Below are 55,012 nucleotides of genomic sequence, written 5' to 3'. Positions count from 1 at the left end.
GCTACGGCTTCCGCTTCTTCGACTGCGACGGGCGCACCGTCGAGATCTCCGCCGACCTCGACCTGCGCCCCTACCGCGAGGTCGCCGAGGGCGAGCCCCGGCCGCGCAAGATCAGCCACGTCGTGTTCAACACCCAGGACCTCGACCGCACCCGCCGCTTCTACGAGGAGGCGCTCGGCTTCAAGGTCTCCGACTGGGTCGAGGACTTCTTCTGCTTCCTGCGCACGAGCGGCACTCACCACCTGCTCGCGTTCGCCCGCTCGGAGCGGACCTCGCTCAACCACGTGTCCTTCGAGATGCGCGGCCTCGACGAGTTCATGCGGGCCACCGGCGCGATGATGCGCCAGGGGCACCGCCTGCTCTGGGGCCCGGGGCGGCACGGCGCCGGCGACAACACCTTCTCCTACTTCCAGGACCCCGCGACCCGCTACGTCCTGGAGTACACGACCGCGCTGCAGGTCATCGACGAGGAGCACGGCTGGACGCCGAAGGTCTACACGACCAGTCCCGAGGACACCGACCAGTGGGGGACGTCGAACCCCTTCGACGAGGTGATCCTGCAGGAGATGCACGGCACCACCGACCCCGGGCTCTGGACGCCGGCGCCGTGGTGACGCCGCGCGGGGTCCTGGTCACCGGAGGCGGCTCCGGCATCGGCCTCGCCGTGGCGCGGGCGCACGCGCGTCGGGGCGACAAGGTCGTCGTCCTCGACCGCAGCGACGGCGACGACCTCGGCGACGGGATCCACCGGGTCGTCGGCGACGTGACCAGCCCGGACGACAACGAGCGCGCGGTCGCCCGGGTGCTGGAGGTCGCCGGCCGGCTCGACCACTTCGTCGGCAACGCCGGCATCCACGACGGCGGGCTCCGGCTCGCGGACACGGATGCCGCGACGCTGCGCGACGTACTGCGCCGGGTGCTCGACGTCGACGTGGTCGGCTATGCGCTGGGTGCGCACGCCAGCCACGCCGCGCTGCGGGAGACCGGCGGCTGCATGACGTTCACGCTGTCCGACGCCTCGTTCGAGGTGCAGGGCGTGGGCGCCGGACTCGCCTATGCGACCGCCAAGCACGCCGCCGTCGGCCTGGTACGGCGGCTCGCGGTCGAGCTCGCCCCGACGGTGCGGGTCAACGCGGTCGCGCCGGGCGGGGTGATCACCGGCCTGCAGGCCGCCGGGGACGGCGCCGCGGAGTCGCCGCTGTTCGCCGACCCGGACGCGGTCCGCGAGATCGTCTCCCACCTCAATCCGCTGCACGTGATGCTCGACGCCGACGAGATCGCCGAGCTGTACCTCTTCCTCGCCTCGCCGGCCGCCCGCGGCATGACGGGGCAGGTGCTGCGCCCCGACGGCGGCCTCTCGGTGGGCCGCGGCTGACCGTCCGAAGCCGTCCAGTTCCGCTGGAAGGAACATTCGGCCTTTCCCCTGTCCCTCACATCCCGCGGGCGGGGACGATGTGCGTCGTCCCACCTCGTGAGTCCGTCCGAAGGAACCTCCCCATGGCACCTCGTGAGCTCATCGCCGACAGCGACCGGTTCGACGTACCGCGCTCCTATTTCGCCGACGACGCGGTGTGGCGCCAGGAGCTGGAGACGGTCTTCCGGCACGCATGGCTGCTGATCGGGCACGAGTCGGAGGTGCCGGCGCCGGGCGACTACGTGACCCGGCGGATGGGCACCGACGAGGTGATCATGGCCCGTTCGGAGGACGGCCCGATCCACGTGCTGCTCAACTCGTGCACGCACCGCGGAACCCTGCTCTGCAAGGCCGACATCGGCAACAGCTCGCACTTCCGGTGCGGCTACCACGGCTGGACCTTCGCCAACGACGGCACGCTGCGCGGCGTCCCGCGTGGCCGCGAGCTCTACGGCAAGGACTTCGACCGCTCGTCGCTCGGCCTGCGCGCGGCGCGGGTCGGGACCTTCCACGGCCTGGTCTTCGCGACCTTCGACCAGGAGCTCTGCTCGCTCGAGGAGTACCTCGGCCCGATGGGCTTCTACCTGGAGTGCATGCTGGGGGTCTCGCCGGCCGGCACCGACGCGCCGTACGGCTCCTTCCGGTTCACCCACCTCGGCAACTGGAAGCTCGAGGCCGACAACCTGGCCGGTGACGGCTACCACCTCCGGCACGCGCACCGGGCCGGCTTCGAGATGGGCCTGATGGGCGCTCAGGCCGGGGCCGTCGAGGGCGTCTGCGTCCAGTTCCCGCACGGCCACGCGCTGCGCGCGCAGCGCACCGCGGGCCAGGAGGAGCCGGCCTTCCCGGGCTATCCCGAGGACCGCTGGCTCGAGATCACCGAGCAGCTCAGCGCCGAGCAGGTGCGGATGTTCGCGCACTCGACGGTCGTGCACGGCCTGATCTTCCCGAACATGGCGTTCGTGCACACCCCGCGCGCCGGCGGCTTCGACGCCGGCGAGCCCGACGCGGCGATGCTGCAGGTGCGGCTGTTCAACCCGCTCGGCGTCAACGAGACCGAGGAGCTCAACTGGCTGGTCACGCCGGCCGACTATCCGCACGAGTGGAAGGAGTCGGCGTTCAAGACCATGCAGCGCCAGCACGGCGCGACCGCCTTCTTCGAGAGCGACGACCTGGAGAACTTCCGCCGGATGCTGCAGGTCAACGGCGGCCGCGAGGCCAACCGCTCGGTGCCCGCCAACTTCGACCTGGCGCGCGACTCGGCGCCGTTCACGCCCTGGTTCGACGGACCGGGCTCGGTCGTCGGCTCCGACATCAGCGAGGTCAACCAGCGCTGGTTCTACCGTCACTACCTCGACGCGATGGGAGCGGACGCGTGAGCGACCTGGCCGCGGCGGCGACCGCGTTCCTGCACCACGAGACGCATCTGCTGAACAGCGAGCGATACGACGAGTGGCTGGCGCTGCTCGCCGACGACTTCGACTACCGGATGCCGCAGCCGGTGCTGCGCGACGACCCGGCCCTGCCGCGGCACAGCGAGCGCTCCCTGCTCGCGTGGGAGTCGGTGGCGTCCTTGAAGCTGCGCTTCGAGCGGATCCTCACCGACTTCGCGTGGGCCGACCGGCCGCCGGCCTTCCACCGCCGGCACCTGACCGCGATCCGGGTCGCGCCGATCGACGACCCGGCCCAGGTGGCGGTGTCCGCCGACGAGATCGTGTTCCGCTCGCGCACGCCGGAGGGATCGACGGTGACGTCGGCGCTGCGGGAGGACGTGGTCGACCTGAGCGGCGACCGGCCGCGGCTGCGGCGTCGTACCGTCCTGATCGACACCGACCGCCCCGACCTGGCGCAGATCGCGCTGCTCTACTGAGGAGCTGAGGATGTCCGACTTCGAGGAGCTCGCCCGGCTGGTCAACGAGTACACCGCCGTCCGGGTCGGCGTCGACCGCAGCGGCGCGAGCCCGCGGCTGCGGATCTCCAGCGACCGGACCGGCGACGCGGTCTCGCTCGACGCCACCGCGCTGGAGGCGATCGCGTCGCTCGACCAGAGCAGGATCGGCCTGCTGGTGGGAGCGTTCAGCGAGACCGGCGACGCCACGGTCGCGCTCGAGGAGGACGGGCCGGAGTGAGCGGCCCCGAGCTGGTCCGGCCGGAGACGCTGGCCGACCTGGTCGCGCTGCGGGCGGCCCACCCCGACCGGACGCTGGTCGCCGGCGGCACCGACGTCATGGTCGGCGTGAACTTCGGCCGGCTGCGTCCGAGCGGTGTCATCGACGTCGGCCGGGTCGCCGAGCTGCGCGCGCACGAGGTCGTCGACGGCGTGCTGCGGATCGGCGCGGGCGTCACCTTCGGCCGGATCGAGACGTCGCTGGCCGACGTGGTGCCGGCGCTCGCCACCGCCGCGCGAGGCGTCGGCTCGCCGCAGATCCGCGCGGCCGCGACGATCGGCGGCAACCTCGGCACCGCGTCGCCCGCCGGCGACGCCCATCCCGCGCTGATCGCGCTGGGCGCGTCGATCGAGCTGGCATCGGTCGACGGCACCCGGCTCGTCCCCGCCGACGCCTACTTCCTCGGCCCGGGCCGCTCGGTGCGCACCGAGCGGGAGGTCGTCGCCGCGGTGCGGATCCCCGTCGGCGACGGGATCCGACAGGAGTTCGCCAAGATCGGCACCCGCAACGCCATGGTCATCGCCGTGGCCGCCGTCGCGGTCGTGGTCGACCTGGAGAGACGCCGGATCGGGGTGGGTCTGGGGTCAGTCGGGCCCACCCCGATCCGGGCAGCCCGGGCGGAGGCTCTCCTGGCGGCCGCGCTGTGGCCGGACGGCGGCGAGCGAGTGCCGCCGACGGCCGAGACGATCGCCGCCTTCGCCGAGGAGGTACGACGCAGCGCCCGTCCCATCGACGACGTCCGCGGTACGGCGGCCTACCGCGCGCACGCCGTCCAGGTGATGGCGCGGCGGTGCGCGACCTGGTGTCTGGAGGAGGTCCGATGAGGCTCGAGCTCGACGTGAACGGGCAGGTCCACACCGTCGAGGACGTGGCGGTGTGGGAGAGCCTGCTCACCGTACTCCGCGACCGACTCGCGCTCTACGGCTCGAAGAACGCCTGCGAGCAGGGGGAGTGCGGCTCCTGCTCGGTGCTGGTCGACGGCGAGGTCGTCTGCTCCTGCCTGGTGCTCGCGGGCCAGGCGGAGGGACGATCGGTGGTCACGGTCGAGGGGCTCGACGCCGACCCGATCGCGACCGAGGTGCGCTGTGCGCTGGTCGCCGCGGGCGGCGTCCAGTGTGGCTTCTGCACGCCAGGCTTCGTGGTCACCGCGACCGGGTTGCTGCGCGACCAGCCGTGTGCGTCGGAGCCGGCGGTGCGTGAGGCGCTGGCCGGGAACCTCTGCCGGTGCACCGGCTACAGCAAGATCGTCGAGGCGATCGCGCGCGCCCAGGCGGAGCTGGGCCGATGACCGGCATCGGCAGCTCCGCGCCCCGGCCGGACGGCGACGCCAAGGTCCGCGGCCGGTTCCCCTTCTCCTCCGACCTGTGCGTGCCGGGGATGCTGTGGGGGCACACGGTCCGCAGCCCGCATGCGTACGCCCGGATCCAGTCGGTCGACGTGACGCGAGCGCGCGCGGCCGAGGGGGTGAGGGTCGTGCTGACGGCGGCGGACGTCCCGGGGCGCAACGGGTTCGGACTGGTCGTCGACGATCAGCCGGTGCTGGCGTCCGACGTCGTCCGGTACGTCGGCGAGCCGGTCGCCGTCGTCGCCGCCGCGACGCCCGAGCAGGCGCGCCGGGCGGCGGCGCTCGTCGAGGTCGCCTACACCGAGCTGGAGCCGCTGTGCTCGGTCGAGGAGGCGCTCGCACCGGACGCTCCGGCCCTGCATCCGGACGGCAACCTGGTCCGGACCATCGACATCCGCCGCGGCGCCCCGTCGCGGCACGCGGCCGACGTCGTCGTGACCGGCACCTACACGGTCGGGATGCAGGACCAGGCACCGCTCGGCACCGAGTCCGGCATCGCGATGCCGACGTCCGGTGGGGTGCGGCTGCTGGCCAACAGCCAGTGGATCCACGCCGACCGCAACCAGCTGGCCGCCGTCCTGGACCTGCCGCCGGCGGCCATCGACGTCACCCTCGCCGGTGTCGGCGGCGCCTTCGGCGCACGCGAGGACATCACCCTGCACGCCCACCTCTGCCTGCTCGCGCTGGCGAGCGGCCGGCCGGTGAAGATGGTCTACTCGCGGGAGGAGTCGTTCGTCGGGCACGTGCACCGGCATCCCGCGGTGCTGCGCTACGAGCACGGCGCGCGCGCCGACGGGACGCTGCTCTACGTCCGCTGCGAGATCGACATGGACGGCGGCGCGTACGCCTCGACGTCGTGGGCCGTCGTCTCCAACGCCGCGGCGTTCGCGGTCGGGCCGTACGTCTGCGACGACGTCGAGATCCGGGCGCGGGTGGCGTACACGAACAACCCGCCCTGTGGGGCGATGCGCGGCTTCGGCGCCGTCCAGGCGGCGGTCGGGCACGAGGCCCAGATGGACCGGCTGGCCGACGCGCTCGGCATCGACCCGGTGGAGCTGCGGCTGCGCAACGCCCTCGACGAGGGCGACCTGCTGCCGACCGGGCAGCCGCTGCGCGGCGCGTCGCCGGTGCGCCGGATCCTGGAGGAGCTGCGCGACCTGCCGCCCGTCGCCGCGCCGCTCGCTGTGCCGGGCGGCACGGCGAACGTGACGCGCGGCGAGGGCGTGGTGCGGGGGACCGGCTACGGCATCGGGTTCAAGGCGGGCGGCATGCCCGAGGGGATCCGCGACTACGCCACCGCGTGGGTCCGGCTGCTGCGCCGAGACGGCGAGGTGGTCGCGCAGGTGCGCACGGCCGCCGCGGAGATCGGCCAGGGGCTGAGCACCGTCGTCCCGCAGATCGTGCGGACCGAGCTCGGTGTCGCGGACGTGACCGTGCTGCCGGCCGACACGTCGGTCGGGTCGGCGGGGTCGTCGTCCGCGAGCCGGCAGACGTACATGACCGGCGGCGCGGTGCAGGCGGCGTGCCGGGCGCTGCGCGAGCAGCTGGTCGAGCGCGCCCACGAGTATCACGGCCATCGCTTCGGCGAGCTCCTGGAGCGCGGGCACGACATCTCCCTGCGCGACGGGATGCTGGAGCTGGACGACACGACCTTGCTGGGGCTGGACGACCTGGTGCCGCCCGAGGGTCTCGAGGCCACCCGCCGCTACGACCACCGGCCCACGACGCCGTTCGGGGCGGACGGGCAGGGGGAGCCGCACGTCCAGTTCATCTTCGCCGGTCACCGTGCGGTCGCGGACGTCGACGTCGAGACCGGACTGACCCGGGTGGTGCAGCTGGACGTCGTCCAGGACGTCGGGCGCGCGATCAACCCGGTCGCCGTCGAGGGGCAGATGCAGGGCGGGACCGCGCAGGGTGTCGGCCTGGCGCTGATGGAGGAGATCCAGGTGGAGCGCGGCCGGATCCGCAATGCCTCGTTCACCGACTATCTGGTGCCGACGATCCTCGACGTGCCCCCGATGACCACGACGATCCTCGAGCTGCCCGACCCCGAGGCGCCGTACGGCGTGAAGGGCGCGGGTGAGCCGGCGACCATCTCGAGCACTCCGGCGGTGATGAGCGCGGTGCGCCGCGCCGCCGGCCGCGACCTGTTCCGCGTGCCGATCCGGCCGTGGGACCTGACCGACCTCCCCACCGAGAGCTGAGGGCACATGGAGAACGAGCACGAGCAGTCCCGCGCGACCGGCGACCTGCCGACGTACGCGGTCGCCTTCGTCGACGCGCTGCGGGCGGCGAACGTCCGGCTGGTCGGCACCCTGCCGGAGTCCCTGCTCAAGTCGGTCTACGTCGGCATCGACCGCGCGGAGGACATCCGCCTGGTGCGGGTGAGCAACGAGGCGGACCTGCCCGGCATGCTTGCCGGGGCATACCTGGGCGGCATGCGGGCGCTGATGATCACCGAGAACTCGGGTCTGCGCCAGGCGTGCGAGCCGATCGCCCGGCTGTCGTTCGCCCACCACGTTCCGCTGGTGATGGTGGTCAGCTATCGCGGCGATTTCGGCGAGCCGAACTGGTGGGGGCACAACCACGCGCAGGTGATGGGCCCGCTGCTCGACGCGCTGCGGATCCCGTACCGGATCGTCGACCGGATCGACGACCTCGCGTCATCGGTCGAGAAGGCGTTCCTGCACGCGGACGCGAGCCAATGGCCGGTGTGCCTGGTGATGACCGGCGAGTGCATCGAGGGAGGAGTGGCATGAAACGCGTCGACGTCGCCCGGATCCTGGGCGAGGAGACCACGACCGAGGACCTGTTCGTGTCGTCGATCGGCGGCATCCTCGACGACTGGTGGAACCACCGCCCCGGCGGCGAGGACAACACGCTGTCGGTCAGCATCCTCGGCTCGGTCAGCTCCACCGCCCTCGGCCTCGCCATCGCCCTCCCGCACCGCCGCGTCGTCGCCATCGAGACCGACGGCTCGATGCTGATGAACCTCGGCATCCTGTGCACCCTCGGCGCCGAACGCCCACCGAACCTGACCGTCGTCGTCCTCGACAACGGGCTGTACGAGTGCATCGGGTCCGCACCCACGCTCACCTCGCGCCATGCCGACCTGCGGCTGATCGCGGAGGGTGCGGGGTGCCTGCACTGCATGGACGTCTCCTCCGAGGACGCGCTGCGGGCTTCGTTGCGCTCGGTGTTGTCGGACGGGGAGCTCGGGTTCGTCGTGGCCAAGATCGAGCCCGGGATGGAGGTGTGGCCGGCGGAGAAGCGGCGGTACACCGACGGTGTGGAGGACAAGTATCGGTTCATCCGGCATGTGGAGCGGCTGGAGGGGATCGTCGTGCATGCCTCCTCGCCGCACGTCTGAGCCGTCGAGGTTGCGGGGTTCCTGCGTCGAGGTTGCTGTTCTTCGGGGTTGATGTAACGGGGCTGGTCGGGCGGCCGCGCTGAGCGTGCTGACGCGGCCGCCCTCGCTGCGCGGGAGTCGTGTGCCTGAGAACGTCTGTGGAGGGGTTCCCAGGCACACGACTCCGCTTTAGCGCCCCCAAAACGATTATCGGCGGGGATTGCATCAACCAGGTTCACGCGATCCACGCCGATCCCGCCGCCGCCGCGCCGCCGCCCGCCCCGCCGCCCGCCCCGCCGCCCGTCGCTGCCACCTGCGCGCCGCCCGGGGGAACGCCCACCACCCTGCGTTCCGTACCGAGGAATCTTCGCCTCCAGCCGCCCGGCCCGCTCGGCCGACGCGACTACGTTGCCGAGCACCCAACACTCCCTGGAGGACTGATGAACATGCGTCGATCCACGCTCCTGGCAGGAGCGATCGCCATGGCAACGGCGTTGTCACTGGCGGCCTGCGGCACCGACTCGGGTGGCTCGCCGGGGGGAGATCGCAAGGCCGGCGGGTCGGGTGATCACGTGAAGGTGATCCTCGACTTCATCTACAACGGCTCGTACGGCCCGCTCGCGTACGGCACCGACCAGGGGTACTTCGCCGACAAGGGCGTCGACCTCGAGGTCATCCCCGGGCGCGGCGGCGACCTGGCCATGCAGCAGATCAACCAGGGCAAGGTGGACTTCGCGTTCACCGACCTGTCGAGCTATCTGCGGCAGAAGCTGCAGAACCAGACCGAGACCACGGCGGTCTACGTCTGGGTCCCCGACCCGCAGATCTGCATCGCGTCGCTGACGCCGCTCAGCTCGCCGGCCGACATGGCGGGCAAGTCGTTCGCGACGGTGTCGTTCAGCAACGGGCGGACGACGGTGCCCTACGTCCTCAAGCAGAACGGCGTCGACACCAGCAAGGTCAAGGTGCAGCTGCTCGACATCTCGGTCCTCATCCCGCAGCTGCTGAGCGGTGCGGTCGACACCGCCGAGTCGGCGATCCCCGACTCGCTCGCCGAGAACCGGATCACCGCCAAGCGCGCGGGCAAGGACCTCAGCTGTACGGCGCTCTCCGCGTGGGGCTACAAGGACTACGGCAAGATGCTGATCGTCCGCAACGACCTGATCAAGTCGAACCCCGACCTGGTGAAGCGGGTCATCGAGGGCTTCGACGAGTCGCTGCAGAACGCGGTCGCGAACGCGTCGTCCGACGACATCTTCAACGCCCTCAAGAAGGTCAACCCGCAGACCGACAAGCAGAGCATCGCCGACGCGTGGACCGGCTTCAAGGACATGGAGAAGGGCAACACGGGGGCCATCGACCAGGGCTTCGTGACCTACTCGCTCGGCTTCCTCAAGGACACCGAGGGCCTGACGACGACCGCCGCGCCCAACACCTTCTACGACAACTCGTACGTCGAGGGGGCGCGTTGACCGCCACGCCGCTCCTGTCGCTGCGTGGCGTCTCGCACCGCTACCGGCAGTCCGGGCGCGACGTCCAGGCGCTCGAGGGGGTGTCGCTCGACGTACGGGACGGCGAGTTCCTCGTGCTCGTCGGGGCCAGCGGGTGCGGGAAGTCCACGCTGCTGCGGCTGATCGCCGGCCTGATGCCGCCCACGACGGGCGAGATCGACCGGCAGCCGCGGATCGACGAGCGCGGCGGGATCGGCATGGTGTTCCAGCGGCCGGTGCTGATGCCGTGGCGGTCGGTGCTGCGCAACGTCCTGGTCCCCACCGAGATCGTCAGCAAGGACGATGCGAAGCAGGCCGCTCTCGACCTGCTGGCGCGCACCGGGCTGTCCGAGTTCGAGAAGGCCTACCCGCACCAGCTGTCCGGTGGCATGCAGCAGCGCGTGGCGATCTGCCGCGCCCTGCTCACCGACCCGCCGCTGCTGCTCATGGACGAGCCCTTCGGCGCCCTCGACGCGATCACCCGCGAGCGGCTCAACCTGCTGCTCCAGCAGATCTGGGCCGACACCCGCAAGACCGTCGTCCTCGTCACGCACAACATCGAGGAGGCGGTCCTGCTCGCCGATCGGATCGTGGTGATGTCGCCGCGCCCCGGCCGGATCGTCGAGGTCATCGACAACGACCTGCCGCGACCGCGCGGCGTGCACAGCTATCAGGACCCGGGGTTCGCCGAGCTCGGCGTGCACCTGCGCTCGCTCATCGTCGGCGCCGACACGGAGGTGAGCCATGCTTGACGGCGCCCTCCGTACGGTGGTCCGCGGCGTGCTCACGACGGCCGTCGTCGCCGTCGGCGTCGTGGGCGCGTGGTGGCTGATCATCCGCATCTTCGACATCCAGGAGTACGTCGTCCCGCCGCCCGGCGCCGTCTGGACCGCCTTCGTCGACAGCGCGTCCTTCCTCTGGCCGGCGCTGTGGGTGACCCTCTACGAGTCGGTGGTCGGCTTCGCGCTCTCCATCGTCGTGGGCCTCGCGCTGGCCACGATCATGGTCTACTCCCCGCTCCTGCGCGGGGTGATCATGCCGAGCCTGGTCGGCCTCAACGCCACCCCGAAGGTGGCGCTCGCGCCGGTGCTGATCCTCTGGCTCGGTCTCGGCATCAACTCCAAGATCGGGATGGCGTTCCTGCTGTCGTTCTTCCCGGTCGTCGTCAACGCGGTGCGCGGCCTCGACGAGGCCGACCCCGAGCTGCTCGACTACTTCCGGCTGCTCCGCGCCGGCCGGCTGCGCACCTTCCTCAAGGTGCGGCTGCCCAACTCGCTGCCGACCATGTTCGACGGCTTCAAGATCGCGCTCCCGATCGCGGTGGTCGGCGCGGTGATCGGCGAGTTCGTCGCCTCGCAGGAGGGCATCGGCTACCAGATCATCGTGGCCTACTCGACGTTCAGCACCGGGATCGTGTTCGCCGCGGTCATCCTCATCGCCGTCGCCTCCACCGTCCTGTACGGCGGGCTGGTGCTCCTCGAGCGCGTCCTGCTCCGCTGGCGTCCCAGCTCCGGTAAGCCAGCGGTCTGAGCGGAACGGCGTATGCGACAGGAACGGGCATGGAAATGCCCGCTTCCTAGCCTTCCCGCGCCCAAAAATAGGTCGTACTATTCACAAATCTGGAAAGGGGAAAAGCATGTCGATCGCATCGGAGCCCACCGCCGTCCCGAGGTCCTTCTATCGCGACCCGGCCGTCCTCGAGCGTGAGCTGGGGGAGGTCTTCGGACGCAGCTGGCTCTTCGTGGCCCACGAGTCGGAGATCCCGCAGGTCGGCGACTACGTCACCCGCTCGATGGGCGGCGACCCGGTGATCGTGTCGCGCACCCAGGGAGACGGCGTGCGGGTGATGCTGAACTCCTGCACCCACCGCGGCACCCAGGTCTGCAAGGTGTCGCACGGCAACACCACGACCTTCCGCTGCGGCTACCACGGCTGGGTGTTCGGCACCGACGGCGACCTCAAGGGCGTCCCCGGCAGGCGCGCTCTCTACGGTCCGGACTTCGACCTGAGCCGGCTCGGCCTGCGCCAGGCGCGGACCGAGGTGCTGCACGGCCTGATCTTCGCGACCTGGGATCCCGACGCCCCCGACCTGATGACCTCGCTCGGCGAGTTCGGCTGGTACCTCGACGCCTTCTTCGGGCTCTTCCCCGGCGGCATGGAGGTCTACGGCGGCATGCACCGCGTCAACGTGCGCGGCAACTGGAAGATCCACGCCGAGAACTTCTCCGGCGACGGCTACCACCTCCAGGTCGCGCACCGCACCATGTTCGAGCTCGGCGTGATGGGCGACCAGGCCGGCGCCGTCGAGGGCTTCGTGGTCAACGACCCCAACGGTCACTGCCTGCGCAGCCAGTACCTGGCCGACGAGGGAGTGCCCGCCACCGTCTTCGGCTATGAGGACGAGCTGATCGAGAAGGCGCTCGCCGCCGCCGACCCCGAGGTGCGCCGGTTCCGCGAGAAGACGACCGTCATCCATGGCCTGGTCTATCCCAACCTGCTGCTCATCACGACCGCGCCCCGCTACTTCGGCACCGACGCTGACGGGTCGGTTGCGTTCACCCAGCTGCGGGTCCTCACCCCCATCGACCAGCATCACCACGAGGTCGCCTACTGGAGCCTGGTGCCCCGGGACGCGAGCCCCGAGTGGAAGGCCAAGTCGTACCTCTACGTGACCCGCCAGCACGGCGCCGCGTCGTACTTCGAGGCCGACGACCTGGAGAACTTCCGACGCATCGACGCCGGTCTCGGCGCTGTCGCGGGCGCGCGGACGCCGTACAACTACGAGCTCGGGGTCGGTGCCGCAGAGTCCGGGCCGCCGCCGTGGCGGGGGCCGGGCCGGATCGTCCGGCAGGACTTCACCGAGGCCAACCAGCGGACCTTCGTCGGCCGCTACCTCGAGCAGATGGGGGAGCGGGCATGAGGGCCGAGATCGAGGACTTCCTGGTCCACGAGGCCGACCTCCTCGACTCCGGCCGGTACGCCGACTGGCTCGACCTGCTGCACGAGGACTTCCTCTACCGGGTGCCTGTCCCCCTCGCTCGCGAGGACCCGACCCAGAGCCCGTACGACGACGTACTCGAGTTCGCCAACGAGTCGAAGAGCTTCCTCGAGATGCGCTTCCGCCGCATCGCGTCCGACTTCGCCTGGGCCGAGCGCCCGGCGGCGATGGTGCGGCACTTCGTGTCGAACTTCCGGATCACGCCCGAGGGCGGCGACGTCGAGGCGTACGCCGTCCGCACCAACGTGATGGTCGTGCGGGCCCGTCTGCCCGAGGTCCCGGTCATCGCCACCGCGGGGCGGCACGACCGGATCGTCCGGCAGGACGGCGTCCTGCTGCTCGCCTCCCGGGTCGTGCACCTCGACGCCGAGGTCCCCACCGAGAGCCAGCTCGGGGTCATCTTCTGATGACGGGCGAGCGCTGGCAGGTGCACAACGAGTTCGCGTCGGTCGCGCTGCGGGTCGTCCCCTTCGGCCGGGGAACCCGTCTCGAGATCACGTCGGGGCGGCTCGAGGACGTCGGTCTGATCGACCCGACGGTGCTCGAGGCGCTCACCCTGCTCGACGAGCGCGCCCTCATGGCGATCGTCGCGCAGGCCACCGAGATCGGCGCTGATCGAGCCTCCGGAACTTCCCCGGAAGACCATTGACTTCTGGGCAAAAGTAAGACGTACACTGCGTAAATCCGAAGATCGACAACGCCGAGATGCCGTGACATAGGGCGCATGACTTCCGGATGCAAGACGTATACGACATAAATGTCCGAGAATCACGGCCTCGGTGACAGGAGTGAGAGTGTCTTCGAACAGCTTCCGGCTCTGCACCTACGTGGCAGGCGGATTCGCATCGGTCGGCCTGGGTGTCGGCGACGAGCCGGCCCGCGTCATCGACGTCGAGCGCGGCTTCCGGCACCTGCACAGCACCGGCCGCGGCGACTTCGTCGTCTGGCCGACCCGCCTGGAGATGCTCCAGGTGCTCACCAACTGGGACTACTTCCTGCCCCGGCTCGCCCAGCTCGCCGAGGTGGCCGAGAACCTCCCGGCCGACGCCGACTTCGTCCACGCGGCCGACGCCGTCCGCTACGCGCCGCCGATCACCAACCCGGGCAAGATCCTCAACGCGGGCGCCAACTACTACGACCACATCAAGGAGATGGGCACCCCGGAGATGTCTCCGGAGACCGACATCCCCTACATCTTCCCGAAGACGCCGAACAACGCGCTGATCGGCGACGGCGACGCGATCGTGCTGCCGCGCAAGCGCAACTGGGACGTCGCCCAGTACATCGACTGGGAGGCCGAGCTGGCCGTCGTCATCGGCCGCACCGCCGAGGACGTCTCGCCGGAGGAGGCGATCGACTACATCGCCGGCTACACGATCTACCAGGACATCTCCGGGCGCGACAAGATGATCCGCGAGACCGGCCCGTTCTCGTGGGACTGGTACGCCAACAAGTGCAATGACACCTTCGCCCCGCTCGGGCCGTGGATCGTGCCGGCGCAGTTCGTGCCCGACCCGCAGAACCTCTCGATCAAGTCAATCGTCAACGGGGAGGTGCAGCAGGACTCCAACACCAAGGAGATGATCTGGACCGCCGCGGAGATGGTGTCCTATGCGTCCGAGATCACCCGGCTCGAGCCCGGCGACATCGTCGCCACCGGAACCTGCGCGGGCTGCGGCATGGCGCAGGGCATCGAGGTGGGCTGGGACGGCATCAAGGACCTGTTCCCGAACATGTATGCCGGCGGTGGGAACTTCCTCAAGGCGGGCGACGTCCTCGTCACCGAGATCGAGGGCCTCGGCCGGCTCACCAACTCCGTCGTCGCGGCGGGCTGAGGCCGACGAGACGATGCGGGTCATCGGGCAGCGGGTGCGGCACGTCGACTGGCGTGCCGTCACCAGCGGAGCCGCCTCCTATGCCGACGACGTGGCGCACCCCGGTGCGCTCGTCGGGGGCGTGCTGCGCAGCCCGCACCCGCATGCCCGCATCGTCTCGATCAGCACCCGACGGGCCCGTGCCGTGCCCGGCGTCCACGCCGTCCTGACGGCGGCCGACGTCCCCGACCGCACCTACCTCGACTATCGCGCACCCGACCAGGACCGCCGGATGCTCGCCGCCGACGTGGTGCGCCACATCGGCGAGCCGGTGGCGCTGGTGGCCGCGGAGACGGCCGGGGCCCTCGCCGCGGCGCTCGCGGCACTGGACGTGCGCTACGCGCCGTTGCCGGCGCCCACCACGGTCGAGGCCGCGCTCTCTCCCCGGGCGGCGGTCCTGCACCCCGACCGGGGAGAGACCAATGTCGCGTCGACCGTGACCCGCGTGCTCGGCATCGACCCGGACCAGGCGCCGCCGGGCGGCCACCGCGTGAAGCGGCGGTACCGGTCGTCGTACCAGAGCCACGTGACCATGGAGCCGCACACGGTCGTGGCGCACTGGCGCGCCGACGAGCAGCGGCTGCACGTCTGGGCGCCGTCGCAGAACCCGAGGCTCATCCAGCGCGACCTCGCCCAGCTCTTCGGGCTCGAGGTCCCGGCGGTCCACCTGCACGAGCTCACCGTCGGTGGCGACTTCGGCGGCCGCACCCAGATCTCCAGCACCGAGGCCCTGGTCTGCGCGCTGAGCATCGCGACCGGCCGCCCGGTGAAGCTGCGGCAGTCACGGGCCGAGGAGTTCGCGTTCACCAAGTACCGCGTCCCGTGGGACGTCACGCTCGAGGCGGCGTGCGACGTCGACGGGCGGGTCACCACCCTGCGGGCCGACTTCGACATCGACAACGGCGCCTACAACCAGGCGGCCCCCGGCGAGATGGCGTACGGCGCGACCGCGCTCGCGTCGTCGTACCGCTGGCGGGGCTATCGGGCCGACGGCCGCTGCGTCTACACCGCCAAGACGCCGAGCTCGTCCTTCCGAGGCGCCGGCGGGTACGCCGTCACGTGGGCGCTCGAGTGCGCCGTCGACGAGCTCGCCGAGCGGGCCGGCTGGGACCCGATCGACTTCCGGCTGCGCAATGCGGTCGCCGACCCGGGCGAGGTCTCGCTGACCGGCTGGCAGGTGCGGTCGTCGGCACTCGCCGAGTGCCTGGAGACCGTGCGCCGCGAGATCGACTGGGACCGCAGGCGCCAGCAGGGCGGGCCGGGCACCGGTCGCGGCGTGGGCGTCGCCTGCACCATCCACGTGACCGCGCTCGCGCGGGACTACATGCTGCGCTCCTCCGGCGCGCTCGACATCGACGCCGACGGCCGGGTGCACCTGCGCTTCGGCTGCGGCGACGCGGGCACCGGCCAGAAGACGATCCTCTGCCAGGCCGTGGCGGAGAGCCTCGGCATCGACCCCGGCCGGGTCTCGATCGAGGCGACCGACACCGACCGCACGCCGCCCGACGCGGGTGCCGGCGCCTCGCGCGGCAGCTTCGTCTCGGTCAGCGCGGCACGCACCCTTGCGGCCGACGCCCGCGCCCGGCTGACCGAGGTCGCCGCCGCCAAGCTGCACGTTCCGCCGGGCGACGTCCGCTGGGACGGCGGCGACGCGTCCGCCGGACCCGACACGATCTCGCTCGGCGACCTCGCCGTGCTGGCCGCCGGCGACGAGCCGGCCTTCACCGTCGAGAGCACGTGGGTCGGCGACTCGCACGACCCGGCGCCCGACGGGCACGAGGACATCGCGCCGACGTACTCGTTCGCGGCGCACGCGGTCGAGGTCGAGGTCGACGAGGCGACCGGCGTGGTGCGGGTGCTCCGTGTCGTCGCCGCCCACGACTCCGGCACCGTGCTCAACCCGCTGTCGGCTCGCGGCCAGGTCGAGGGCGGCGTGGTGATGGGGATGGGTGCGGTGCTCAGCGAGTCGCTGGTCTTCGAGGGCGGGCGCGTGGTCAACCCCAGCTATGTCGACTACGACGTGCCCCGGGCGGCCGAGTCGCCCGACATCACCACGTGCTTCCTCGGCGACGGCGACCCGGTCGGACCGTTCGGCGCGAAGGGGCTCGGCGAGATCCCGCTGCTCGCCATCGGCCCCGCGGTCACCAACGCGATCAGCCACGCGATCGGCGTGCGGCTGGACGCCGCGCCGCACACACCCGACCAGGTGCTCGCCGCGATCCGCGAGCGGGACGGGCGGTCGCTGCGCACCGGCTCGGTCGGCCGCTCGCCGAAGCGCTGGTGGATCCACGCGATGCGCTGGCTCTACCCGCGCGGGCTGCATGCCACGCTGCGGCGGTGGGGGCCGCGGCTGGCGCCGCCGGTGCCGCCGACGGTGATCCGCGAGCTCGCCGTACCGGACTCGGAGCAGGACGCGCTCGCCCGGCTCGCCGCGGGCGCCCGCCCGCTCGGCGGCGGCACCGACCTGCTCGCCCGGGAGACCCAGGGCCTGCCCGTGCCCGAGCTGCTCGTCGACCTGACCGCCGTCGGCGGTCTCGCCCAGGTGCGCGAGGAGGACGGCGCGCTGCGCATCGGCGGCGCCGTCACCCTCGCCGACCTGGCCGGGCATCCGGCCGCCGACGCGGTGCTGCGCGCGACCGCCGGCTCGATCGCGACCCCGCAGATCCGCAACGCCGCCACCGTCGCCGGCAACCTGTGCCAGGCCAAGCGCTGCTGGTTCTTCCGCAACGGCTTCGACTGCTACAAGCGCGGCGGCGCCACCCGGCCCTGCTACGCCGTCCTCGGCGACCACCGCTTCCACCACGCGGTCGACGACGGCCACCGCTGCCAGGCGGTCACGCCGTCCGACCTGGCGACGCCGCTGCTCGCGCTCGACGCGACGGTCGCGGTGCGGTCGGCGCGCGGCGACCGGGTGCTCGCCGTCGCCGACCTCTACGACGGCCCGGGCGAGACGGTCCTCGCACCCGACGAGCTGGTCACCGCGATCGAGGTCCCGGCCACAGCCCGCGAGCGGACGACGGTCGCGCGCCGACTCGCGCTCTGGCAGGGCGCGTTCGCCGTGGCGAGCGTCGCGGTGTCCGCGCGGGCGCCGGAGTCCGGCGTGGTGGCGGACCTGCGCGTCGTGCTCGGCGGCGTCGCCCCGACCCCGCGCCGGATCCCGGTGATCGAGCAGGCGCTCGAGGGCCGCCGGTACGACGCCCGGGCCGTCGAGCGGGCCTGCGTCGCCTGGGAGCGCGGCACCCACCCGCTCGCGGGCAACCACTGGAAGGTGTTCGCCACCTCCGGGCTGGTGCGTGCGGCGCTCGACGAGCTCTACGGAGGCGCCCGATGAGGAGCGTGCTCGACGTCAACGGCGAGCAGCACGAGCTCGACCTCCGCGGAGCCGAGCGGCTGCTCGACGTGCTGCGCGACCGGCTCGGCCTGACCGGGGCGAAGTCCGCCTGTCGGCAGGGGGAGTGCGGCGCGTGCACGGTGCTCGTCGACCAGCGGCCGGTGCTGGCGTGCGTGACGCCGGCGGCCGTCGTACGCGGTGCGGTGACGACGGTCGAGGGCGTGGCCGAGGCGGCCGAGCCGCTGCGGCAGGCGTTCGCCGACGAAGGCGGCTTCCAGTGCGGCTTCTGCACGCCCGGCCAGATCATGCGGGCGCTCGCGCTGCTCGCCGAGAGCTCGGCCGAGGAGATCGCCGATGGCGGGACGGTGCGTGCCGCCCTCGCCGGAAATGTGTGCCGGTGCACCGGATACGCCGGCATCGTGCGGGCGCTGCAGCGCTGCGCCCCGAACCAGGATCAGGAGGCAACGGATGTCTGAGAGCAACACCCTGACCGTGCCACGCCCCATGGTGCACGCCGAGAGCGTCCGCAAGGCGTTCGGCAGCCACGAGGTGCTCAAGGGCATCGACCTCACCGTGCAGCCACGGGAGGTCGTCTGCCTGATCGGTCCGTCCGGCTCGGGCAAGACGACGCTGCTGCGCTGCATGAATCGGCTGGAGAAGTTCGACAGCGGCCGGATCTGCGTCGACGGCGACTACGTCGGCTACCGGCTGCGGGACGACGGCCGACTGCAGGAGGTCGCCGAGTCCGCGATCTGCAAGCAGCGCTCGTCGATCGGCATGGTCTTCCAGCGGTTCAACCTCTTCCCGCACATGACGGCGCTGGAGAACATCGTGAAGGGCCCGGTCGGCGTCCTCGGCCGCAACCGCAAGGAGGTCACCGCCGAGGCGCGGACGCTGCTCGAGCGGGTCGGCCTCGCCGACAAGGCCGACGCGTACCCGAACAGCCTGTCCGGCGGCCAGCAGCAGCGGGTCGCGATCGCGCGGGCGCTGTGCATGCGGCCCAAGCTGATGCTCTTCGACGAGCCGACCTCGGCGCTCGACCCCGAGCTGGTGGGGGAGGTGCTGGAGGTGATCCACGCGCTCGCCGACGACGGCGTGACCATGGTGATCGTCACCCACGAGATCGGCTTCGCCCGCGACGTCGCCGACCAGGTCGTCTTCATGGACGGCGGCGTGGTCGTCGAGCGCGGCACGCCCGAGGAGATCCTGGAGCACCCGCAGCACGTGCGCACCCAGCGCTTCCTCGCCAGCGTGCTCCGCGACCCCGATGCCACGCGATCACCCCGCTCCCGCCGGGGGGCGCGGTGACGTCGGAGCCGGCCGAAGCGGAGCCGGCGAACCAGCCGGCCGATCTCTTCGACCTCAGCCACAACGTCAACTTCCTGCTCCGGCTCGCCCACGCGCGCGGCGACCTGCTGTTCAACGAGGCGATGGGCGACCTCGACCTGACGCCGCGCCAGGCCGCGCTCCTGCACGCGGTCGACCGGTGCGAGGGCGGCAACATCAGCGTCCTCACCGTCGTCACCGGGATGGACCGCGGCACGCTGTCGGAGATGACGCCGCGGCTGGTCAAGCGCGGCCTGCTCGACCGTCGTCCCGCGCCCGGCGACGGGCGCGCCAAGTCGCTCTACCTCACACCGGCCGGCGACGCGCTGCTCCAGCTGGCCCGGCAGCGCACGGCCAGCCTGCGCGAGCGCGTGCTCGCGTCGATGCCGGAGGAGTACCACGACCTCTTCGTGAAGATGCTCGCCCAGCTGGTCGGTCTCGAGACCGAGACCCGGATCGTCCACGACCTCCCCACCGTCACCCGAAGGAGAACCTGATGAGACTCACCGAGGCCGCCCTCAACCGCCCCCAGTCCGGCGTGCGGAAGATGATGGAGCTCGCGTGGGGACGCGAGGACGTCATCCACCTCGAGGTGGGGGAGCCGGGCTTCGCCACCCCCGACCACGTCATCGAGGCCGCGCACCGCGCCGCCGCGGTCGACCACAAGACCCGCTACTCGCCGACGCCCGGCCTGCCCGAGCTGCGGGAGGCGTTGACCCACAAGCTCGCGAAGGTCAACGGCATCACCGCCCCGGCCGAGCAGGTGCTGGTCACCAACGGCGGCGCCAACGCGCTCTTCGCGACGCTCGGGTCGCTGCTCGACGCGTCCACCTCGGTGCTGCTGCCCGATCCTGGCTGGTCGAACTTCACGATGATGACCCGCGCGTTCGGCGCCCGTCCGGTCTACTACGACCTCGATGCCAAGAACGGCTATCTGCCCGACCTCGACCAGCTCGCGGCGCTCGTCGACGACAGCACCCGCGCGATCGTGCTCAACTCGCCGTCGAACCCGCTTGGCAGCGTCATCGACGTCCGGCTGGCCGAGCGGCTCTTCGAGTTCGCCGCGGCCCACGACCTCTGGATCGTGTCCGACGAGTGCTACGACGGCGTCGACTTCTCGGGCGACTTCGTCAGCATGGGCTCGCTGGAGGGCGCCCCGGAGCGGGTGATCTCGGTCTACAGCTTCTCCAAGGTCTACGCGATGACCGGCTGGCGCGTCGGGTACGTCGTCGTCCCGCCGGAGGTCGTGACGCCCGTGCTCGGCCTGCTCCAGCCGAGCGTCATGTGCGTCAACACCCCGGCCCAGTACGCCGCGCTGGCCGCGATCACCGGCCCTCAGGACTATCTCGACGTCTGGCGCGAGCAGTACCGCGGCAACCGCGACCTGGTCCTGGACGGGATCGCCGGCTCCCGCTACCGCGCGCTGCGGCCCGACGGCGGCTTCTACGTCTGGCTGGACGTGCGCGACTACGGCCTCAGCAGCGAGGACTTCGCGGTCCGGCTGCTGCTCGACCACGGCGTCGCGACGACGCCCGGCACCGCGTTCGGCGCCAACGGCGAGGGCTATCTGCGGCTCTCGCTCGCCACCACCACCGACGACCTGGCGACCGGCGTGGCCCGGCTGCTGGCCGTCTGAGCACCAGGAGTCCCTCCGTGACCGTCAGAACCGCACCGCCGGGACGCGCCGGCTTCGTGCACGACCCCGAGGCGATCGACGCCGTCCATCGCGCGCTCCGTCAGGCGGGCGTGGACTTCGCGGCGTACCTGCCCGAGACCATCCTCTACCCGGTGATGCGGGCGCTCGAGGACGACCCCGAGGTGCTCAGCGTCTCGGTCGCCCGCGAGGACGAAGGCGTGGCGATCGCCGCCGGCGCCTTCCTGGGCGGCCGCTGGCCGGTGCTCCTCACCGAGGCGTCCGGGCTCGGCCTGAGCGGGCTGATCCTGGCCCGCGCGATCGTGCAGCGCACGCCGATGCTGATCCTGGCCGGCCACAACGAGGCGCTCGGCGAGCGCCACGACTACACCGCCGCGGCGCGGCGGGTCAGCGAGCCGCTGCTGCGCGGCCTCAACATCCCGTACGTCGTCGTCCGCGACAAGCGCGAGATCGGCACCGTCGTCCGCGAGGCCCAGCTCACCGTGCGCGGCGACCGCCGCCCGGTGGCGGTGCTGTTCCCGCGGCACAGCCTGCACGTCGAGGAGGAGCACGCATGAACCGCCGCGAGGTGCTGGAGATCTTCGCCCGCCACCGAGGCGACGCGCCCGCGGTGACCGGGCCGAGCTTCGGAGGGCGCGTGCTCCACGAGCTGGCCCACGAGCCGGCCACGATCTACAACATGGAGCTGGCCTATCCGACGGCGCTGTGCCTCGGGCTGGCCCTGGCGCTGCCCGACCAGCGGGTGTACGCCGTCGAGGGCGACGGGTCGATGATCGCCGGCATGGCGACCCTGACCACGGTCGCCCGCTGCGCGCCCCCCAACCTGGTCGTGTTGGTGATCAACAACCGCTCCTTCGCGAGCACCGGCGCCCAGCCGACGGCCGAGGCGGGGTCCGCCGACCTGGTCGCGATCGCGCGCGGCGCGGGCATCGGCTCCGCCGTACGGGTGAGCGACGTCGGCGAGGCCGAGGAGGCGCTGAGCAAGGCGGCCGTGACGCCCGGGCCGCACTTCGTCGTCGCCGACGTCGAGCCCGAGGACGTGCGGACGGCGGGCAGCTCGCAGGCCTATCCGTTCGACATCGTCGAGGCTGCGGTCGTCTTCCGGCGCGCGCTCGAGGACCGCGGCCTGGTGCCGACGATCTGGGCTGTCTAGATGTGGCGTACACGCGTTATCTGACGATTCCGCAGTCCCGAAAAACCAAGGATCCTCGAATCCAAATACGTCGTACTATGCATGAATTTGAATGACCGGACATTCCGGACGAACAGGTGGAATGGAGACCCGCGTGAACAAGCAACTCACTGGCCGTGTTCGACTCCGCGCGGCCCTGGCCGGCGCCGTCGCCGTCCTGGTGGCCACCTCCCTGGCGGGATGCGCCTCCGATGATGCGAAGGGCGACTCGGGCAGCCACGCGGCGAAGAACGCCGAGGCCGCCAAGCTGCTCCCCAAGGCCATCGCCGACGCCGGAGTGGTCCGGGTCGCCTCGACCTTCGGCTACCCGCCGGAGCAGTTCTACGAGGAGGACGGCAAGACCCCGACCGGTTTCTCGGTCGAGATCGGCAAGGCGCTCGGCGAGCAGCTGGGCGTCGACTTCAAGTTCGAGAACGTCAGCTTCGACGCGATCCTCCCGGGCATCGAGGCGAAGCGCTACGACATCGCCATCTCCTCGATGAGCATCACGCCGGAGCGCTCGCAGCAGGTCAACTTCGTCAAGTACATGGACGCCGGCGGCTCGCTGCTCGTCAAGGGGGACAACAACGACATCAACGGCCTGCAGGACCTCTGCGGCAAGACGGCGGCCAACACCACCGGCTCGCTGCACGGCGCCTACCTGGAGGAGTACAGCAAGACCGACTGCGTCGCCCAGGGCAAGCCGCCGATCAAGGTCGTCAACTTCTCCGACGCGGCCGCGCCCAACCAGGCGGTCGCGACGGGGCGCGCCGACGTCTGCTACCGCGACTTCACGGCGAACGCCTACATGGCGCAGAACTCCAACGGGCAGTTCAAGGTCGTCGGCGGCATCGTGAAGACCAGCCCCTACGGCATCGCTGTCGGCAAGAGCGACCTGCAGCTGGCGGAGGCCATCAATGTCGCGCTCAACGCCATCATCAAGGACGGCGAGTACGACAAGATCCTCTCCAAGTGGAAGGTCGACGAGGCCGCCATCACCCAGTCCGAGGTCGTCAAGGCGACGGCCTGATCCGCACGACCCGACTGGCTGCCCGGGTCCCGTCGCCTCCATCCCTCCCGATCGGAGCGCGGCGGGCCCGGGTGGACTCATGTCCCGATCGCCGGAAGGAGCGGGCCGTGACCGAGGGTGACGCCTCTACGTGGAACGACGACGAGCTGGTGTTCGCGGAGCCGTGGCAGGGCCGGGCCGCCGCCCTGGCCCGGGCCTGGGTGGACGCCGCCGAGGCCGGCGCCTTCCGCTCCGGCCTGTCGGCGACCCTGGCCGAGGACCCGACCGCGCGCTACTTCGAGTCGATGGTCGGCGCGCTCGAGGCGGCGGCCCTCGGCAGCGGCCGGGTCGCGGCCGACCAGCTCGACCGAGCGCGGCTGACCGCGGCGACGTACGCCGTCACGGACCCCGAGCACGGCGCCATCGAGGTGCTCTCCCTCCTCGTCGACGAGGGCAACCGGGTCTGGGCGGTGCCGCTCTTCGGCTTGGTCGACTGGCGGCGGGTGCACCACCTCGAGGCCTACTGGGGGAGCGCCCCTTCGTCGTCCGTGGCCGGGATCCGCGCGTTCGACCGCGAGGAGCGCCCGCTGGCCGACGTACCGGTCGAGCGGGCCAAGCTCGAGCGCCTGCTCTCCGACGTGCTCTTCCCGCCCCGCCTGTAACTCGGTGTTCGTGAGTCCACCACGGGGTTGTGACGCGTCATGACTCCGTGGTGGATGACGTAACACCGTGGTAGATGGTCGGTGCGCCCCGGAGCCCGTTCAGCAGGCCGATCCTGCGCGGCCGGCGCCGATCATCGCGTCCCGCGAGACCAGGGCGGCCAGCGCCTCCTCGGTCCAGCCATCGGTGCCGGCCGGGCGCTCGGGCAGCACCAGGTAGCGGGTCTCGGACGTCGAGTCCCAGACCCGCACCTCGACGTCGGGCCCGAGCTCGACGCCGAACTCGCGGAGCACCGCCCGCGGCTCGGCGACCGCGCGCGAGCGGTAGGCGAAGCTCTTGTACCAGAGCGGCGGCGCCCCGAGCAGCGACCACGGGTAGCAGGAGCACAGCGTGCAGACCACCAGGTTGTGGACGTCGGGGCCGTTCGCGACGACCCGGACGCGGGCGCCCTCGATGCCGCCGATGCCGAGCTCGGCCGCGGCCGCTGTGCCGTCGTCGAGGAGCCGGGCGCGGAACGCGGGGTCGACCCAGGCCCGCGCGACGACGCGCGCGCCGTGATGCGGACCGAGGCGCTTTTCGACGTACTCGACATATTTGTCGATCGCGTCGGTCGATGCGAGGCCGCGCTCGACGAGCAGTGCCTCGAGGGCCATGGTGCGCAGCTCGAACTCCGAGCGGGCGCGCCGGGAGCGGGGGCTGGCGTAGTGCTCGTGTCCGTGCTCGTCAGTCATGGTCGGCTCCTGTCAGGTAGTGCTCGGTGAGGTCGACGCGCACGCTGAACTCCGGCTCCTCGCCGACGCCCCACAGGTCGGTCGAGCGGAAGGCGACGGTGTAGACGGTTTCGGCGGGGGCGCCGCGCGGCCGGTCGAGGGGATGCTCGGCGCCGCAGATCCGCTCGATCTGGCCGACCGTGCCGCGGACGTAGCGCGGGCACCGGTTCACGCCTGTCGAGGCGCGCCCTTGGCGCACCAGAACCCGCTCGCCAACGGCGAATCGAGCCTCGACGGGGGCCGGGAGACGCTGGGCCGTGGACATCAGGTCGTCCATCAGCGCGACCAGTCCGTCCGACTCGCTCCGCGGCACGACGTGTGCGCCGGCCGCGATCTGGTCGCGGCAGCGGGCGACGTCGCCGGAGGCGATCGCGCCGCGTCGGACCAGCAGCTCCTCGACGGCCAGCAGCCATCGCGCGAAGTACGGCGAGCCGAGGTAGGCCGCCGGCGGCAGGCCCTCGATCCAGGGCCGCAGCGACTCGCCCGCGGCCTGCAGGGCGAGCGCGTGGGCGCGCAGCTCCCAGGCCTCCGTGGCGACCCGATCGGAGCCCGCGACGCGCACCGGCCCGAAGCCCTCGAGGCCCCCGAGATCGTGCACGCCGTCCACAAATACATCGTACACTGCATAAGTTGCTACGACGAGGAGATCGCATGAGCAAGCCCCGCATCGCCGTCTTCACCGGCCCGATGCCGACGATCGCCAACACGCCGCCGCTCGTGACGGACGCCGGCGCGCTGCGTCCGCAGCGGCTGGCCGCACCCGTGAAGGTGCTGGTGGAGGCGTTCTCCGCGCACCCGCTCGAGGCGCAGGCGGCGCATCTCTACGGCCCGCCCGACGGCTGGCTGGACGGCGACGGCCGGCTCGTCGCCGAGGAGCCGCCCGGTGGCGGCACGCCCGTCTTCGAGGTCGAGCTCAAGCCGGACGACGGCCTCTTCCTGCTGCCCTACGCCGCGCGCCGCGCCGACGGCCGCCCGTGGGAGGCGGCGACGGAGCCCGCCGCCGCGGCGGACACCCGGCAGACCTTCCTGCCCGACGCCCGTCGCCTCTACGAGGAGATCGAGCGGTTCGAGGTCGGCGGCGACGGCCGCCCGGTCGCGCTCTCGGAGCTCGCGGACTTCGACTTCCTGCGCGCCGCGCCCGGTGGTGGCTACCCGCGGGAGGGCGAGCGGCTCGGCGTGGACTACTTCCCCTACGAGCCGCCGCACCTGGTGCGCGAGCCCGACCTCGCTGCCCTCGCCCGGATCACCGACCAGGTGCAGGAGGCCGCCGCGAGCGGTCGGTACGCCGGCCTGCAGTGGCTGGAGAGCAGTGCCACGGTCGAGGAGACGCTCTACTGGCTCAACCTGGTCATCGACACGACCGTGCCGATCGTCGGGCACGCCGCGCAGCGCAGCCACCGCGCGATCGGCGACGACGGCGCGAAGAACATCCTCGACGGCGTCCGCTTCATCCGGTCGGGCGTCTGGGCCGACGCCGACGGCCGCGACCGGCTGGGTGCCGTCCTGATCGTCGACGAGATGGTCCTCGCCAGCCGCGAGGTGGCGAAGGTCGACGCGCGGCCGGGCGGCTATGTCGCCGTCGGCGGCCATGGCGGCGTGGTCGCCGACCTGGGCGCGCACTGGGGGCCGCGAGTCACCTACGTCCCCGAGCGGCGGCACACCGCGATGTCCGCGCTCCGGCTGCCCGAGCTCCCGGGCGAGGTCGACGGGGTCCAGGGCGACCTGTCCGGCGTCCGACGCACCCGGGTCGCCGTCAAGGACGCGGACGGCCGCCTGGTCGGCGCCGCGATGCCACGGGTCTCGATCGTCCCGTTCGGCCACTACGCCGAGGAGGCGATCGGCCCCGACGCGCAGGCCGTCCCTGACGCGGGCGTGCTCGGCCAGGTCGAGCGTGCGCTCGCGCGCGGGGGCCTGGCCGGGCTCGTGGTCGAGGGGATGGTGCCGTACGGATCGACCGATCCCGGCATCGACCGGGCGCTGCGGATCGCCGTCTGTGCGGGCATCCCGGTGGTCCGGGTCGGCCGCGGTCACCCCGGCGGGATGGTCTTCCGGCGTGACCCGTGGGCGATCGCCGGCGACAACCTGACGGCCAACAAGGCGCGGATGCTGCTCACCGCTGCGCTGCTCCGGCTCGGCGCGCTGCCGCCCGCGCGCGATCCCGTCGCGCCGACGGAGGCCGAGTGCGCGGCGATCCGCGCGCGGCTGAACGCCTTCCAGGACGTCTTCGACACCCACTGACAGAGAGCGCAGGTGCACGCATGACGGTCGAGCACGTCAATCCCGACTCGCTGGCGCCGCCGAACGGCTACAGCCACGTCACCGTCGCGACCGGACGGTCGCTGGCGTTCCTCGCCGGCAAGATCGCGGTCGACCCGGCCGGTGTGCTGGTCGGCGCGGGCGACTACCGGACCCAGGGGCGGGTCGCGGCGCACAACCTGTGGCTGGCGCTGCAGGCGGTCGGCGGCCGCCCCGACCAGCTGGCCCGGCTGGCCATCTACATCGTCGACCTCACGCCCGAGCGGGAGAACGACGTCCTGGCCGGCATGGCGGAGGCGGCGCTCGAGTCGGGCATCGGGCCGACCGCCGGCATCCTGATCGGCGTCTCCGCCGTGGGGATCCCCGGCGCCCTGGTCGAGATCGAGGCCGTCGCAGTGCTCGATTGACGCGGATTGCAACGTAAACCGCGCAATTTTCATCCCTCTCGAATTCTTCCTCCCGCAAACAAAGGAAGAACTCTTGACGCCCACTAGCAACTATGTCGTACTGGTCATAAGTTGAGGTTGTCTGCAAACGAAGGGAATGGGCGAGGATGGGTGACCATGCACTGGCCGCCGAGTCGGCACCGACGACTCCGGGCGACGCGGGCGATCGGCCGGACGAGCTGCCGAGCCCCGTCCGACTGCGGCATCCGTGGCGGTGGGTCGCCGTCGTCGCCCTGGCCTACGTCGCGGCGCGCGTCGTGCTCGCCTTCGCGGGCAACGACAACATGCACTGGGACGTCGTCGGCCACTACCTCTTCGCGCCGGCCGTGCTGCGCGGGCTGTGGCTGACGGTCGAGCTGACCGCGGCCGCGATGGGCCTGGCGATCGCGGTCGGCATCACGATCGCGCTGATGCGGCTCTCGCCCAACCCGGTGCTGTCGACCTTCGCGGCGGGCTACGTGTGGTTCGTGCGCGCGACGCCGGTCGTCGTCCAGCTGCTGTTCTGGTTCTTCCTGGCCGCGGTGTTCCCGACGATCAGCGTCGACATCCCGTTCGGGCCGACGCTGTTCGAGCTCGACACGAACACCCTGATCGGGCAGTTCGTCGCGGGCATGCTCGGCCTCGGCATCAGCGAGAGCGCGTACGTCGCCGAGATCGTGCGCGCCGGCATCACATCGGTCGACCGCGGTCAGACCGAGGCGTCGCAGAGCCTGGGCATGTCACGGATGCGCATGATGCGCTGGGTGATCCTGCCGCAGGCGATGCGCGTGATCATCCCGCCGGTGGGCAATGCGGTCATCAACATGACCAAGATGACCGCGGTGGTGCTGATCATCGGCCTGCCGGACCTGATGACGTCGGTGCAGCTGATCTACTCGCGCAACTTCTTCCAGATCCCGCTGCTGACGGTCGCGTGCTGCTGGTACGTGCTGCTGGTCTCGGTGCTGACCCTGCTGCAGCTGCGGCTCGAGCGGCGCTTCGGGCGCGGTGTCCTCGGCGCCCCGGTGAGCCGGCGGGTCAGGCGTCGCTGACCGAGCGGACCTCGGTCTCGAGCCCGACCATCAGCGACAGCATCTTGATGAAGAGGGCGTGGTACTCCGGCGGCAGCGTCGAGAGCACCGCCTCGCGGACGTCGGCCGTGCGCTCGATGACCGCGCGGATCAGCTCGGCGCCCTCGTCGGTGATGGTGAGCGCCTTGGCGCGGCCGTCGTCGGCGGCGCGGCTCTCGATGAGCAGGCCGCGGCGCACCATCCGGGGGACCATCTCCGAGGTCGTGCCGCGGTCCATGCCGCCGAGCTGGACGACATCGGTGAGGCTGGCGCCCGGGTTGTGCAGCACGACGTAGAGGAGCGTGGCCTGCCGTGGCGTGATGTCGAGACCTTCCATGGTCTCGGCGAAGATCGCCTCGGCCCGCTGGTGAGCGCGGCGCAGCAGGTGGTTGACGTTGGTGTAGAGGTCGAACTCGCGTGTGCTCTGGGCTTCTCGTTTCACTCTCACGTCCAGGTCGAGGTCGGGTCGAGATGGGCTCGGCTCGGGCCGGGCCGGGTGGTGGGGGAAGAGTACGCGAGGGCTCACTGTGATGTGGGTCACCTTTACACGGGGAGCCTGTTGTCAAGCGCTTGCGCCCAGCTAGCGCGCTACCTACTCTCGGTATCCGCAACGCCCAGTTGCACCTAGTTCGCACCAGCGTCGGTGCGGGAAACGAGGTCGGGATGCTCGCCTACGAACGAATCGGCTCCGGAGAGCCGCTGGTCCTGGTGCACGGGATCGGTCACCGTCGGCAGGCGTGGTACCCGGTCGTCGACCGGCTGGCCGAGGACCGCGAGGTCATCCTGCTCGACCTGCCCGGCCACGGGGAGTCGCCCGCGCTGGTGCCCGACGGGCGGCCGGTGCGCGACATCCTGCGCGACATCCTCGAGGACTTCTTCCTCGACCTCGGCCTCGACCGCCCCCACATCGCCGGCAACTCGCTCGGCGGCCGGATCGCGCTCGAGGCCGCCGCCGACGACCTGGTGAGCAGCGCGACCACCCTGGCGCCGGCCGGCTTCTGGCGCAACCAGCTCGACTTCGCCTACATCCGCGCGGTCTTCACGCTGCTCACCGGTGCCGCCACGATCGCGCAGCCGGTCGCGCCCGCGATCCTCAAGACCGGCCCCGGGCGCGCCGCCGCCTTCGGGCTGCTGATGACCAAGGGCAACCGACTCGATCCCGAGGCCGCGCTCGGCGACCTGCGCGGGCTGGTCCACGCCCGTCCTGCACTCGAGACGATCATCGACGGCGGCTTCCCGTTCGACCGCCCGATCGCCGCCGACATCCCGGTCACCGTCGCCTGGGGCACCCGCGACCTGGTGCTCCTGCCCTACCAGGCCAAGCGCGCCCGGCGGGCGCTGCCGAACGCCGAGCACATCACGCTGCCCGGTTGCGGGCACGTCCCGATGATCGACGACGTCGAGCGGGTCTGCGAGGTCCTGCTGCAGGGCTCCGCGCACCCGCGGCTCGGCCGGACCCCGTCGTACGACGTGGCCTGACCGAGCCGTCAGGCGCGGGGATCGGCCGACCGGCATGACGGCGGGCAGGCGCCAGCCGGTGCCGTCCAGGATCCCCGGGACGGCCTCCGTCCGCGTGCCGTAGATCCGCCAGATCAGCCGGAAGTCGCCAGCCGGGACGGGCAGCCAGTTCTGCGCCTGCGCCGGGTCGGTGGGTCGGCTCGCCTGGACGTAGAGGTCGAGCGAGCCGTCGGCGTTGCGGTGCAGGTCGGTGCGGTCGTTGATCGCGTAGCGGTCGATCTCGTTGGCGACGACGAAGCCGTCGCCGTCGTGCACCGTCAGCGACCAGAAGCCGGTGGCGGAGGTCGGCGGGAGCTGGCCGGCGGGGATGTGCACGACGTACCTCTTGGCGCCGGTCAGCGGCTGGCCGGTGCGGTCGAGCAGGGCGAGCGGGTAGATCGCCTGCTCGGGGCGCAGCGCGCCGAGGCCGACCTGGGTGACCACGGCACGGAGCCCGTAGTCGGTGCCGTAGGTGCCGGTCGGCGTGACCAGGTGGCCGTTGTACTTGGCGAAGACCTGGCCGTACACGGCCTGGACGTCGCGCAGCACCGCCGCGCGACCGCCGGCGACGGCGTCCCGCATGCCGGCGAGGGTGTCGGGCTGCGCCGGCGTCGGGGGAGTCCAGTTCTTCCGAGGGAACCGGCTGAGCGGGACGACGCTCAGGCCGTCCTGGATCCGGTGCACGGCGGCCTGGTCCTTCAGGTCGCCGTTGTCGGCGTAGGTGCGCTCGATGATCCAGAGCCGGTCGTACGGCGAGACGACCCGCGTGACGTGCTTGGGCAGCGGCACATCCGCGTCGTGGGGGCCGACCACCGCGTAGTCGCCGGGCTCGGTGCCCTCGACCGACCCGCGGCGCGACCACCGAGCGGTCGTCGGGCGTGGTGAAGCTGCGCATCGGGTTGAACCGGTTGACCGGCCCGAAGCCGCGGTCGTTGGGGACGTCGATGCTGGTCTGGCTGCGGAAGGTCGCGTCGGTGGTGAGCAGCGGCAGGCCGTAGCGGTAGGCCTCCAGGCCCAGCTGGTAGCCGTGGTCGTAGGCGGCCTGGTCGGTGGGCGCGGCCGCGGGGGCCGGCGCGGCCGGGCCGGTGGCGACGGAGGCGACGACGGCGGCGAGCAGGCCGGGGAGGGCGAGGGCGCGAGGGCGTGGACAACCCCATGGTGTTCCTTTCGGGCGCGGGGTAGGGCGGCCTCCACCCTCGCCCGGCCGCCGCGCGGCCGTCTTGACCCGAGGCGACCGGTTCTTGACCTAGTGCGACATGCGGGTGCTGCGCCGCACTTCGCGCGGCGGCGCCCCGAACCAGCGCCGGCAGGCCCGGGTGAGCGCGCTCTGCTCGCTCAGGCCCAGGACGCCGGCGAGCTGGCTGAGCGGCATGTCGGTCTCGCGAAGGCAGCGCTCCGCCTCGTCGCGCCGGACCTGGTCGACCAGCGCGGCGAAGGACGTCCCCTGCGCGGCGAGCTGGCGCTGCAGAGTGCGGCGGTGGAGGGACAGCTGGCGCGCGACCAGGTCGAGGTCGAGGCCGCCCGTCGGCAGCATGTGCCGGACCAGGTCGGCGACCGCGTCGGCCGTCGCCCGCGAGCTCGGTACGGCGATCGTGCCGAGGTACTGCTCGACGAGCGCGTGCACGTCGCCGTCGCTCGCCAGCGGGCGGCGCAGCAGCTCCGCCGGGAAGTGGAAGCCATGCAGTGCGGCGCCGAACTCGACCGGACAGCCGAAGGAGTCGTCGTACGCCTCGCGGGGGCCGAGCGGCCGGTGCCGCACCTGCAACGACGTCGGGCGGAAGTCGGGGCCGGCGAGCAGCTGGAAGACCCGGAGCGCGACCCCGAGGGCGAGCTCGGCGGCCTGCGCGTGCGGCGGCGGGTGCCGTACGACGAGCCGCCACTCCAGCGACGCGAGCCGGCCGCCGTCGGCCGGCGGGTTCACCTCGATCGCGATCGCCGGGCTGTAGACGGCGAGGTACTGCTGGATCGACTGCAATGCGGCGCCGACCGTCGCCGCCGTCCGGGCCGCGACGCCGACCGGGCCGAGGATCTCCAGGCCCTGGCGCATCGCGAGCCGTCGTCCGAAGTCGGGGGCGGCGGTCGCGACCGCCGCGGCCTCGAGGACGGCGACCACGCTGCGATAGCTGACGAAGCTGTCGTGGTCGCCCACCGCGGCGGGCGGGAGCTGGGCCAGCGCGAGCAGCGCGCCCGCGTCGCCGCCGAGCTCGGCGACCAGCCCGGGGAAGCCCTGGAGCGCGGTGCCGCGGATGAGGGACATGTCGCTCAGGGTCAAGAAGAAGTCGTCTGGCGTCAAGACCCAAGGATCGGTCCGCTGCGAGCGTGGGGCCATGACCCGATTCGACATCACCCGCACCAACGCCGCCGTCGAGCGGCTCCTCGAGACCACCGACAGCCCGCGCCACCACTGGCTGCTCCAGGCCTACAACCGGCACCGCTACCTGGAGATGGCCGGACGCTGGAAGGAGATCTTCGCCCCGGAGATGACCGTCGAGCACCCCATCTACCACTTCAACGTCTTCGGCATCAACACCGTCCTCGACGGCGCCGAGGCCGTCCAGGCGGTGTACGACGAGTGGTCGCGCACGGCGCAGTGCGTCTTCTACGCCGCCGACGAGCAGCTCGCCGTCGGCGACCACATGATCGTCTCGACCGCCACCATCTACCAGCAGACGCCGGGCGCGCTGCTCGTCGCGGCCGGGGCCCCGGTCGACCCCGACGCCCACTACCTGGTCGCCAACGTCGAGCACATGATCTGGCCCTACGACGACGAGGGCCGCCTGATCGGCGAGGACGTCTGGGAGATCGACGAGTCGCGGCGGCAGATCATCCCGCTCGACCCGTCCGAGGTGCTCACCGTCGAGCAGTCGAGCGCGCTGCTCGCCCCGCTCATCAAGGAGCTCCCGCCGCGCCCCTGGTGAGTAGGTTGTCCGCGTGAGCGATCTCCAGCAGACCACCGCCGACGTGCGCGCCATCATCCCGATCCTCGACGCGATGCAGGTCGAGGTCGTCGAGCTGGAGCGCACGTCGGTCGCCGCGCGGATCCCGGCCGGCCCCAACGTCAACCACTTCGGTACGGCGTACGCCGGCTCGCTGTTCACCGTCGCCGAGGTCCTCGGCGGCCTGCTACCCCGTACCTCGCTCGCCGCGGAGGGCGGGGTGCCGCTCATCAAGAGCATGACGATCGACTTCCTGCGCCCGGCGACGACCGACGTGGTCTCCCGCGCGACGATCACCGAGGACGAGATCACCCGGGTCCTCGCCGAGTACGCCGAGCGCGGGAAGTCCGACTTCGAGCTGGTCGCCGAGGTCACCGACGAGGCCGGGACGGTCGTCGCGCGCACCCGTGGTCTGTACCAGCTGCGCCGCTTCTGACCCGCCGTCGCGGGCCTTCGTCCCGATTCGACTCAGGACCCTGGTCCCGGTGCCGATGAATGGGACAGCCGCATGGATCCGACCCGTGCGGAGGCGATAGCCTGAGGGGGCAGTGACCGGGCGCTGTCGGAGAGGATGCCGTGCAGATGGATGAGCTGCCTCCCGAGGCGCGAGCCCTGCTCGACGCCGTCGTCGCGATCGGGTCCGACCTCGATCTGCGCGGGGTGCTGACCCGCATCGTCGAGGCCTGCTGCCAGATCACCGACGCCGAGTTCGGCGTCCTCGCCATCGTCGACGACGACGGCACCTTCATCGACCTCGTCCCCAACCGCGTCGTCGGGGAGCGCTTCCAGGGGATCGGCCGGATGCCCGAGGGGCACGGCCTGCTCGGGCTGGTGCCGAGCGAGCAGCGCACGATCCGCGTCGACCACGTGGCGGCGCACCCGGTCTCGACCGGTGGCTTCCCCGACGCGCACCCGCCCATCGACAGCTTCCTCGGCGCGCCGGTGCTGGTGCGCGGCGAGACCTTCGGCCACCTCTACCTCGGCAACAAGCGCGGCGACGAGACGTTCAGCGCGCGCGACCAGGCGCTGGTCGAGGCCCTCGCCGGCGCGGCCGGCGCGATGATCGACAACGCCCGCACCTTCGAGCAGGTCGAGTGGCGCCGGCGCTGGATCGCCGGCACCGCCGAGGTCGGCGGCGACCTGTCCGGCACGGTGCGCGTCCAGGAGGCGCTCGACGAGCTCGTCGTGTCGCTGCGCGAGCTGTGCAACGCCCGCTTCGTGGCCTACGTCCGCATCGACGGCGACCAGCTGGAGATCCGCCAGATCGAGGGCGACGGCGCCGCCGCGGGCCGGGTCGTGGAGCGGATGGCCGACACCCTCCAGCACGTGGCGTCCTCGCGCGTCCCCGAGCGGCTCGTGGAGAAGCACGCCCGCGCCTCGCTCGTCGTACCGGTCACCACGCGGCTCGCCGGCTCGGGCGTGCTGCTCGTCGAGAAGGCCCAGGAGACGCCGTCCCTGCGGGGCGTGATGCTCGACCTGGTGGCCGTGACGGCGACCCAGCTCGGCCTGATCCTCGACCGCGACCAGGCGCTGCGCGACCGCGCGCGGCTGCTCGTCGCCAAGGACCGCGACCGGATCGCGCGCGACCTCCACGATCTCGTCATCCAGCGGCTCTTCGCCACCGGCATGCAGCTCCAGGGCGCGCGCAGCCTCGACGTCGACGTGCTCCGCGAGCGGGTCGACGGCGCCGTCGCCGAGCTCGACGTCGCGATCAAGGAGCTGCGGGCCGCCATCTTCGAGCTCGGCACCGGCTCCGGGCGGCCGCTGCTCGACGATGTGCGCGGCCTGCTCACCGAGTACGCCGTCGTCCTCGGCTTCCAGCCGCTGCTGCGGGTCCACGGCCCGGTCGACCGGGCGCTCGTGCCCGAGGCCGGCACCCACGTGCTCACCACCCTGCGCGAGGCGCTGTCGAATGTCGCCCGGCACGCGTCGGCGCGCTCGGTCTCGGTCGAGCTGACCGCGTCGTCGGCCTGGTTCCGGCTGCGGGTCAGCGACGACGGCGTCGGCTTCGACCCCGCGACCGTGTGCCCGGGCAGCGGCTCCGGCAACCTGCGCAGCCGGGCCGAGGGCCTCGGCGGCCACCTCGACCTGGCGTCGGCGCCCGGTCAGGGCACGACGCTCGAGTGGGTCATTCCGGCCGTGGGCTGAACAGGTCGAGGCCGTCGACGAGCTCGCCGTCCTCGGGCTCGGCGAAGAGCAGCGGCGCCGTCTCCGGCTCCGCTGCGGGCATCGGCTCGGGCATCGGCCCCGCGAGGATCGGCCACACGGCCCGGACGAGCATGCTCACCGCGGTCGCGCCGACCATCACGAGCAGCAGCCGGGTGAGCGCCTCGTCCATCGGCAGCGTCCCGTCGGCGGCCCGGAAGACCGCCGGCGACGCGACGATCGCGGCGACCAGGAAGACACGCAGGTCGAACATCAGACCCCCACTCCGAGAGACGAGCCGAGCACGGGCCGGGCGCCGGTGGCGCCGACGACGGCGACCGAGGTGACCTGGCGGGCCGCGCCCAGCTCGGCGTACGAGAAGACGGGCAGGCGCTCGACGGCCGGAGCCACGAGACGTCGTACGGCGGCGCGGAGCGCGGGCGCGCAGACCAGGACCGGCCGCACGTCGGCGTTCTCCGCCGCCTGGGCGGCCTGAGCGAGGCCGAGCAGCACGTGCTGGGCGACGTCGGGATCGAGCACGATGACGGCGCCGTGGTCGGTGGGCCGCAGCCCCTCGAGCATCTGCTGCTCCAGCAGCGGCTCGAAGCTGATCGCGTGCAGCGTCCCGTCGCTGACGTACGGCGCCGCGAGCGCCGGCTCGAGCGCCCCACGGGCCGCCTCGACGAGCCCGTCGTGGTCCTTGGACATCGTCGCGCGCTCCGAGAGCGCCTCGAAGATGCGCACCAGGTCACGGATCGGGACCCGCTCCTCCAGCAGCGCACGCAGCACCCGCTGCACCTCGCCCAGCGGCAGCAGCGCCGGCGTGAGCTCCTCGATGACGACCGGGTGGCTGCGCTTGACGACGTCGGTGAGCAGCCGCACGTCCTCGCGGCCGAGCAGCCGGCTGGCGTGCTGGTGCACGACCTCGGCCAGGTGGGTGGTGACGACCGACGCGCGGTCGACGACGGTCGCGCCGCCGATCTCGGCCTGGTGGCGCAGCTCGGCGGGGATCCACTTCGCCTCGAGCCCGAACACCGGCTCCTGGGTGGGCGTGCCCGGCAGCGAGCTGAGGAAGTCGCCGATCGCCAGGACCGTGCCGCGCGGCGCCTCGCCGCGGGCGACCTCGGCGCCGTACAGCGTGATCGCGTAGGTGTGCGGCGGCAGCTCGAGGTTGTCGCGGGTGCGCACCGGCGGGATGACGATGCCCAGCTCGCCGGCGACCTTGCGGCGCAGCGCCTTGACCCGGTCGAGCAGGTCGCCGCCGGTGCGGGTGTCGACCAGGTCGATGAGGTCGGCGGACAGCTCGAGCCCGAGCGGGTCGACCCGGATCTCGGTGACCAGCGCCTCGGGGGAGTCGGGCACCGCGGCGAGCTCGGCGGCGCCACCGGGGGCGTCGGCCGCGGTCGCCGTACCGGTGGACTCGTCGATGCGGCTCGCCGCCAGCAGCATCAGGCCGCCCGCCGCGAGGAAGGGCAGCTTGGGCAGGCCCGGGATCACGCAGAGCGCGAGCGCGCCGAAGCCCGCCACACGCAGCGGCATCCGGCGCTGGAACATCTGGCCGACGATGTCGGAGCCCATGTCGGAGTCGGCGACCGAGCGGGTCACGATGAGGCCGGTCGCGACCGACAGCAGCAGCGCCGGGATCTGCGAGACCAGGCCGTCGCCGATCGACAGCAGCGAGTAGGTGTTGATCGCGTCGCCGAACGGCATGCCGTACTGCGCGACGCCGATCGCGAAGCCGCCGAGCAGGTTGACGAGCGTGATCACGATGGCCGCGATCGCGTCGCCCTTGACGAACTTGGATGCGCCGTCCATCGCGCCGTGGAAGTCGGCCTCGGCATGCACCTCGGCGCGGCGCCGGCGCGCCTCCTCCTCGTCGATGAGACCGGAGTTGAGGTCGGCGTCGATCGCCATCTGCTTGCCGGGCATCGCGTCGAGCGTGAACCGCGCGCCCACCTCGGCGACGCGGCCGGCGCCGTTGGTGATGACGACGAACTGGATGACCAGCAGGATCGCGAACACGATCAGCCCGACGATGAGCGAGCCGCCGACCACGAAGTGGCCGAAGGTGTCGATCACCTTGCCGGCGTAGCCGTCGAGCAGCACCAGCCGGGTCGCGCTGACGTTGAGCGCCAGCCGGAACAGCGTCATCACCAGGATCACCGACGGGAAGGCGGCGAACTCCAGCGGCTTGTGGATGAACATCGCGACCATCAGCACCAGCAGCGCGCCGGTGATGTTGAGCGCGATCATCAGGTCGAGCACCATCGCGGGGAGCGGCACGACCAGCATGACCACGATGAGCACGATGCCCAGCGGCACGCCGAGCTTGGTCAGCGACTTCACGGGCATGCGGTGGCACAGCCTCTCGACGAGTGAGTGCCGTCCCTGGCCCGGTGTGGCGCCGTCCTGGCGTCGGGAGGTTCATCGGCAGGCTGGGGGTGGGGATGAGGGGTTGGGAGGGGGTGGGAATCCCCGCTTAAGAGGGGATTCCGACGCGCTTCCTGACGGTTACTGGCGCTTCCTGACGGTTGCAACGGTCAGGAAGTGCCAGTTTCCCCGCTTAAGCGGGGATTCCTGCATCCCCGTCCCGCCGGCGCCGCCGCGCCCGCGCCACCACCTCCGGCAGCTCGTCGGTACGACGCGGCGTGCGGTGCTCGCCGCCGTACTGGCCGGCGTGGCGGCGGCTGAGCACGAACGCCAGCACCTGCGCGACGGCGGCCCACAGCTCGCGTGGGATCTCCTGGCCGACCTGGCAGTGCCGGTAGATCGCACGCGCCAGCGGGACGTCCTGCACCAGGGGGACGCGCTCCTCGGCGGCGCGCTCGCGGATCCGGGCGGCGATCGCGCCGGCGCCGCGGGCGACCACGCGGGGGGCGCCCTGCTCGGGGTCGTAGCGGAGGGCGACGGCGACGTGGGTCGGGTTGACCAGGAGGACGTCGGCGGTGCCGACGTCGGCGATCATCCGGTTGCGGGCGGCGGCGAGCTGGCGGGAGCGGATCGCGCCCTTGAGCATCGGGTCACCCTCGGCCTGCTTGTGCTCCTGCTTGATCTCGCTGTGGCTCATCCGCAGCTGCTTGCCGATCCGGCGGCGCATCATCGCGTAGTCGGCGGCCGCCATCACCAGGCCGGCGATCGCGACGGTCATGATCAGCCGCGAGATCTCCGCCGTCACCTGGTGCAGGACGACGCCGATCGGCAGCAGCCCGCCGACGAGCGGCATCATCGCCTTGACCGCGCCCCAGGCGAGGAAGCCGACGACGCTGCTCTTCAGCAGCACCTTCACGCCCTCCCACGCGGCGTGGGGGCCGAACATCCGCTTCGCGCCCTTGATCGGGTTGAGCTTCTTCGCGTCCGGCTTCGCGAGCTTGGGGGAGAGGTAGAAGCCGCCCTGCGCGAGCGCGGAGACGACGCCGATCACCAGCACCATCGAGCCGAGCACCAGCAGGGAGAGGAAGACGTGGTGGGCGGCGTCGCCGAGCATCCGCAGCGCCAGCGATACCGACGGGTCGCTGGCCGCGCGCAGGTGCGCGGCCATCATGGTGCGGATCGCGTCGAGCTCGTGGTTGAGCAGCGGGCCCATCGCGAGGGACGCGATGAGCAGGCCCAGCCAGCCGCCGAGCTCCGGCGTCCGCGGGACCTGGCCGTCCTTGCGGGCCTGCTTCTTCCGCTTGGGTGTGGGCTTCTCGGTCTTCTCCTCGGACACCGGGTCACCCCGCCCCGGCCATCGAGGCCATCGCCTCGTTCGCCAGCCGCACCAGCCGGTCCAGCGCCTGCGGCAGCATCGGGAACGACAGCCCCAGCAGCAGCAGGGTGAGCCCGACCTTCGCCGGGAACATCACGCTCAGCGCGTTGAGCTGCGGCGCCACCTTGGTCAGCAGGGCCAGCGCGAGGTCGGCGACGAAGAGGACGGCGATCATCGGCAGCGCCATCTGCACGGCCACCGTGAAGAACATCGAGAACGCCGTCACCAGGACGCCGTCCCAGTTCGAGATGTCCGGCATGCCGGTGAGGGGGAGGTACTTGAACGTGCTGAGCAGGCCGCCGACCACCAGCAGGTGCCCGCCGGAGACCACGAGCAGCGCGGTCGCGAGGATCTGGTGGAAGCGGCCGAAGACAGTGTTCTGGTTCATCGCCAGCGGGTCCCACGCCGACGCGAGCGCGAAGCCGCCGAAGAGGTCGATCAGCGAGCCTGCCGCGCCGACCGCTGAGAAGAGCAGCATCGTCACATAGCCCATGGCCAGGCCGATCAGGGCCTGGGCGGACGTCGCGAGCACCAGCTCGGGCGTCGTACTGGGCAGGTCCTGGGTCGCGAGCGTCGGCGCCATGGTCAGCGACAGCCCCAGCGCCAGCACGACCTTGGCCATCGCCGGGATGCCCCGCGACGCGAACGGCGGTACGACGGCCAGCCAGGCCACCACGCGCACGGACGCCAGCAGCAGCGCACTGAGCGCGGCGCCGTCGACGGACAGGATCACGGTGGTTCCTCGGGAGCTAGGTGAGCAGGCCCGGGAGGATGTCGAACAGCTCGCGGGTGAAGGCCATCAGCGTGTGCAGCATCCAGTTGCCGCAGAAGAGCAGCGCCAGCCCGACGCCGACCAGCTTGGGCACGAACGCCAGGGTGAACTCCTGGATCTGCGTCATCGACTGGAAGAGCGAGATCGCGAAGCCGATCACCAGCGCGGTGACCAGGATCGGCGCCGACAGCTTGAGCGCCACCAGCATGGTCTTGAGCGCGATCTCGATGATCGTGGTGTCGGTCATCGCTAGCCTCCGCCCGAGTACGACGCGACGAGCGACTTGATGACCAAGGCCCAGCCATCGACCATCACGAACAGCAGCAGCTTGAACGGCAACGACACCATCACCGGCGGCATCATCATCATGCCGAGACTCATCAACGCCCCGCTCACGACGATGTCGATCACCAGGAACGGGATGAAGATGATGAACCCGATGATGAACGCGTCCTTGAGCTCCGAGAGCACGAACGCGGGGATCAGGGTCGCGGTCGACACGTCCTCGCGGCTCTTCGGCAGCTTGCGGTCGGCGACGCTGGTGAGCAGCTTGAGCTCGTCGTCGCCGGTGTTGTCGAGCATGAAGTCGCGCAGCGGCGCCATGCCGTCGTGGAAGGCGACCTTCGTGGTCTTGTCGCCGTTGAGATAGGGCTGCACGCCGGCGTCGTTGATCTGCGACAGCACCGGAGCCATGATGAACAGGCTCAGGAACAGGGCGAGCCCGGCGAGCACCTGGTTGTTCGGCGTCTGCTGCAGGCCCAGCGCGTTGCGGGTCAGGCCCAGCACCACCAGGATCTTCGTGAAGCTGGTGCAGGTCAGCATGATCGCCGGCAGCAGGCTGAGCAGCGTCAGCGCCAGGAAGACGAGCAGGCTGTGGCTCGGCTTGTCGGTCATCCCCGACAGGTCGATCCGGACGCTGCCGCCCTTGCCCGGACCGCCGGGGCCGTTCGGGCCGACCGGGTCGAGAGCGAGGGCCAGCTGCGCGAGGCGAAGCGTCACGAGGCCCGCCGGCGCGGGGGTACGGCGTCCGCCTGGCCGGTCACGGCCGCCAGCGTCTGCTTCCACGTCTGCGGGGAGAGCACCGACCCGGCCAGCGGCCCGCGGTGCACGCCAGGTGCGTCGACCGGGGCGATCTCGCCGTCGACGGCGTCGAGATCGAGACCGATCTCGTCGGGCTCCACCTCGGCGAGCAGGGTCACCTGCTGCTCCGTCGTACCGAGGACGAGGACGCGGGTGCCGACCGACACCACGGCGACGCCCTGGCCGCGGCCCAGCGCCTGCCGGTGCACGACCTGGATCGCCGCACCGGTGGGGGCCTTGAACCGGCGGTTGACCGTGCGGGCGATGAGCAGCAGCAGCCCCACGACCAGCGCCAGCGACCCGGCCAGGCGCAGCGCCAGCTCGCCGAGACTCGCTCCTCCGCCCGACATCGTCCTCAGACCGCGGCGTTCGCGTCGAGGATCTCGGTGACCCGCAGGCCGAAGTCCTCGTCGACGACGACGACCTCGCCGCGCGCGACCAGGCGGCCGTTGACGAGCAGGTCGGCGGGGCTGCCGGCGGCGCGGTCGAGCTCGAGGACGGCGCCCGGGGTCAGCGCGAGCAGGTCGCGCACCGTCATCCGGGTCCGGCCGAGCTCGACGGTGACCTCCATGTCGACGCCCTGCAGCAGCTCGAGGCCCCGCGGCGCGGGCGCGGCGACGCCGAACGCCGGCACGAAGGGCTCGGGCTCCTCGACCGCGGCTGCGATCGCGCTCGCCGCGGCCTCGGTGATCGGCTCGCGGGCGCCGGCCAGCGTCGCCTCGGGGATCAGGACGGCGGCCGCGATGCCGGTGCCGATGAGGGGGATGGTGCTGAACGCGCCGCCCAGCAGGGCGGAGATGTCGAAGCCCTCGACGTCGATGTCGAGGCTCTGCGCGCCGCGGGCACGGCCGCCGAGGCGCAGCGCCGCGGCGTCCAGCGCGGGCTGGACGGCGGCCGAGATCTCGAGGTCGCCCAGCGGGCTCGCCGCCAGGGCCGCGACCAGCTCGGTGCCGACCAGGATCACGACCGCGCCGGGCACGCCGCCGTCCAGCTCGGCGATCGCGCCGCCCGCGAACGCCGCGGTGACATGGGGCGAACCGGGCTGCGCCGGGGCCGGGGTGAGCGGCGAGACCGCCGGCAGCACGGCCGCGGCCGCCTCCGCGACGGCCTCGGCGAGCAGGGTCGGGTCGAGCACGGACATCAGGACTCCTCGGGCGTGGTGACGATGAGCGCGGCCAGACGCTGGCCGCGGGCTCCGGGGGTGGCGTGGGCGAAGGTGTTGCCGGCGACGGTGACGTCGAGCGGGGCCGACGACGGGTGGGTCAGGCGCAGCATCGAGCCGGGCTCGAGCGCCGCGAGCGTGCCGGGGTCGAGCGTGATCGGCCGGAAGCGCACGGCCACCGAGACCGGCACCCGCTGGAACTGCTCCTGCAGCAGCAGCGCCGACTTCGCCCGCTGCGCGCGCTCGCGGTCGGAGACCGCGCCGCTGCCGGTGGCATTGGTCAGGTGGGGGAGCAGACCGGTGAACGGCAGGCAGATCGACATCCGGTGCGCCCGCTCGCCGATCCGCAGCTCCAGCGCGACGACGACCATCACGTCGGCGGCGCTCGCGACCTGCGCGAACTGGGGGCTGTACTCGATGCCGGTGACGGTCGGGTCGAGGGTCACGATCGCGTCGAGGGAGTAGCGCATCTCGCCGAGCAGCCGCTCGACCAGGCCGCGGATCACGCCGTCCTCGATCTCGGTGAGCGGCCGGTCCGGCTGCTCGTCCGAGCCCGGGCCGCCGAGCATGTGGTCGATGCACGACATGGTCGCGAAGAGCGGGATCTCCAGCACGCCGGTGCCGGGCATCGGGTCGGCCGAGAACAGCGTCATGTACGTCGACGGGCCGAGGCTGTCGACGTACTCGGCGTAGGTGCGCTGCTCGATGCCCGCGAGCGTCACGGTGCACACCGTGCGCAGCGAGCTGGTGAACACGGTCGTCGCCTGGCGCGCGAAGCCGTCGAAGCCGAGCTGCAGCGTGCGCTGGTGCTCGCGGGAGAGCTGGATGGGCCGCCGGAAGTCGTACGGCGTCGGTTCGGCCGTGCGGGGTCGGCGGCGCGGCCGCTGGGGGGTCACGACGAGCCCATCGTCGCCGTACGACGCGATCTGAGGGGTCGCCACTCGTCCGGACGGTCAGGGGGCCGTGGTCACAACGGACTACGGAGGGTCCCGGGAGGGGTCCCGGGTGCGGGGGTCGGCGCGGGCGCTACTGGGTGACGAACTCCGTGAAGTACACGCCCATCACCTCGCCGTGATAGCGCTCCAGCAGCAGCTTCTCCAGGGTCTTGCGCAGCTTCTCCCGCGACGCTGCCTGGTCGACCTGGCTGACCGGGAGGCCGCTGAAGACGCCGATCGCCGCGTCGAGCGCCTTGCTGCCGTCGGTCTGCGTGGCCTTCTCGGTCATCTGCAGCGCCATGCCGAGGCGCAGGTAGTGGCCCGCCGCGAGGTTGACCTGGATCGAGTCGAGGGTGACGACCTCGCCCGGCTTGGGGCCGGTCTCGCCGCCCGGCTTGAGCACGAAGAACCAGCCGGCGCCGGCGAGCACCGCGACCAGCACGACCACGATGCCGAGCTTGCGGGTGCGGCCGCCCTTGGCCGGTGCGGCCTCGGCGACGGCGGCCGGGGCGGTCAGGGTGGTGCTCACGGTCGGTCCTCCTGAAGGGTGAGATGGGCGGCGGAGAGGTTCTCGCCGAGCGCGTGGAAGGCCTCGCCGAGCAGCGCCCGGGTCTCGGCCGGCGCCTGGCTCAGGATCACGATGTCGACCCGCTTGTTGACCCGCTGCGATCCGGCGAGGGCCGGGTCGACGAGCGGCTTGGTGTGGCCGAAGCCGGTGGCGCGCAGCCGCCCGGCCCGGATCCCGTGGACCTCCTCGAGCCGGCGCAGCACGTGCGCGGCGCGAGCGAGGGAGAGCTCCCAGTCGGTGGGGAAGTACTTCGGCTTCACCTTCTCCTGGTTGGTGTGGCCGTCGAGCTCGATCGGCTCGGTGAGGTCCTTGAGGACCGGCGCCATGGTGTCGACGACGCGGCGACCGCGGTCGGTCAGCTCGGCGACGTTCGGCTCGAAGACGACGTGCTGCGAGACCAGGCTGACCACGAGCCCACGCTCGTCGATGTCGGCGCGGACGTCGTCCCGCAGGCCCTGGTGGCGCAGCGCCTTGTCGATCTTGCGCCACACCTTGAGCAGCCGCTCGACCTCGACCTGCGCGTCGCCGTACGAGCGCTCGCGGCGCAGCCGGTCGGACTCCTCGAGGATCTTGGTCACCGTCGTGCGCTGGGCGGTCGGGACCTGCGCCAGCAGCATCTCGTACGACGACGCGCCCGCCTGGCTCGCGCCCTGGTCGCTGGTCGCCGTGTTGGAGCCGTCGAGGATCGACTGCTGCCGGCCGAAGCCGACCGCGAGGCCCTCCTTGAGCTGCTCGTACTTCTTCTCGTCCACCGTCGACATCGCGAACATGACGATGAAGAGCACCATCAGCAGCGTCACCATGTCGGCGTAGGTGACGAGCCAGCGCTCCTTGCCCTCGTCGTGCTCCTCGTGCTCCTCCTCGTGTCGACGGCGGGACATCAGGCAGCCTCGCGCTCGGCGGTGCCCGTCGGGAGGAGGGAGCGGAGCTTCTCGGCGACCAGGCGCGGGTTGGCGCCGGCCTGGATGGCGGCGACGCCCTCGATGGCGACCTCCATCCGGGCGCACTCGAGCTCGCCGATCCGCTTGAGCCGGTTGGAGATCGGCAGCCAGATCACGTTGGCGGACATGACGCCCCACAGGGTGGCGACGAAGGCGCCGGCGATCAGGTGGCCGAGCTCGTCGGGGGTGGCGAGGTTCTCGAGCACGTGGACCAGGCCCATGACCGTGCCGATGATGCCGATGGTGGGGGCGTAGGCGCCGGCGTCGCCGAAGAACTTCGCGGCCTGCTTGTCGTCGCGGCGCTTGGCGCGCAGCTCGGCCTCGAGGATCTCGCGGACGTCCTCGGGGTCGGTGCCGTCGATCGCCATCGTCACGCCCTTGACGAGGAACGGGTCGTCGATCTCGCGCAGGCTGTCCTCGAGCGCCAGGAGGCCCTCGCGGCGGGCCCGCTCGGCGAGCGTGACCACCTGGGGCACCAGCTCGTCGGCCGGCTGGACGGCGCCGGTGAACGCCCGCTTCACGTTGACGGCGGCGGCCTTGGCGTCGCTCATCGTGCCGCCGGCGACGGTGACCATGACCGTCGTACCGAGCACGAGGAGGATCGGCGGAAGGAGCAGCAGGCTCATCGGGTTGCCGCCCTCGAGCACGTTGGCGGCGACGATGATCACCATGCCCAGCGCGATGCCGAGCGGCGTGGCGATGTCCTTCACGGCGTGACTCCTCGCGGGGGTACGGCGGCGAGCCGGGTGGCCGGTCGCGGGCTGACGGGCGGCAGGGTGGCTGCGTCGGGCAGGCCGGAGCGCGCCACGATGGCCGCGCGGTAGTCCACGACGGCCGCGATGACCTCGTCGAGGGACTCCGAGACCAGGTACTTCGTGCCGTCGACGAGAGTGACGACCGTGTCGGGCGTGCAGTCCACGCGCTCGATGAGGTCCGCGTTGAGCAGGAAGGTGGTCCCCGAGAGTCGGGTCAACGAGATCACCGCGGCACCTCCATGTGCGTGGACTGATCAGGAGGGCCGTCCGTGGCTCTCCGACGTCCTCATCGGCCCCCTGCGGGCCGCTCTTAGCGCTTGATGTTGACGAGCTCCTCGAGCACCTGGTCGCTGGTGGTGATGACGCGCGAGCTGGCCTGGAAGCCCCGCTGGGCGAGGATCAGGTTGGTGAACTCGGCGGACAGGTCGACGTTCGACATCTCCAGCGCGCCGGCCATGATCTGGCCGCGCTGGCCCTGGCCCGCGACGCCGAGCTGCACGGCGCCGGAGTTGGCGGACTCGCGGAAGGCGGTGTCGCCGATCTTCTCCAGGCCCATCGGGTTGTTGAAGTCGGCGACGGCGAGCTGGCAGACGTCGCGCTGCACGCCGTCCGAGAAGACGCCGCGGACCTTGCCGTCGGCCGCGATCGAGTACGACGTCAGCGAAACGCCCGGCGGCAGCGCCAGCATGTTCAGGTCGACGTCGACGAGGCCGCCGGTCGGCAGGCCCGCGGCGTCGAGCGCGTAGCCCTGCACCCGCATGCCGTTGGGGGCCACCAGCACGCCGGTCTGGTCGAAGGTGAAGGCGCCGGCACGGGAGTAGACGTTCTCGGCGCCGTCGCGCAGCACGAAGAAGCCGTCGCCCTGCAGCATCACGTCGGTGGGGCGGCCGGTCAGCTGGGCCGAGCCCTGGCCGAAGTTGGTCGACGTCGCGGCCAGCTGGACGCCGAGGCCGATCTGGATCGGGTTGGTGCCGCCGCGGTCGGCGTTGCCGCCCGACGCCGCCGTCAGCATCTGGCTGAGGGTGTCGGAGAAGACCGTGGTGCTGGCCTTGAAGCCGGTGGTGTTGGCGTTGGCGATGTTGTTGCCCGTGACGTCGAGCATGGTCTGGTTGACGCGGAGGCCGGAGATGCCGGCGAAGAGCGAGCGAAGCATGAGTGTCTCCTAGCGGGGGGTGGGATCAGGCGGTCTTGGTGGGGGTGCCGCTCGGCGGCACGTACGTGCTGCCGCCACTGCTGCCGCTCGTCGGCGCGGGGACGGTGGGGGCGTCGCCGACGCTGATGACGTCGGCGATGGGGACGTGGTTGCCGTCGACGCTGAGGACGGGACCGGACGCCAGGTAGGTCGTGCCCTGGACCTTCCCGCTCTGCTCGACGCCCTTGTCGTCGTACCAGCGCACGGTCTGGCCGATCATCGAGCTCGCGCCGAACGCGAGCTGGGTGCTGAGCAGCATCGCGGTCTGGTCGGCGACGGCCTGCATCTTCTCCAGCGCGGTGAACTGGGCGGTCTGCGCCATGAACTGCGAGGAGTCGGTGGGGTTGAGCGGGTCCTGGTAGCGCATCTGCGCGACCATCAGCTCGAGGAACACCTTCTGGTCACCGAAGCCCTTGGTGCTGCTGGTGCTGCCCGCATTGGACGTGACGCCGTACGACGGCGCGGCGGCGGCGCTGGCGACGCCGTCGGTGGGACTGATCGGCATGGGCTCTCCTCACAGGCTCCGGTCGAGCTGACCGGCTGCCGTCGGGGTGGTTCGGATCTCGGTGCCGCCCGGTGCACCCGGGACGTCGGGCAGGTCGGGTGGCGCCGGCATCGAGCGCGCAGGCGGCTGCTCGTCGCGCTGCTGCTGCCGGTGGCTCTGGTGGCTCTGGCTGCCCGGATCGGCGCTCACGCCGGGGTCCTGCGACGGGGTGACCGGCTGCGGAGCGCTCGTCGGCGCGGGCGCCTGCGGCGCGGTCACGGGCGACGCGGTCGGGGACGCCGATGCGTTGGCGCTCACCGTGAACGGCACGGCCGTCACCTCGCGCACCAGCACCCGCGCCTGGGTCGCCCCGGACCGCTCCAGGATCCGCTGCAGCTCGGGCGCTCCGGTCGCGAGCGCCCGGTGCACGGCCGCATTGTCGGACTCGCCGGCGAGGCGGACGTGGACGCTGCCGTCGCGGACGACGAGCGTCACCCGGACCTCGCCGAGCTGCTCCGGCTGGAGGGTCAACGTGATCCGGTGCGTGCCGGGCCGGTCGGTGGGCGTGGTCGCGACGAGCTGGGTCACCTCGGGGAAGACCTGGCGCACGACGGACAGCTCGACGTCCGGCTCGCTCGGGCCGGCCGACACGATCGGGGGCGCGGTCGTCGCGGTGACGAGCGGGAGCGGGGGGCTCGCCGGCGCCGGAGCATCCGGCGTGGCCGGCCGCTCCTGCGGCACCGACGCAGCCGCGGCAGGCACACCCGGTGCGGACGGCGCCGCGGCATCGGGAAGCGTGGTCGCATCGGCCGGCAGTGCTCGAGCGGTGACCAGGTGGTGCGGGGGAGCCGCCACCGCAGCCGGAGCGGTCGGAGCGGTCGGAGCAGCCGGCGCGACCGGCGTCGGCAGGACCGGCGCGGGCACGACCGCGAAGGCCGCGGCGAGCGCGTCCTCGAAGGACGACGAGGCCGGCGTCTCGCCGTCCTCCGGCAGCGCGGCCGACGGGTCGCCGTCCGCCAGGAGCTCCGGCAGCAGCCCGGCCAGCTGCCCCGGCAGCGGCATCAGCAGCGTCGCGAGCGAGGGCGTGCCGGGAAGCGAGGGAGTGATGCTCATGCCATACCTGCCATCGCCATGACGTTGCGGACATACCGCTGCGTCTCCGGGTACGGCGGGATGCCGCCGTATCGACTGACCGCCCCGGGCCCGGCGTTGTACGCCGCGAGGGCCAGGTCGGTCCGTCCGAACCGGTCGAGCAGCGAGCGCAGCAGCCGCGCGCCGCCGTCGATCGCCTGGGCCGGGTCGAAGGGGTTCTTCACGCCCAGTCCGTGGGCGGTGCCGGGCATCAGCTGCATCAGCCCCTGCGCGCCGGCCTTGCTGACCGCGCGCGGGTCGAAGCCCGACTCCTGGCGGGCGACGGCGGCGATCAGGCTGCCGGGGACGCCGGTCCGCGCGGCCGCGGCGTTGATCAGGTCGCCGTACGGCGTCCCGCTCGCGGCCGCGCGCCCCATGACACCCGGGGTGCTCGGGATGATCCGGCGGATCACGTCGGGGGTGGACGGCACGTCGACGATCCGGATGTCGAGGCCGGTGCGGGGCGCCTCGATCATCTTGCCGCCACCGATGTAGATCGCGATGTGGTCGACGCCGTCGTTGCGGCGGGAGTTGTCCCACGCGAGCAGGTCGCCGGGCTTGGCGTCGGCCATGCCGGCGACGGCCGTGCCGGCCTGCGCCTGCTGGTTCGAGACGCGCGGCAGGTCGTAGCCGAGGCTCTTGTAGACGGTCTGCACCAGCCCGGAGCAGTCCATGCCCTTCTTCGGGTCGGTGCCGCCCCAGACGTAGGGGAGCCCGAGGTACTTGCGGGCCTCGGTGACGACGTCCTCGCCGGTCACCGCGCCCGAGGTCGGGTCGCCGGTGGCGGCAGCGAGCGTGGTCGAGAAGTCGCCGGACGACGCCGTCGTCCGGGTCGGCGCGAACTGTGCGAGGCGCGCCTGGATCTCGGTGATCCGTGCGGTCACCGCGTCGACGCTCATCGCGCGCCTCGCTGCCAGCGCTGGGCGGCGAGATCGTCGGCCTCACAGGCCTCCCGCCGGTCGGCCTCGGTACGGCGACGGGCGGCCCGCCGCTCCAGGAGGTGCTCGACGGCGGCCAGCCGGGAGCGGTCGCTCGCCCACCGGGCGCGCGCCTCGGCACTGACCACCTCGGCGGTCGCGACGGCGTCCCGGGTCTCGCCGATCAGGACGGCGGCTCCGGCGAGCGCGGTGCGCTGGGCGACCAGCTCCCCGACCGGGACGGTGCCGGCCGGCTCGATGGCCGCGACGGACGACTCGAGCGAGGAGAGGCGCCCCCGGACGGCGCTCTCCTCCATCAGCATGCGCTGCAGGCCGATCCGGCTGTCGGTCTCGCGGACGCCGCGGACCCGTGCCACGGCGGCGAGTCCCCGGTCGTCGGGATGCGTGCGGGCGGTCACGGCGCGACCACCCCGGCGAGCTGGTTCCAGGTCTCGGCGCGTGGCGTGACGTCGTCCAGGTCCTGGCGCAGGAAGGCCTCGATGCGGGGGAGGCGGGCGAGGGCGGCGTCCGCGTCGGCATCCGCGCCGGAGACGTAGGCGCCGATCTCGACGAGCTCGCGGACCGAACGGTGCGCGGCGAGCATCCGCCGCAGCAGGCCGGCGTCCTGGCGCTGCTCGGGCGTGGTGACGGCGCCGTGCACGCGCGAGATCGACTCGAGGACGTCGATCGCCGGGAAGTGGCCGCCGGTCGCGAGCTCACGGGAGAGGACGACGTGGCCGTCGAGGATCGACCGGGCGGTGTCGCCGATCGGGTCCTGCAGGTCGTCGCCCTCGATGAGGACCGTGTAGACACCGGTGATCGAGCCGTCGGCGGAGGTGCCGGCGCGCTCGAGGAGCCGCGGCAGCAGGCCGAAGACACTGGGCGGGTAGCCGCGCGTGGCCGGCGGCTCGCCCGCGGACAAGCCGATCTCGCGCTGCGCCATCGCGACCCGGGTCAGCGAGTCCATCATCAGGACGACGTCGCGTCCCTGGTCGCGGAACCACTCCGCGATCCGGGTGGCGGTGAAGGCCGCGCGCAGCCGCTCGACGGCCGGCGCGTCCGAGGTGGCGACCACGACGACCGAGCGGGCCAGGCCCTCCGGTCCGAGGTCGCGGTCGAGGAACTCGCGCACCTCGCGGCCGCGCTCGCCGACGAGGGCGATCACGTTGACGGCCGCGTCGGTGCCGCGGGCGATCATCGACAGCAGCGACGACTTGCCGACGCCGGAGCCGGCCATCACGCCGATCCGCTGGCCGCGACCGACGGGCACGAGCGCGTCGAGGGCGCGGACGCCGAGGCCGAGCGGCTCGGTGATCCGCGGTCGGGTCAGGGCGTTGGGGGCGGCGTGCTCGGTGGAGACCCGCTCCATGCCGGGCATCCCGTCGAGGGACGGGCCGTCGTCGATGGGCCGGCCGAGGCCGTCGAGGACCCGGCCGAGCAGGGCCGCGCCGACCTGGACCTGCAGCGGGCCGCCCGTCGTACGGACGGTGTCGCCGACGCGGACGCCGGTCGTGGTGCCGAGCGGAAGGCAGATCGCGGCGCCGGGGCGCAGGGCGGCGACCTCGGCGAGCAGCGGGCCGTGCGTCGTACGGACCTCGAGGAGGTCGCCGACGGCGGCCTCCGGGATCCCGCGCACCTCGAGCTGCAGGCCGACCAGCTCGCTGACCGTGCCGAGCCGCAGCGGTGCGGCCGCGGCGAGCAGGCGCTCGCGGAGGGCGAGGTCGGCGCTCATCCGAAGACCTCCCGGACGCGGGCCATCGCCTCGGCGATGCGGAGGTCGACGACGGAGCCGTCGCTGCCCTCGACCACCGCGTCGGCGGAGTCGAGGGCAGCGTCGACGACGACCTCGAGGCCGCGGTCGACCAGGTCCCGCGCGGCGTCCGACGCGGCGACGGCCGGGTGCAGCCGGACCGTTCCGATCGGCGCCGGGGGGAGCACCTGCAGGACGCGGGTGACCACGTCCTGAGGGCCCATCCGGTCGACCTGCAGCCCGAGGAGCGTGGTGGTGAGGGACCAGGCGAGGTCGGTCGCCTGCGCCTCCACCGCGTGGGCGAGATCATCGAGCAGCTCCCTGACCCGCTCGGCGGCCTCGCCCAGCGCGGCGAGCGCGGCCCGGTGCTCGGCGTCGCGCCGAGCCTCGACCTCGGCGTCGCGTGTGGCGCGCGCGGCCTGCTCGACGGCCGCCTCCTCGGCGGCCGCCCGTCGTCCCTCGGCCCAGCCGACCGAGTAGCCCTGGGCCCGCGCGGCCTCCCGTGCCTCCTCGGCGATGCCACCGAGCAGGGACTCGGTGATGCCGTCGCCGAGCACGGTCGTGCCGCCGTACCGGGTCCAGGCGCCGATCCGCAGCTCGGGCAGCCGCAGGGCGCTCGCGTCAGACGATGAACTCATCGTCGCTCCCGCGCCGGACCATGATCTGGCCCTGCTCCTCGAGCTGGCGGATGGTGCGGATGACGCCCTGCTGGGCCTCCTCGACCTGCGCGAGGCGGACGGCGCCGAGGAGGTCGACCTCCTCGAGGAGGTTCTCGGCGGCCCGCTCGGACAGGTTGGACGTGATCTTGGTGCGGACCGCGTCGCTGACGCCCTTGAGCGCGAGCGCGAGCTCGGCCGTGTCGACCTGGCGCAGCACCTGCTGCACGGAGCGGTCGTCGAGGCCGACGATGTCCTCGAACATGAACATCCGGCTCTTGACCTCGTCGGCGAGCGCGGCGTCGAGACCCTCGAGGCCTTCGACGATCTGGCGCTCCGTCGGGCGGTCCGAGCGGTTGATGATGTTGACGAGGGGGTCGACGCCGCCGACGCGGGAGACCTCGGCGGGCTGCAGCATCGACGACAGCTTGCGTTCGAGGACGGCCTCGACGGTGCGGACGATCTCGGGGGAGGTGCGGTCCATGACGGCGATCCGGTGCGCGACGACGGCCTGCTGGTGGGCAGGCAGTCCGCTGAGCAGCAGTGACGCCTTGTCCGCGGCCATGTGCGCGAGGACGAGCGCGATCACCTGCGGGTGCTCGTCGGCGATGAATCCCCGCAGCTGAGCGGGATCCGCCCGGTGCAGGAACTGGAAGGGCATCTGGACGGCGGCCGCGTGCAGCCGCTCCATGATCTCCTTCGCCCGCTCCGCGCCGAGTGACTGCTCGAGCAGCTGCTGGGCGAAGCCGAAGCCGCCCTGCGTGACGTGCGCGTGCGCCGTCGCGAGGTCGTGGAACTCGCTGAGGACCTGGCTCGACTCGGCCGCGGAGACCGCGTCCAGCCGGGCGATCTCGGCCGAGATGCTCTCGACCTCGGCGTCGCTCAGGTGCGCCATGACCTGGGCGGCGCGCTCCTTGCCGAGCTGGATCAGCAGGACGGCGGCCTTGCGGATGCCCATCGACAGCAGGGCGGACGGGGGTGCGGCGAGCATGGTCATGAGCGCGGCTCCACCAGCCAGCCGCGCAGCAGCGCGGCGACGTCGTCGGGCTGTCGGTCGACGAGCGCGATCAGCTCGTCACGCAGCGACTCCTCCTCGTCGCGCTCCGACGACTCGAGCGCGGCCAGGGCCGGGGTCTCGATCGCCGCGGCGCGGCTGGCGGCATCGGCACGGAGCTGCTCGACGACGTAGGCACGGGCCTCGTCGCGGGCGGCGGCCCGGCGCCGGGCCTGCAGCCAGGCGAGCAGGATCATCAGGATGATGCCGCCGCCGATGCCGATATTGCGCAGCATCGCGTTGCGACGGTGGGCCGCGTCGGCCGCCTCGGCCTGCTTGAGCTCGGCCGCGGTCGCCTTCTCCGACGACCGGTCGAACGGCAGCGACGTGACGTCGATCGTGTCGCCGCGGGTGGCCTTGATGCCGACCGCGTTGCTGATCAGGTCCTTGATCACCTGCGGCTGCACGGCGGCCGCGGCGGTCGCGTCGAGGACGACGCCGATGTGCAGGCTGTTGACGGCGCCGGGCGCGGTCTCGCGGTGCTCCTGCGTCTCGTTGACGGCGTTGTCCTTGGTCTCCGTCTTGTTGGTGTACTTCGACGGGCCGCCGTTGCCGGTCGCCGTCGGGTCCATCTGGCCGTCGGGGCCCACGACGCCGCCCGCGGCGCCGTTCTGGCCGCCGGCCGGACCGGAGTACTTCTCGTTCGTGAGCGACTCCGACAGCGGCGGGGCGCCGACCGTGACGCCGTACTGGCGGCTGTTGGTGACGGACTTGTCGAAGTCGAGGTCGGCGGTGACCGTCGTGGTGGCGTTGTTGGGGCCGACGACGCGGTCGAGCACGGCCTGGATCTGGGACTGCATCGAGTCCTGGAACTCCTTGACCTGCTTGCTGCGCGCCGATGCGGCGCCGCTGCCGGAGTCGGTGCCGTCGCTGGTGAGCAGCTTGCCGGTGGCGTCGGTGACCGTGACCTTCTTCGGGTCGAGGCCGTCGATGCTCGACGCGACCAGGTGGACGACGGCCTGGACCTGCTCCTCGTCGAGGGTCGAGCCGGGCGCGGTCTTCACCAGGACCGAGGCGGTGGGCGGGTTCTGCTCGTCGGTGAAGACCTGCTTCTCCGGGATCGCGAGGTGCACGACCGCGGTGTCGACGCCGTCGATGGCCTCGATGGTCTTGCTGAGCTCGCCCTCCATGGCGCGCTTGAAGTTGGTCTGCTCCTGCGAGGTCGACGTCGACAGGCTCTGCTTGTCGAGCAGGCTGTAGCCGCCGTCCGAGCTGGCCGGGAGACCCTTGCCGGACAGGGCGATCCGCGTGCTGTAGACGTCGCCGCGCGGCACCATGATCGTGCTGCCGCCCCCGGAGATCTCGTAGGGGATGCCCTGGGCGTCGAGCTCGTCGACGACCGCGCTGGCGTCGGTGCCGGACAGGTTGGAGTAGAGCGGCGAATAGCTCGGCGCCGACACCCAGCGGAACACCAGGAAGACCGCGATGAGGAGCGCGGCCGAGCCGATGATGGCGACGGACTTCTGGCCCGTCGTGAACGCGCCGAAGGACTCGCGGGCGCGCGTGAGATAGCTGTTGAGACGCTGCTGCATCGGTCAGCCTCAGACCTGCATCCGCATGATCTCGTTGAACGCCTCGACCGCGCGGTTGCGCAGCGACACCGTGAGCTGGCTGGCGACGGACGCCTCGCTCGCGGCGATCGTGTAGTCGTGGATGTTCTCGAGCTTGCCGGTCGCGGCCTGGACGGCGAGGTTGTCGGCCTTGTCGGTCAGCCCCTCGAGCCGGTCGAGGCCGTCGAGCACGAGCGAGCCGAACTCGGTGTCGGGGCCGGTCGGGCCCTTGACCGCCGTCGACGGCGCGACCGAGCCGATCTCCGTCGTACCGCCGATTCCGGGCAGCGTCGGAAACTGCAGGGGCGTGATCTCCATGCTCAGCGGTTTCCGATCTGCAGGGCGGCGCTGTAGGTGTCCTGCGCGGACTTCGTCACCTGCACCGACGCCTGGTAGCCGCGCTGCGCCATGACCAGCTGGCTCATCTGCGAGGCCATGTCGAGGTCGGGCATCCGCACGTAGCCGTCGGCGTCCGCCAGCGGGTGGTCGGGCGACGACACCGTCCGGCCCTCGGCGCTCGACTCGGCGAAGCCGGCGACGTCGACGCCGCCGTCGGCGCGGGGGTCGAACACGACGTACGTCGCCCGGAAGGCGGACTGGTCGGTGCGCCGTACCGTGTTGGCGTTGGCGATATTGCCGGCCAGCGCGTCGAGCCACACCTGGTGCGCGCCGAGCGCGGTGTTGGCGATGCGCAGGGCCTCGAAGGCGCTCATGCCTGACCACCGGCCATCACGGAGAGGCGGCTGTCGCGGTCGCTGATCGCGCGGCCCATGATCTGGTACTGGTACTGCGTCTGGATGGCCGCGATCGACTCCTTGCGGAGGTCGACGTTGTTGTCGTTGGCACCCACGGGCGTCTGCGTCGGAGCGACGGACGCCGCCACGTCGGCGTCGGTCGTCTGACCGTGCTCGATGGCACGGGTGAGCGCGGACTCGAAGTCGACGGCGCGGGCACGGAACCCGGGAGTGTCGACGTTCGCGATGTTGTCCGCGATCACCTGCTGCCGCATGGACAGCCCGTTGATCGCGGAGTGCAGCACGAAGCCGACAGCGTCGGACGTGGCGAAGGACACGGGTCGCTCTCCTGTGGACGCACCGCCCCCGAGGGGCGGTGAGACATGGGTGCCGGTCCGTCGGCAGGGGGGTTTGAGCAATCCGTCGCTCAAAAGGGCCGATCGGTCCCCGGGTGTGAAACCTGAGGTTGGAATGCTGGGACTTGGTCCCGAAAAGAGAGTCCGATCGGTCGGCGCGAATTGCCGCTTCCGGCAAGTTCGCGGGCGAGAAGCCCGGTTTCTAGGGGTATCTCGCTGGGGTGGTGGTTGGTGTCGGACCCCTGTGATGGGGTGGGGGTATGGCTTTCAAGGCGGCTTCCGACACCGGCATCAGCACGATGCTGGCGTCGTTGCGCGCCGAGGCCGAGGTCCGTGACGCGT

62 protein-coding genes and 1 pseudogene (1 of these 63 cut by a window edge) are annotated in these 55,012 nt (G+C 72.0%); 33 read left to right on the top strand and 30 right to left on the bottom strand.

Annotated features, from left to right (window positions below):
* From AB4880_RS05365 to AB4880_RS05240, 26 genes are all read left to right on the top strand, one after another.
* On the top strand, positions 1–614 hold the 3' portion of the coding sequence (locus AB4880_RS05365) for a VOC family protein (RefSeq protein WP_367918179.1). The gene continues 304 nt to the left of window position 1, outside the view; 614 of the gene's 918 nt are visible here — the last part of the coding sequence; its start codon lies off the left edge, out of view; it ends in the stop codon at positions 612–614.
* Positions 608–1,375 carry an SDR family oxidoreductase gene (locus tag AB4880_RS05360; RefSeq protein WP_367918178.1) on the top strand — a complete coding sequence of 256 codons (768 nt, stop codon included), beginning with the start codon at positions 608–610 and terminating at the stop codon, positions 1,373–1,375. The genes AB4880_RS05365 and AB4880_RS05360 overlap by 7 nt, the downstream gene beginning before the upstream one ends.
* Before the next feature lie 122 nt (positions 1,376–1,497).
* The gene (locus AB4880_RS05355; RefSeq protein ID WP_367918177.1) at positions 1,498–2,793 is read left to right on the top strand and encodes an aromatic ring-hydroxylating oxygenase subunit alpha; all 1,296 of its coding nucleotides are present in this window, start codon (positions 1,498–1,500) and stop codon (positions 2,791–2,793) included.
* On the top strand, positions 2,790–3,284 hold the full coding sequence (locus AB4880_RS05350) for an aromatic-ring-hydroxylating dioxygenase subunit beta (protein WP_367918176.1): 495 nt from the start codon (positions 2,790–2,792) through the stop codon (positions 3,282–3,284). The genes AB4880_RS05355 and AB4880_RS05350 overlap by 4 nt, the downstream gene beginning before the upstream one ends.
* A gap of 10 nt (positions 3,285–3,294) precedes the next feature.
* Entirely contained in the window at positions 3,295–3,543 is a 249-nt protein-coding gene (locus AB4880_RS05345) for a hypothetical protein (RefSeq protein ID WP_367918175.1), read from the top strand.
* Complete coding sequence (locus AB4880_RS05340; RefSeq protein ID WP_367918174.1) at positions 3,540–4,406, top strand: FAD binding domain-containing protein; 867 nt, start codon at positions 3,540–3,542, stop codon at positions 4,404–4,406. Before AB4880_RS05345 ends, AB4880_RS05340 begins: the two co-directional genes overlap by 4 nt.
* Positions 4,403–4,870, top strand: a complete 468-nt coding sequence (locus tag AB4880_RS05335; RefSeq protein WP_367918173.1) for a (2Fe-2S)-binding protein — start codon at positions 4,403–4,405, stop codon at positions 4,868–4,870. Before AB4880_RS05340 ends, AB4880_RS05335 begins: the two co-directional genes overlap by 4 nt.
* A complete protein-coding gene (locus AB4880_RS05330) occupies positions 4,867–7,131 on the top strand; it encodes a xanthine dehydrogenase family protein molybdopterin-binding subunit (protein WP_367918172.1) in 2,265 nt (754 codons plus the stop codon). The genes AB4880_RS05335 and AB4880_RS05330 overlap by 4 nt, the downstream gene beginning before the upstream one ends.
* Before the next feature lie 6 nt (positions 7,132–7,137).
* Positions 7,138–7,686, top strand: a complete 549-nt coding sequence (locus AB4880_RS05325) for a hypothetical protein (RefSeq protein WP_367918171.1) — start codon at positions 7,138–7,140, stop codon at positions 7,684–7,686.
* The gene (locus AB4880_RS05320; RefSeq protein ID WP_367918170.1) at positions 7,683–8,297 is read left to right on the top strand and encodes a thiamine pyrophosphate-dependent enzyme; all 615 of its coding nucleotides are present in this window, start codon (positions 7,683–7,685) and stop codon (positions 8,295–8,297) included. Before AB4880_RS05325 ends, AB4880_RS05320 begins: the two co-directional genes overlap by 4 nt.
* A 461-nt stretch (positions 8,298–8,758) precedes the next feature.
* Positions 8,759–9,748 carry an ABC transporter substrate-binding protein gene (locus AB4880_RS05315; protein ID WP_367918169.1) on the top strand — a complete coding sequence of 330 codons (990 nt, stop codon included), beginning with the start codon at positions 8,759–8,761 and terminating at the stop codon, positions 9,746–9,748.
* Entirely contained in the window at positions 9,745–10,518 is a 774-nt protein-coding gene (locus tag AB4880_RS05310) for an ABC transporter ATP-binding protein (protein WP_367918168.1), read from the top strand. Before AB4880_RS05315 ends, AB4880_RS05310 begins: the two co-directional genes overlap by 4 nt.
* On the top strand, positions 10,511–11,296 hold the full coding sequence (locus tag AB4880_RS05305) for an ABC transporter permease (protein WP_367918167.1): 786 nt from the start codon (positions 10,511–10,513) through the stop codon (positions 11,294–11,296). Before AB4880_RS05310 ends, AB4880_RS05305 begins: the two co-directional genes overlap by 8 nt.
* Positions 11,297–11,402: 106 nt before the next feature.
* On the top strand, positions 11,403–12,686 hold the full coding sequence (locus tag AB4880_RS05300; protein ID WP_367918166.1) for an aromatic ring-hydroxylating oxygenase subunit alpha: 1,284 nt from the start codon (positions 11,403–11,405) through the stop codon (positions 12,684–12,686).
* Positions 12,683–13,171 (top strand): aromatic-ring-hydroxylating dioxygenase subunit beta, encoded by a 489-nt coding sequence (locus AB4880_RS05295; protein ID WP_367918165.1) that lies wholly within the window; start codon positions 12,683–12,685, stop codon positions 13,169–13,171. The genes AB4880_RS05300 and AB4880_RS05295 overlap by 4 nt, the downstream gene beginning before the upstream one ends.
* On the top strand, positions 13,171–13,413 hold the full coding sequence (locus tag AB4880_RS05290; RefSeq protein WP_367918164.1) for a hypothetical protein: 243 nt from the start codon (positions 13,171–13,173) through the stop codon (positions 13,411–13,413). The genes AB4880_RS05295 and AB4880_RS05290 overlap by 1 nt, the downstream gene beginning before the upstream one ends.
* 145 nt (positions 13,414–13,558) lie before the next feature.
* Positions 13,559–14,599 carry a fumarylacetoacetate hydrolase family protein gene (locus AB4880_RS05285; protein WP_367918163.1) on the top strand — a complete coding sequence of 347 codons (1,041 nt, stop codon included), beginning with the start codon at positions 13,559–13,561 and terminating at the stop codon, positions 14,597–14,599.
* 13 nt (positions 14,600–14,612) lie between these two features.
* The gene (locus AB4880_RS05280) at positions 14,613–17,969 is read left to right on the top strand and encodes a molybdopterin cofactor-binding domain-containing protein (RefSeq protein WP_367918162.1); all 3,357 of its coding nucleotides are present in this window, start codon (positions 14,613–14,615) and stop codon (positions 17,967–17,969) included.
* A complete protein-coding gene (locus AB4880_RS05275) occupies positions 17,966–18,445 on the top strand; it encodes a (2Fe-2S)-binding protein (protein WP_367918161.1) in 480 nt (159 codons plus the stop codon). Before AB4880_RS05280 ends, AB4880_RS05275 begins: the two co-directional genes overlap by 4 nt.
* Positions 18,438–19,277 (top strand): amino acid ABC transporter ATP-binding protein, encoded by an 840-nt coding sequence (locus AB4880_RS05270; RefSeq protein ID WP_379229390.1) that lies wholly within the window; start codon positions 18,438–18,440, stop codon positions 19,275–19,277. The genes AB4880_RS05275 and AB4880_RS05270 overlap by 8 nt, the downstream gene beginning before the upstream one ends.
* Positions 19,274–19,792: a MarR family winged helix-turn-helix transcriptional regulator gene (locus AB4880_RS05265; RefSeq protein ID WP_367918160.1), complete on the top strand. Its 519-nt coding sequence runs from the start codon at positions 19,274–19,276 to the stop codon at positions 19,790–19,792. The genes AB4880_RS05270 and AB4880_RS05265 overlap by 4 nt, the downstream gene beginning before the upstream one ends.
* The gene (locus tag AB4880_RS05260; RefSeq protein WP_367918159.1) at positions 19,792–20,931 is read left to right on the top strand and encodes a pyridoxal phosphate-dependent aminotransferase; all 1,140 of its coding nucleotides are present in this window, start codon (positions 19,792–19,794) and stop codon (positions 20,929–20,931) included. The genes AB4880_RS05265 and AB4880_RS05260 overlap by 1 nt, the downstream gene beginning before the upstream one ends.
* Before the next feature lie 17 nt (positions 20,932–20,948).
* Complete coding sequence (locus AB4880_RS05255; RefSeq protein WP_367918158.1) at positions 20,949–21,506, top strand: thiamine pyrophosphate-binding protein; 558 nt, start codon at positions 20,949–20,951, stop codon at positions 21,504–21,506.
* Entirely contained in the window at positions 21,503–22,102 is a 600-nt protein-coding gene (locus AB4880_RS05250; protein WP_367918157.1) for a thiamine pyrophosphate-dependent enzyme, read from the top strand. Before AB4880_RS05255 ends, AB4880_RS05250 begins: the two co-directional genes overlap by 4 nt.
* A gap of 133 nt (positions 22,103–22,235) precedes the next feature.
* Positions 22,236–23,150 carry an ABC transporter substrate-binding protein gene (locus AB4880_RS05245; RefSeq protein WP_367918156.1) on the top strand — a complete coding sequence of 305 codons (915 nt, stop codon included), beginning with the start codon at positions 22,236–22,238 and terminating at the stop codon, positions 23,148–23,150.
* Between the two features lie 107 nt (positions 23,151–23,257).
* Positions 23,258–23,791, top strand: a complete 534-nt coding sequence (locus tag AB4880_RS05240) for a hypothetical protein (protein WP_367918155.1) — start codon at positions 23,258–23,260, stop codon at positions 23,789–23,791.
* Between the two features lie 99 nt (positions 23,792–23,890).
* On the opposite strand, the gene nthA is transcribed toward AB4880_RS05240, so the two are convergent.
* The gene (gene nthA / locus AB4880_RS05235) at positions 23,891–24,520 is read right to left on the bottom strand and encodes a nitrile hydratase subunit alpha (protein ID WP_367918154.1); all 630 of its coding nucleotides are present in this window, start codon (positions 24,518–24,520) and stop codon (positions 23,891–23,893) included.
* On the bottom strand, positions 24,513–25,166 hold the full coding sequence (locus AB4880_RS05230; protein WP_367918153.1) for an SH3-like domain-containing protein: 654 nt from the start codon (positions 25,164–25,166) through the stop codon (positions 24,513–24,515). Before AB4880_RS05230 ends, nthA begins: the two co-directional genes overlap by 8 nt.
* A 44-nt stretch (positions 25,167–25,210) precedes the next feature.
* On the opposite strand from AB4880_RS05230, the gene AB4880_RS05225 reads away from it, so the two are divergent.
* From AB4880_RS05225 to AB4880_RS05215, 3 genes are all read left to right on the top strand, one after another.
* Positions 25,211–26,797 (top strand): asparaginase domain-containing protein, encoded by a 1,587-nt coding sequence (locus tag AB4880_RS05225; protein ID WP_367918152.1) that lies wholly within the window; start codon positions 25,211–25,213, stop codon positions 26,795–26,797.
* Positions 26,798–26,817: 20 nt separating this feature from the next.
* Positions 26,818–27,222, top strand: a complete 405-nt coding sequence (locus tag AB4880_RS05220; RefSeq protein ID WP_367918151.1) for a RidA family protein — start codon at positions 26,818–26,820, stop codon at positions 27,220–27,222.
* Between the two features lie 146 nt (positions 27,223–27,368).
* Entirely contained in the window at positions 27,369–28,292 is a 924-nt protein-coding gene (locus AB4880_RS05215) for an amino acid ABC transporter permease (protein ID WP_367918150.1), read from the top strand.
* On the opposite strand, the gene AB4880_RS05210 is transcribed toward AB4880_RS05215, so the two are convergent.
* Positions 28,279–28,752: a MarR family winged helix-turn-helix transcriptional regulator gene (locus AB4880_RS05210; RefSeq protein ID WP_367918149.1), complete on the bottom strand. Its 474-nt coding sequence runs from the start codon at positions 28,750–28,752 to the stop codon at positions 28,279–28,281. The genes AB4880_RS05215 and AB4880_RS05210 overlap by 14 nt on opposite strands.
* A gap of 221 nt (positions 28,753–28,973) precedes the next feature.
* On the opposite strand from AB4880_RS05210, the gene AB4880_RS05205 reads away from it, so the two are divergent.
* Complete coding sequence (locus AB4880_RS05205) at positions 28,974–29,789, top strand: alpha/beta fold hydrolase (protein WP_367918148.1); 816 nt, start codon at positions 28,974–28,976, stop codon at positions 29,787–29,789.
* Between the two features lie 150 nt (positions 29,790–29,939).
* Here AB4880_RS05205 and AB4880_RS05200 read toward each other — a convergent pair.
* Positions 29,940–30,596: pseudogene (locus AB4880_RS05200) on the bottom strand (DUF1214 domain-containing protein); the annotation flags it as partial.
* Between the two features lie 457 nt (positions 30,597–31,053).
* On the bottom strand, positions 31,054–32,064 hold the full coding sequence (locus tag AB4880_RS05195) for an AraC family transcriptional regulator (RefSeq protein WP_367918147.1): 1,011 nt from the start codon (positions 32,062–32,064) through the stop codon (positions 31,054–31,056).
* A gap of 70 nt (positions 32,065–32,134) precedes the next feature.
* Here AB4880_RS05195 and AB4880_RS05190 point away from each other — a divergent pair, with 70 nt between their 5' ends.
* The 3 genes from AB4880_RS05190 to AB4880_RS05180 all read left to right on the top strand — a co-directional run bounded on the left by AB4880_RS05190 (position 32,135) and on the right by AB4880_RS05180 (position 34,891).
* Positions 32,135–32,725: a hypothetical protein gene (locus AB4880_RS05190; protein WP_367918146.1), complete on the top strand. Its 591-nt coding sequence runs from the start codon at positions 32,135–32,137 to the stop codon at positions 32,723–32,725.
* 13 nt (positions 32,726–32,738) lie between these two features.
* On the top strand, positions 32,739–33,179 hold the full coding sequence (locus AB4880_RS05185; protein ID WP_367918145.1) for a YiiD C-terminal domain-containing protein: 441 nt from the start codon (positions 32,739–32,741) through the stop codon (positions 33,177–33,179).
* 146 nt (positions 33,180–33,325) lie between these two features.
* The gene (locus AB4880_RS05180; protein ID WP_367918144.1) at positions 33,326–34,891 is read left to right on the top strand and encodes a GAF domain-containing sensor histidine kinase; all 1,566 of its coding nucleotides are present in this window, start codon (positions 33,326–33,328) and stop codon (positions 34,889–34,891) included.
* On the opposite strand, the gene AB4880_RS05175 is transcribed toward AB4880_RS05180, so the two are convergent.
* The 25 genes from AB4880_RS05175 to flgB all read right to left on the bottom strand — a co-directional run bounded on the left by AB4880_RS05175 (position 34,872) and on the right by flgB (position 54,652).
* The gene (locus AB4880_RS05175) at positions 34,872–35,162 is read right to left on the bottom strand and encodes a hypothetical protein (protein ID WP_367918143.1); all 291 of its coding nucleotides are present in this window, start codon (positions 35,160–35,162) and stop codon (positions 34,872–34,874) included. The two genes, AB4880_RS05180 and AB4880_RS05175, sit on opposite strands and share 20 nt — an antisense overlap.
* Positions 35,162–37,240, bottom strand: a complete 2,079-nt coding sequence (flhA, locus tag AB4880_RS05170; protein WP_367918142.1) for a flagellar biosynthesis protein FlhA — start codon at positions 37,238–37,240, stop codon at positions 35,162–35,164. The genes AB4880_RS05175 and flhA overlap by 1 nt, the downstream gene beginning before the upstream one ends.
* A gap of 211 nt (positions 37,241–37,451) precedes the next feature.
* Positions 37,452–38,594, bottom strand: a complete 1,143-nt coding sequence (locus tag AB4880_RS05165; RefSeq protein ID WP_367918141.1) for an EscU/YscU/HrcU family type III secretion system export apparatus switch protein — start codon at positions 38,592–38,594, stop codon at positions 37,452–37,454.
* A gap of 4 nt (positions 38,595–38,598) precedes the next feature.
* Entirely contained in the window at positions 38,599–39,366 is a 768-nt protein-coding gene (locus AB4880_RS05160; RefSeq protein WP_367918140.1) for a flagellar biosynthetic protein FliR, read from the bottom strand.
* A gap of 16 nt (positions 39,367–39,382) precedes the next feature.
* Complete coding sequence (fliQ, locus tag AB4880_RS05155) at positions 39,383–39,652, bottom strand: flagellar biosynthesis protein FliQ (RefSeq protein ID WP_367918139.1); 270 nt, start codon at positions 39,650–39,652, stop codon at positions 39,383–39,385.
* 2 nt (positions 39,653–39,654) lie between these two features.
* Positions 39,655–40,404: a flagellar type III secretion system pore protein FliP gene (gene fliP, locus AB4880_RS05150; protein ID WP_367918138.1), complete on the bottom strand. Its 750-nt coding sequence runs from the start codon at positions 40,402–40,404 to the stop codon at positions 39,655–39,657.
* A complete protein-coding gene (locus AB4880_RS05145) occupies positions 40,401–40,835 on the bottom strand; it encodes a flagellar biosynthetic protein FliO (protein WP_367918137.1) in 435 nt (144 codons plus the stop codon). The genes fliP and AB4880_RS05145 overlap by 4 nt, the downstream gene beginning before the upstream one ends.
* A gap of 5 nt (positions 40,836–40,840) precedes the next feature.
* On the bottom strand, positions 40,841–41,626 hold the full coding sequence (gene fliN, locus AB4880_RS05140) for a flagellar motor switch protein FliN (RefSeq protein ID WP_367918136.1): 786 nt from the start codon (positions 41,624–41,626) through the stop codon (positions 40,841–40,843).
* A complete protein-coding gene (locus AB4880_RS05135) occupies positions 41,626–42,588 on the bottom strand; it encodes a flagellar motor switch protein FliM (protein WP_367918135.1) in 963 nt (320 codons plus the stop codon). The genes fliN and AB4880_RS05135 overlap by 1 nt, the downstream gene beginning before the upstream one ends.
* 85 nt (positions 42,589–42,673) lie before the next feature.
* On the bottom strand, positions 42,674–43,111 hold the full coding sequence (locus AB4880_RS05130) for a flagellar basal body-associated FliL family protein (RefSeq protein ID WP_367918134.1): 438 nt from the start codon (positions 43,109–43,111) through the stop codon (positions 42,674–42,676).
* Positions 43,108–44,031 carry an OmpA/MotB family protein gene (locus tag AB4880_RS05125; RefSeq protein ID WP_367918133.1) on the bottom strand — a complete coding sequence of 308 codons (924 nt, stop codon included), beginning with the start codon at positions 44,029–44,031 and terminating at the stop codon, positions 43,108–43,110. The genes AB4880_RS05130 and AB4880_RS05125 overlap by 4 nt, the downstream gene beginning before the upstream one ends.
* Positions 44,031–44,801 (bottom strand): motility protein A, encoded by a 771-nt coding sequence (locus tag AB4880_RS05120; protein ID WP_367918132.1) that lies wholly within the window; start codon positions 44,799–44,801, stop codon positions 44,031–44,033. The genes AB4880_RS05125 and AB4880_RS05120 overlap by 1 nt, the downstream gene beginning before the upstream one ends.
* A complete protein-coding gene (locus AB4880_RS05115; RefSeq protein WP_367918131.1) occupies positions 44,798–45,073 on the bottom strand; it encodes a flagellar FlbD family protein in 276 nt (91 codons plus the stop codon). The genes AB4880_RS05120 and AB4880_RS05115 overlap by 4 nt, the downstream gene beginning before the upstream one ends.
* 83 nt (positions 45,074–45,156) lie before the next feature.
* Positions 45,157–45,999, bottom strand: a complete 843-nt coding sequence (locus AB4880_RS05110; protein ID WP_367918130.1) for a flagellar hook-basal body complex protein — start codon at positions 45,997–45,999, stop codon at positions 45,157–45,159.
* A gap of 25 nt (positions 46,000–46,024) precedes the next feature.
* A complete protein-coding gene (locus AB4880_RS05105; RefSeq protein WP_367918129.1) occupies positions 46,025–46,543 on the bottom strand; it encodes a flagellar hook assembly protein FlgD in 519 nt (172 codons plus the stop codon).
* 9 nt (positions 46,544–46,552) lie between these two features.
* On the bottom strand, positions 46,553–47,635 hold the full coding sequence (locus AB4880_RS05100) for a flagellar hook-length control protein FliK (protein ID WP_367918128.1): 1,083 nt from the start codon (positions 47,633–47,635) through the stop codon (positions 46,553–46,555).
* Positions 47,632–48,552: a transglycosylase SLT domain-containing protein gene (locus AB4880_RS05095; protein WP_367918127.1), complete on the bottom strand. Its 921-nt coding sequence runs from the start codon at positions 48,550–48,552 to the stop codon at positions 47,632–47,634. Before AB4880_RS05095 ends, AB4880_RS05100 begins: the two co-directional genes overlap by 4 nt.
* Positions 48,549–48,989 carry a flagellar FliJ family protein gene (locus tag AB4880_RS05090; protein WP_367918126.1) on the bottom strand — a complete coding sequence of 147 codons (441 nt, stop codon included), beginning with the start codon at positions 48,987–48,989 and terminating at the stop codon, positions 48,549–48,551. The genes AB4880_RS05095 and AB4880_RS05090 overlap by 4 nt, the downstream gene beginning before the upstream one ends.
* The gene (locus AB4880_RS05085; RefSeq protein WP_367918125.1) at positions 48,986–50,302 is read right to left on the bottom strand and encodes a FliI/YscN family ATPase; all 1,317 of its coding nucleotides are present in this window, start codon (positions 50,300–50,302) and stop codon (positions 48,986–48,988) included. Before AB4880_RS05085 ends, AB4880_RS05090 begins: the two co-directional genes overlap by 4 nt.
* Positions 50,299–50,958, bottom strand: a complete 660-nt coding sequence (locus AB4880_RS05080; protein ID WP_367918124.1) for a FliH/SctL family protein — start codon at positions 50,956–50,958, stop codon at positions 50,299–50,301. The genes AB4880_RS05085 and AB4880_RS05080 overlap by 4 nt, the downstream gene beginning before the upstream one ends.
* Positions 50,942–51,973 (bottom strand): flagellar motor switch protein FliG, encoded by a 1,032-nt coding sequence (gene fliG, locus AB4880_RS05075; RefSeq protein WP_367918123.1) that lies wholly within the window; start codon positions 51,971–51,973, stop codon positions 50,942–50,944. Before fliG ends, AB4880_RS05080 begins: the two co-directional genes overlap by 17 nt.
* Positions 51,970–53,562, bottom strand: coding sequence for a flagellar basal-body MS-ring/collar protein FliF (gene fliF, locus AB4880_RS05070; protein WP_367918122.1), 1,593 nt, complete (start codon positions 53,560–53,562; stop codon positions 51,970–51,972). The genes fliG and fliF overlap by 4 nt, the downstream gene beginning before the upstream one ends.
* Positions 53,563–53,571: 9 nt before the next feature.
* Positions 53,572–53,898, bottom strand: a complete 327-nt coding sequence (gene fliE, locus AB4880_RS05065; protein WP_367918121.1) for a flagellar hook-basal body complex protein FliE — start codon at positions 53,896–53,898, stop codon at positions 53,572–53,574.
* A gap of 2 nt (positions 53,899–53,900) precedes the next feature.
* Positions 53,901–54,293, bottom strand: a complete 393-nt coding sequence (locus AB4880_RS05060; protein WP_367918120.1) for a flagellar basal body rod protein FlgC — start codon at positions 54,291–54,293, stop codon at positions 53,901–53,903.
* Positions 54,290–54,652, bottom strand: a complete 363-nt coding sequence (gene flgB, locus AB4880_RS05055; protein ID WP_367918119.1) for a flagellar basal body rod protein FlgB — start codon at positions 54,650–54,652, stop codon at positions 54,290–54,292. Before flgB ends, AB4880_RS05060 begins: the two co-directional genes overlap by 4 nt.
* Between the last annotated feature and the right edge of the window lie 360 nt (positions 54,653–55,012).

It is taken from the genome of Nocardioides ginsengisoli, from assembly GCF_039537225.1.
In the GTDB taxonomy this organism is placed as follows: Bacteria; Actinomycetota; Actinomycetes; order Propionibacteriales; family Nocardioidaceae; genus Nocardioides; species Nocardioides ginsengisoli.
The sequence above is the reverse complement of the archived record's forward strand: the minus strand, read 5'-3'. Positions and strand labels throughout refer to the sequence as shown.

What these genes read in the sequence shown, in the direction of transcription:
- AB4880_RS05195 (WP_367918147.1), bottom strand. Translation starts at nt 32,064, where the DNA reads ATGTCCCTCATCCGCGGCACCGCGCTCCAGGGCTTCCCCGGGCTGGTC.
- fliQ (WP_367918139.1), bottom strand. Translation starts at nt 39,652, where the DNA reads ATGACCGACACCACGATCATCGAGATCGCGCTCAAGACCATGCTGGTG.
- AB4880_RS05180 (WP_367918144.1), top strand. Translation starts at nt 33,326, where the DNA reads ATGGATGAGCTGCCTCCCGAGGCGCGAGCCCTGCTCGACGCCGTCGTC.
- AB4880_RS05320 (WP_367918170.1), top strand. Translation starts at nt 7,683, where the DNA reads ATGAAACGCGTCGACGTCGCCCGGATCCTGGGCGAGGAGACCACGACC.
- AB4880_RS05145 (WP_367918137.1), bottom strand. Translation starts at nt 40,835, where the DNA reads ATGTCGGGCGGAGGAGCGAGTCTCGGCGAGCTGGCGCTGCGCCTGGCC.
- AB4880_RS05275 (WP_367918161.1), top strand. Translation starts at nt 17,966, where the DNA reads ATGAGGAGCGTGCTCGACGTCAACGGCGAGCAGCACGAGCTCGACCTC.
- AB4880_RS05290 (WP_367918164.1), top strand. Translation starts at nt 13,171, where the DNA reads ATGACGGGCGAGCGCTGGCAGGTGCACAACGAGTTCGCGTCGGTCGCG.
- AB4880_RS05110 (WP_367918130.1), bottom strand. Translation starts at nt 45,999, where the DNA reads ATGCTTCGCTCGCTCTTCGCCGGCATCTCCGGCCTCCGCGTCAACCAG.
- AB4880_RS05215 (WP_367918150.1), top strand. Translation starts at nt 27,369, where the DNA reads ATGGGTGACCATGCACTGGCCGCCGAGTCGGCACCGACGACTCCGGGC.
- AB4880_RS05300 (WP_367918166.1), top strand. Translation starts at nt 11,403, where the DNA reads ATGTCGATCGCATCGGAGCCCACCGCCGTCCCGAGGTCCTTCTATCGC.
- AB4880_RS05325 (WP_367918171.1), top strand. Translation starts at nt 7,138, where the DNA reads ATGGAGAACGAGCACGAGCAGTCCCGCGCGACCGGCGACCTGCCGACG.
- nthA (WP_367918154.1), bottom strand. Translation starts at nt 24,520, where the DNA reads ATGACTGACGAGCACGGACACGAGCACTACGCCAGCCCCCGCTCCCGG.
- AB4880_RS05355 (WP_367918177.1), top strand. Translation starts at nt 1,498, where the DNA reads ATGGCACCTCGTGAGCTCATCGCCGACAGCGACCGGTTCGACGTACCG.
- AB4880_RS05105 (WP_367918129.1), bottom strand. Translation starts at nt 46,543, where the DNA reads ATGCCGATCAGTCCCACCGACGGCGTCGCCAGCGCCGCCGCCGCGCCG.
- AB4880_RS05260 (WP_367918159.1), top strand. Translation starts at nt 19,792, where the DNA reads ATGAGACTCACCGAGGCCGCCCTCAACCGCCCCCAGTCCGGCGTGCGG.
- AB4880_RS05085 (WP_367918125.1), bottom strand. Translation starts at nt 50,302, where the DNA reads ATGAGCGCCGACCTCGCCCTCCGCGAGCGCCTGCTCGCCGCGGCCGCA.
- AB4880_RS05345 (WP_367918175.1), top strand. Translation starts at nt 3,295, where the DNA reads ATGTCCGACTTCGAGGAGCTCGCCCGGCTGGTCAACGAGTACACCGCC.
- AB4880_RS05060 (WP_367918120.1), bottom strand. Translation starts at nt 54,293, where the DNA reads ATGAGCGCCTTCGAGGCCCTGCGCATCGCCAACACCGCGCTCGGCGCG.
- AB4880_RS05225 (WP_367918152.1), top strand. Translation starts at nt 25,211, where the DNA reads ATGAGCAAGCCCCGCATCGCCGTCTTCACCGGCCCGATGCCGACGATC.
- AB4880_RS05280 (WP_367918162.1), top strand. Translation starts at nt 14,613, where the DNA reads ATGCGGGTCATCGGGCAGCGGGTGCGGCACGTCGACTGGCGTGCCGTC.
- fliN (WP_367918136.1), bottom strand. Translation starts at nt 41,626, where the DNA reads ATGTCCGTGCTCGACCCGACCCTGCTCGCCGAGGCCGTCGCGGAGGCG.
- AB4880_RS05250 (WP_367918157.1), top strand. Translation starts at nt 21,503, where the DNA reads ATGAACCGCCGCGAGGTGCTGGAGATCTTCGCCCGCCACCGAGGCGAC.
- AB4880_RS05190 (WP_367918146.1), top strand. Translation starts at nt 32,135, where the DNA reads ATGACCCGATTCGACATCACCCGCACCAACGCCGCCGTCGAGCGGCTC.
- fliF (WP_367918122.1), bottom strand. Translation starts at nt 53,562, where the DNA reads ATGCAGCAGCGTCTCAACAGCTATCTCACGCGCGCCCGCGAGTCCTTC.
- AB4880_RS05330 (WP_367918172.1), top strand. Translation starts at nt 4,867, where the DNA reads ATGACCGGCATCGGCAGCTCCGCGCCCCGGCCGGACGGCGACGCCAAG.
- AB4880_RS05175 (WP_367918143.1), bottom strand. Translation starts at nt 35,162, where the DNA reads ATGTTCGACCTGCGTGTCTTCCTGGTCGCCGCGATCGTCGCGTCGCCG.
- fliE (WP_367918121.1), bottom strand. Translation starts at nt 53,898, where the DNA reads ATGGAGATCACGCCCCTGCAGTTTCCGACGCTGCCCGGAATCGGCGGT.
- AB4880_RS05125 (WP_367918133.1), bottom strand. Translation starts at nt 44,031, where the DNA reads ATGTCCCGCCGTCGACACGAGGAGGAGCACGAGGAGCACGACGAGGGC.
- flhA (WP_367918142.1), bottom strand. Translation starts at nt 37,240, where the DNA reads ATGCCCGTGAAGTCGCTGACCAAGCTCGGCGTGCCGCTGGGCATCGTG.
- AB4880_RS05080 (WP_367918124.1), bottom strand. Translation starts at nt 50,958, where the DNA reads ATGAGTTCATCGTCTGACGCGAGCGCCCTGCGGCTGCCCGAGCTGCGG.
- AB4880_RS05315 (WP_367918169.1), top strand. Translation starts at nt 8,759, where the DNA reads ATGGCAACGGCGTTGTCACTGGCGGCCTGCGGCACCGACTCGGGTGGC.
- AB4880_RS05205 (WP_367918148.1), top strand. Translation starts at nt 28,974, where the DNA reads ATGCTCGCCTACGAACGAATCGGCTCCGGAGAGCCGCTGGTCCTGGTG.
- AB4880_RS05270 (WP_379229390.1), top strand. Translation starts at nt 18,438, where the DNA reads ATGTCTGAGAGCAACACCCTGACCGTGCCACGCCCCATGGTGCACGCC.
- AB4880_RS05095 (WP_367918127.1), bottom strand. Translation starts at nt 48,552, where the DNA reads ATGAGCGTCGACGCGGTGACCGCACGGATCACCGAGATCCAGGCGCGC.
- AB4880_RS05335 (WP_367918173.1), top strand. Translation starts at nt 4,403, where the DNA reads ATGAGGCTCGAGCTCGACGTGAACGGGCAGGTCCACACCGTCGAGGAC.
- AB4880_RS05100 (WP_367918128.1), bottom strand. Translation starts at nt 47,635, where the DNA reads ATGAGCATCACTCCCTCGCTTCCCGGCACGCCCTCGCTCGCGACGCTG.
- AB4880_RS05220 (WP_367918151.1), top strand. Translation starts at nt 26,818, where the DNA reads ATGACGGTCGAGCACGTCAATCCCGACTCGCTGGCGCCGCCGAACGGC.
- AB4880_RS05305 (WP_367918167.1), top strand. Translation starts at nt 10,511, where the DNA reads ATGCTTGACGGCGCCCTCCGTACGGTGGTCCGCGGCGTGCTCACGACG.
- fliG (WP_367918123.1), bottom strand. Translation starts at nt 51,973, where the DNA reads ATGACCATGCTCGCCGCACCCCCGTCCGCCCTGCTGTCGATGGGCATC.
- AB4880_RS05295 (WP_367918165.1), top strand. Translation starts at nt 12,683, where the DNA reads ATGAGGGCCGAGATCGAGGACTTCCTGGTCCACGAGGCCGACCTCCTC.